Source organism: Pseudomonas sp. GM18, assembly GCF_000282195.1.
Lineage (GTDB): Bacteria > Pseudomonadota > Gammaproteobacteria > Pseudomonadales > Pseudomonadaceae > Aquipseudomonas.
The window spans coordinates 1-57,219 of the sequence record NZ_AKJT01000023.1 but is presented as its reverse complement, the minus strand read 5'-3'; the positions used below and the strand labels follow the sequence as shown (position 1 = coordinate 57,219).

The following is a 57,219-nucleotide window of genomic DNA, read 5'->3' as shown; positions in this document are numbered from 1 at the left end:
GCGCCCGGATTACCCCGCCGTCGAAGCCTATTGCCAACGACTGGCGCTGCGGCCGGGGTTCATGGAACACGCCTGCAACGGCGTGCCATAACGCCAAACCCGCTCCCTCTGCCCTTCCATAAAAAGAGAACCCCATGAACGGACTCAACGTACTGCTGACCGGCGCCTGCGGCAGAATCGGCAAAACCTTTTTTGAAGCTTCGCGGGACCGCTACACCTTCGTGCTGACGGATCGCATCGAGCCCGACTTCAATGTCGAAGCACCGCATCGCTTTGTACGCTTGGACCTGTCCGACCTCACCGCCATAAGCGAAGTGCTGAAAGGCATCGACGTCATTGTGCATCTGGCCGGCATCCCTCACGCCACCGCCTCTTTCGATGAGTTACTGCCCAACAATATTCTGGCCACCACTTACCTGTTCGAAGCCGCCGTGGCTGCGGGTTGTAAACGATTGGTGTTCGCCAGCAGCGCGCAGACCATCGAGGGCTATCCGGTGGACCGGCAGATCACACCGGGCATGCAGGTGATGCCGGCCAATCTGTATGGCGTCAGTAAGTGTTATGGCGAAGCCTTGTGTGCGTTCTACGCTGCCAAACACAACCTCTCGAGCATTGCCATACGCATCGGCGCTTTCGAGTTTGCGGACCGTCACGAATTGACCAACGCTCGCGACCTGAGTGCATGGCTCAGCCCTCGTGATGCAGTGCAGTTGCTGCAACTCTCGGTGGAGGTCAAAGGTGTGCAACACCTGATCGCCCACGGTATTTCCAATAACCGTTTCAAACGCCTGGACCTCAGTGAAACTATCCGGGTGTTGGGTTATAGGCCGGTGGACGATGCATTTCAGGAGTTCGACATTCCCATTGGGTTTCCTTGACGGTGCGTCTCCAGAATCCGGGCAACGTGGTTCTTGCGCTGTAGCCTGAGGTCGGTCGACCTCTGCCGCTCGGCGGCAAGGGTTGATCGCCCTCCTTTTCAGTTCCCGGACGAATCAGCCGATAACTAATGTTCTGCGAGCATCCTCAACAGCGCCCGCACCGCCGCCGAAGGTTCTTTGTTGGGCGCGACCACCAACGCAAACTCGCGATCGATGCGCGGCATTACGGGTACTACGCGCAGGCCTTGGCGATTAGTCGGCAGGGTCATTTCCGGTACCAGGGTCACACCGATATTTTCCCGCACCAGGGTGAACGCACTGCTCCACTCTCGCACCTCGGCGCGCACATCCAACAGTTGCAGCCCGGCATCGGCGGCCAGGCTGCGAGCATTGGTCGAACACCCGCCCGTGGCCAGCACAAAGGGTTGCTCCGCCAGTTCCGCCAGTGAGACGCCCTCTTCATTCGAGCGACGCGCCAAAGGATGGCCACCGGGCAGAACCGCCACCCAGGCATCACGCCCCAAACGCCCGGCATTGCGCGCGGGGGCCGGGTTCAACGCCACGCCGACATCCACCAGCCCGTCACTGAGCAACGTTTCCACTTCATCGTCGCTAACTTCCAGCGCCACCACTTGAATGCCGGGATACAGCCGATTGAACTGGCGCAGCAGCGGCGGCAGAAAGGTCGCCAGCACCAACGGAAAACTGGCCAGGCGAATCGTCCCGCGCTGGATGCCTTTAGCGGCGTCGACGGTGCTGCGAATGTTTTCCAGGGCACCGAGCATAGTTCGCGCCTGTTCGATCACCGGCAAGCCGATGGCGGTCGGCAAGGTCTGGCGATTTTCCCGGCTGAACAGCTGAACGCCCAAGGTTTCTTCGATCAAGGCCAGCGCCTGGCTGGCACCGGACTGGGTCATTCCGACCCGCTCAGCGGCGCGGGTAATGTTGCCGGTATCGGCCACCGCCACCACCATTCGCCAATGCATCAGGTTCATCATGGCAGTAGCTTTCCTAATGGCAGTTTTCTGAAAGATTAATTTTACCGAGAGTGCCGCGCACTATGACACTGGCGCAAATCCGCAACCAGAGCCCTGCCCATGAAGTTGTATTACGCCCCGCAAGCCTGCTCATTGACGCCGCACATTGTGCTGCGCGAACTGGAGCTGCCGTTCGAGTTGGTCCGCGTCGACAACAGCAGCAAGAAAACCGTCACCGGCGATGACTTCCTCGCCATTAACCCCAAAGGCTATGTCGCGGCATTGCAGCTGGATAACGGCGATGTGCTGACCGAAGGCCCGGCGATCCTGCAGTACCTGGCGGATCTGCACCCGCAGGCAAACCTGGCACCGGCGAGCGGAACGTTCGAGCGGGTGCGGTTACAGGAATGGCTGAACTTCGTTTCGACCGAGATTCATGGCGGGCTGGGTTGGCTGTTCAATCCGCAGTTTCCGGACGAGGTGAAGGCGCTCATCAAAGAGAAACTGTTCAAGCGCTTTGCCGTGCTGAGCCGGACGCTGGAGCGGCAGGATTACTTGATTGCCGGCGGGTTCAGTGTTGCCGATGCGTATTTGTTTACGGTGTTGCGTTGGGCTCGGCTGTTTGCGATTGATCTGGATGATTGGCCAGCGTTGGCGCGGTTCCAAACGCGGATTGATCAGCGGCCAAGCGTGAAAGCGGCATTGGCGGCGGAGTTGGTGTAAGGCGTTAGATCGCTTCGCGGGCAGGCTTGCCCGCGAAGGCAATTTATCAGTCGCGACTGAACTACAAACTCGAAACTACAAACTCGAACTTAGCTTCGTGGCCACCTCCCCCGGCACCCACCCCTTCCACACCTGCGGCTGATCGCGCAAAAACGCTTCGGCGACCTGACGCGGCGGCTGGCGTTTTTCGCTCATTTGCGCAAGCGTCTGGTTCAGCAGATCGATCGGCAAATCGACTTTTTCGAAGAACGCCACCAGGTCCGGGTACTGCGCCTTGAATGGTGCCGACACCCCGATGGCCAGGCTGGCCGGCATCGAACGCGTGCCCTTGGGGTTCGGGTTGTTGGCATCGGCCAGGGTTTTCCAGGCTTGTGCGTCGAACGGTGGCTCTTCGAGTTTCACCAGTTTGAAGCGGCCCAACAATGGCGTCGGCGACCAGTAGTAAAACAGCACCGGTTTGCCACGGCGGATCGATGAAGCGACCTCGGCATCCAGCGCCGCGCCGGAACCGGTGCGGAAGTTGACGTAGCTGGCGGTCAAGTCATAGGCCTTGAGTTTCTGGCTGTTGACGATTTCCGACGTCCAGCCGGTCGGGCTGTTGAGGAAACGTCCGCGGCTTGGGTCTTCCGGGTCGCGGAATACGTCCTTGTAGCGGGCCAGGTCGGCGACGGATTTCAGCTCCGGCGCCAAGGGTTTAATGCCGCGTTCCGGGTCGCCCTTGATCACGTATTCCGGCACCCACCAGCCTTCGGTGGCGCCTTTGACGGTGTCGCCCAAACCAAACACTTTGCCCTCCGATGCCGCCTTGACCCAGGCCGGACTGCGCCCGGCCCACTCTTCGCCGATCACCTGGATGTCGTTCTTGGCCAACGCGGCTTCGAGGCTGACGGTGCTGCCGGGCAAAGTGTCGGTCGGGTAGCCGTAACCTTTCTCGACGATCAACCGCAGGATCTCGGTAATCAGGCTGCCGCTTTCCCAGGTAATGTCGCCGAAATGGATGGGTGTGTTTTTTTCTGCGGCGGGAACATGGCCTGCCACAAGGCTCAGGGCCAGCAGCGAACTGCCGAGCAGGGTTTTGATCGATCTCATGCGGACCTCTGGGTCTGGGGTGTTCGGTTCAAGGACGTTCGGTTCAGGGGGTCGTTGGCGCAGTGCAGCGCGCACAGTGCCTGGGAGCGGGTCATGTAAACGCTGACCGAGCGCTGGGAAATGCCCAGTTCGGCGGCGATTTGTGGGTAGGTCAGGCCATCGATTCGCGACAACAGAAACGTTGCCCTGACCTTGCCCGGCAGGCGGTCTAGGGTTCTATCCAGGCGCTTCAGAGTCTGGAAGAACTGCGCCAGGTCTTCAGGCGATGGCCCGCCGACCGGGTCGACCGGCTGTAACTGGTCGAGGTGTTGGCGTTCCAGATCCCGGCGGCGCCACAGCTGATAAATCAACCGCTGGGCGATGGTGGTGAGCAAGGCGCGGGGTTCGCGAATCGGCGTCAGGCCTGGCGACTCGAGCAGTTGCACGAAGGTTTCGGCGGCAATGTCTTCGACACTGGGACTGGCTCCCAGATGTCGGCGCAGACGTGCGCACAACCAGGTGTAGTGGGCGCGGAACAATCCGCCCACGTCGTTGCGATGGGAAACGTCGGCGCCGGACATAGGGGCTCCTAGGGTTAGGGGTCGCTGAATGTCCGGTGATCCGGTGGCGCGATCCTAGCAAGGAGCCTTATTCATTAATAATACTTAAAAAGAATTTTTATATTCCATAAGTGAATTATGTTTTCCGAAACTATCGCAACCTCCCATACCCCAGCGCTTCGGCCTCCTGTTGATAATCGAGAATGACTTGATAGTCGCTCTCGCTGGCCGGCAGCACTTCTTGCAGGCCCAATGTCTCGGCGACGTCAGGCAGCTCCTTCAACGTCTGATTCATCACCTGTCGAAGCTGTTCAGCCTGTTTATCAGTGGTGCCGGCCGCCGCGATGTACGGCAACGTCGGACTGAACGCCGTGCGCGCCAACACGCGCAGGCCCGCGACCTCCGCCTGGGCGTGCTGCGCCAGATAGGCGAAGGTCACGCTGTCGATGGCGGCCAGATCTGCCAGCTCGTCACGCAGCCAACGCAAGCTTTCGCGGTGGCTGCCGCTGATGGCGACACTGGCAAAAAACTGCCCGTCGCGGTGCAACGGCGCCAGTTGGTGACGCAACAGGTTCATGCCACTGTTGGAGTCTTCGCCGTTGATCACCCCGCGACTGCCGCGCAAGGCCGACAAGGTCCTGCGAGGATCATCGGCGCGAGTCAGCAACAGGCTGCAATGGTTGCCGCCGCTGCTGTCCGGCAGTTCATAACGAGGGCGACCGATGACCCGGACGCGACCGCGCAAGGCTGTCATCAAGGGGTAGCCGCAGGTTTGGGTCAGCAGCAGATGCGGGGACAGCCAAAGGTCCATCAGCGACACCCCTTCGGCATCGAGGCGGGTGCTGCCGAGCCGTTCGACGATCTGCGACAGCCAACGCTCGTTGGCCTGGCGGATCGGCTCAGGGGCGACGTACATCAGTAATTCAGCGAGGTGTTGTGTCATCGAAAAATTCCCATACAACGAAAATCCCACAGGGGAACTCATTCGCAATCAATGAAACGGATGCCGTGGGCTGTCGATCGCCCTCACCCCGTGCTGACGCACCCACTGGCCATAACCCTGCACCAGAAACCCGCCACTGCGCGTCAGCCATTGCTCGCGACGCGCGCGGTACACCCGTGGCAGGTCGTACCAGGGCAGACCCGGCAAGTCATGGTGCACCAGGTGCAAATTGAGATTCAGAAACAGCCAGCGCCACGGCCATGCCGCTTCATTGAGAACGGTACGTTGCTCCGGTTGCGCGTGGGGACGGTGTTCATAGTAGGAGCGAATCATCGCTATCGACAGCGCCGGCACGCTGATCAGCAACAGGTAATGCCAGACCGGCAACACGCTGTAGCGCGCGATGAACGCCAGCATCAGCAGCGTCAGCGCCCCATGGCTCAGCCACATCAACCAGGCTTGGCGCTCACCCGTTTTCAGCCGTTGCAGCTCCTCTCGTGCCAGCGTCAGCAAGGCCAGTGGCGCACCAAGGACGAAGCGCCCCAGCACGGTTTTGTTCAACCAGTGCAGGCCCTGTTCGAACAACGAACTGCGCTGCCACTGTTCAGCGCTCAGGTAACGGCTTTCCGGGTCGCGACCGGGGATGGTCAGGTCTTCGTCGCGGTGATGCAGCAGGTGGCTGTCGCGGTACAAGGTGTAGGGATACCAGACCGCAAACGGCGCATAACCGAGGACTTTATTCAGCATTGGCCAACGGCTGGGATGGCCGTGCAGCAATTCGTGCTGCACCGACAACCACAGCACCAGCAGTGGAATCAGCAACAACGTGCTCCACCATAGCCCCAACCGGGCACTGCCCAGCACAATGCTGAACCAGCCGGCATACACGCCGATCAGCAGCAGCCAGGTCGGCCACTCGGTGCGAGCGGTGAAACGTTGGCGCAGGGTTTCGATTTCTTCACGGTGGGCAGCGTCGAAGTAATGGGGCATGGCTTTGCTCAGAACGGGAACCAATCCCCCTCTGTGCAACGGCGCCGGGATTTCTTGCAGATTGTTTGGTTATTTCGATAGACGCAAAAAACAGGAGCCCGAGGGCTCGGGCTCCGTGGACGCGGGATCAGTGGCCGAACACATTCACCTTCTTGGCCTTCTTGTCCGCGCGTTTTTCAATCGCGGTTTTCGCCGGTTTTTTCTTCTCGTTCTTTTTTGAATCCATACCTTTGGACATGATGTGTACTCCACTCAGACGGGATGTGAGATCAGGTATACACCTATCCCGCCGCGCGCGTTATTTTATAATCTGCGCTCTGCCCACCGACTGTCCGAACCCATGCCCAACACCCAGTACACCCTGCTCGACGAGCCATTATGGCCGTTGATGAACAAGTTTTACCGCGCCCACCAATCGTCGATGAAAGCGGTGCGCGACGCTCAATTGTGGGTCGCGAAACGTGAAGGGATCATCGCGGCGCTGTGTTTGCGGCCGGTGGCCGGCGGGCATTGGCTGACCGGGCTGTTTGTCGATCCGGGCTGTCGCGAACAAGGGATCGCCGCGACGTTGATCGCTCACGCCGTCAAGCATCTTGAAGAGCCGGTCTGGCTGTTCTGCCATCCGGATTTGCGTGGCTTTTATGAGCGTCGCGGCTTTACCTTCGACCCGCCCCTGCCCTACGCCCTGGCCGAACGGTTGAGCCGTTATGCGCGCAGCAAACCGATGATTGCCATGGGTTTGCAACCAGGTTCGGCATAAAAACAGCGATCTTTGAGCGATTTAATCGTCTGCCGCAGGATCAAGGTCCGGGAACATCACTTCGGTAAACCCGAACTTGCTGAAATCGGTGATGCGCGACGGGTACAGCCGGCCGATCAGGTGGTCGCATTCATGCTGCACCACCCGCGCATGAAATCCCGAGGCAATGCGCATGATCGGCTCGCCCTTGGGATCGAAGCCTTCGTAGCGAATCTGCTGATAACGATCCACCGCGCCGCGCAGGCCCGGCACCGACAGGCAGCCTTCGAAACCCTCTTCCATCAGCGGGCTCAACGGCGTGATCAGCGGGTTGATCAGAATCGTCTGCGGCACTGCTTCGGCGTCCGGATAGCGCTCGCTGTGCTCGAAACCGAAGATCACCAGTTGCAGGTCGACACCGATCTGCGGCGCGGCCAGGCCGACTCCGCCGACGCTTTCCATGGTCTGGAACATGTCGTCGATCAATTGCCACAATTCGGGGCTGTCGAACATTTCTGCCGGCACCGGCGGAGCAATGCGCAGCAGGCGCTCATCGCCCATTTTCAGAATTTCACGGATCATTTTATGGTTTCGTCAGTGGTCGGCTGGATTGAGTGATCTCGTCCCAGTCCCGAAACATGTTGTTTGGGTTCTTCGGACACGCCAGGTTTCTTGCCTTCGGACGACATGTGCTCGATCACCGCGTTCATTTCCGCACCGAGCAACAGCACTGCGGCGGAAATATAGAAGTACAGCAACAACACGATGATCGCGCCGATACTGCCATACATGGCGTTGTAGTTGGCGAAGGTTTTGACGTAAAGACCGAAGCCCAGCGAGGCGACGATCCAGACCACCACAGACAATACCGCCCCCGGGGTGATGAAGCGAAACTCCTGTTTAACGTCGGGCATGACGTAGTAAATCAGCGCCACCGCCATCATCAACAGAATCACGATCACCGGCCAGCGCGCGATGGTCCAGACGGTCACGATGAAATCTTCGAGGCCCACTTGCGAGGCGATCCAGGCCATCACCTGCGGCCCGAGCACCATCAGCGCAGCGGCGGCCAGCAGCATACCGGCGATGCCGATGGTGTAGAAAATCGACAGCGGAAAACGCTTCCAGGCCGGACGGCCTTCGACCACGTCATACGCGGCGTTCATCGCGCTCATCATCAGCCGCACACCGGCGGACGCGGTCCATAGGGCGATCACGATACCCACCGAGAGCAAACCACCCTTGGATTGCTGGAGCTGGTCGATTACCGGGTTCACCTGCTCCAGCGCCTGGGGCGGCAGCACCAGTTCCGATTGCAGGCGCAGCCAGGAGAAGAAGTCCGGCAAGTGCAGGAAGCCGATCAGGGCAATCAGGAACAAAATGAAAGGGAACAGCGAGAACAGCATCTGATAGGCCAGCGCCGAGGCATAGGTCGACATCTCATCGGCGACGAACTCGGTGACCGTGCTCATCATCACGCGATGCAGGGGCAGACCTTTCATGGTCGGGAAAAACATTAGCGTCTCGCCGCAAAAAGGTTGGAGTCATGGCGACTCAGGGGGGTCGTTTTCTACAACAAAGTAGCCTACTTGGCGACGTTGAAACAATTTCGTAGTTCGACCATTGCGACATTTCATCGTTCTACGCAGATCAGGCTTTATGTTTGCAGGCTTTGCACCGAGAATGCGCAACGTATTCAGGCCATGGCGCTGAAGATCCAATCCCGTAGGAACGTTATGAAACTCGATAAAAAGCAGGCCATTGCCCGCAGAAACCAGGAACTTGGCGGTGCCGTGCTTGGCGTCAACAACTGCCATTTCACCGAATTGAACCGTAACCGCAACATTTTCTGGTTCGATATCCCGGTCGCGCGCCTGGCCATTGGTCAGTACGAATGGATTCACTTGCTGATGCACACCCCGGATACCGACGAACTGCTGCACCTGAAAGTGCCGACGGTATTCCTGCGCGAGAAGCTGGAAGGCCTGGTGGTGCGTAACCAGGGCAAACGCAAGGCCGCCCTGAGCCTGGAACTGAGCGCCGACAAGGACTCATACCTGCAAGACATGCGCCCGGCGGGCACCAACGTCAATTTCGCGCAGTTCCGCCTCTAAGCAGATCGTCCGATGCTGGGACGCAGAGCGTCCCGGGCTGCGTTACCACGCAGAGCGTGGGAACGATCAGAGCAGGCCAAAAACAAAAAGCCCCGCATCTGCGGGGCTTTTGTTTGATCAGGCGCTGACTTTCTTCACGCCCAGCTTCTTCAGCTCTTCGTCGCGCAATTCGCGGCGCAGGATCTTGCCGACGTTGGTGGTCGGCAGCGCATCGCGGAACTCCACGGCTTTGGGCACCTTGTAGCCGGTGACGTTGGCGCGCATGTGCTCCATCACCTGTTCCTTGGTCAGAGTCACGCCCGGTTTGGCAACGATGAAGATCTTGATCGCCTCCCCCGACTTCTCGTCCGGCACGCCGATGGCCGCGCATTGCAGCACGCCCGGAAGGGTCGCCAGCACGTCTTCCAGTTCGTTGGGGTACACGTTGAAACCGGAGACCAGGATCATGTCTTTCTTGCGATCGACAATGCGCATGTAGCCATCGGGCTGAATCAGTGCGATATCACCGGTCTTCAACCAGCCTTCGCTGTCGAGTATTTCATCAGTGGCTTCCTGACGCTGCCAGTAGCCCTTCATGACTTGCGGACCTTTCACACACAGTTCACCGATGCCGCCCAACGGCTGTTCAACGCCGGTATCGTCGATGACTTTGCACCGGGTCGACGGCACCGGGATACCGATGGTGCCGATCTGGATGTTCTGGCTCGGGTTCACCGTAGCCACCGGGCTGGTTTCGGTCATGCCGTAACCTTCACAGATCGGGCAACCGGTGACCGCTTTCCAGCGTTCAGCCGCGGCCAGTTGCAAGGCCATGCCGCCGGACAGGGTGATTTTCAGGTTCGAGAAATCCAGCTTGCGGAACGCTTCGTTGTTGCACAACGCGACGAACAGCGTGTTCAGGCCGACGAAACCGCTGAACTTCCACTTCGACAGTTCCTTGACCATCGCCGGCAAGTCGCGCGGGTTGCTGATCAGGATGTTGTGGTTGCCGATCAGCATCATCGCCATGCAATGAAAGGTGAAGGCATAGATGTGGTACAGCGGCAGCGGCGTGATCAGGATCTCGCAACCTTCGTTGAGGTTGGAGCCCATCAACGCCTTGCACTGCAGCATGTTCGCCACCAGGTTGCGGTGGGTCAGCATCGCGCCCTTGGCCACGCCGGTGGTGCCGCCGGTATATTGCAGCACCGCCACGTCGCTGCTGGCCGGGTTGGCTTCAGCCACTGGCTGGCCATGACCCTTGCTCAGCACGTCGTTGAATTTGATGGCCTTGGGCAAGTGATACGCCGGGACCATCTTCTTCACGTACTTGATGACGCTGTTGATCAGCAGACGCTTGAGCGGCGGCAGCAGGTCGGCCACTTCAGTGACGATCACGTGCTTGACGCCGGTCTTCGGCACCACGGTCTCGGCCAGATGCGCCATGTTGGCCAGGCAGACCAAGGCTTTGGCACCAGAGTCGTTGAATTGGTGTTCCATTTCCCGCGCGGTGTACAGCGGGTTGGTGTTGACCACGATCAGCCCGGCGCGGATAGCACCGAAGACGGCAACCGGGTATTGCAACACGTTGGGCAATTGCACGGCGATTCGATCGCCCGGCTGCAAATCGGTATGCTGTTGCAGATAAGCGGCAAAGGCACCGGACAATTCGTACAGCTCACCGTAGGTGATTGTCTTGCCCAGGTTGCTGAATGCCGGTTTGTCAGCGAAGCGTTGGCAGGATTGCTTCAACACTGCCTGAATATTCGGGTACTCGTCTGGATTGATCTCGGCAGCAATTCCAGCTGGGTACTTATCCTTCCAAAAGTCTTCGATCATGGAAGCCCACTCCTCAGCAACGCGAATTCAACACCGCATTTGATGCGATTATTATTGGTGTTTGTCTATTGGTGAATCTGGCTTTACATAGGCCGAGAAGTCACAAAGCGCGCCGAGAGTAGCAGCTTTGCCAAGGGCCGACTAGAGCCTAAATAGGCCTCCATAGTCATTTTGGTGACTCTAGACTATCAAACAGTCATTTTAGAGCAAAAATCCTATACCACCCTGAAAGCCGCTGAATTCGTGGCTTTCATCCTCTGAAAAGCATCGCGGGCAAGCCCGCTCCCACAAGGTCACCACTGTTCCCTGTGGGAGCGGGCTTGCCCGCGAATGCGCGTAGCGCAGCTTTCAATTGTTACGCAATATCACGCAACTCCCGCCGCAGAATCTTGCCCACCGGCGTCATCGGCAACGACTCCCGCAACACGATGTGCTTGGGTACTTTGTACGCCGTGAAGTTTTCCTTGCAGTAAGCCTTCAGCTCTTCAAGGCTGACCCCCGACTCACGGGCCACCACAAACAGTTTCACTGCCTCCCCAGAACGCTCGTCCGGCACGCCAATCACCGCACAGTTGGCGACTTTCGGGTGGGCCATCACCACGTCTTCGATCTCGTTCGGGTACACGTTGAAGCCCGAGACGATGATCATGTCTTTCTTGCGATCGACAATGCGCACGAAACCGTCCGGGTCGATCACCCCGATGTCGCCCGACTTGAACCAGCCGTCGGCATCCAGCACTTCGGCGGTGGCTTCGGGTTTCTGCCAGTAGCCCTTCATGATCTGCGGGCCCTTGATGCACAGTTCGCCGCGCTCGCCCAACGGCTGCTCGACGCCTTCATCGTTGATCACTTTCAGGGTCGTGCCCGGCACCGGCAGGCCGACCGTGCCGATGCGCGATTTGTCGCCGTAAGGGTTGGTGCAGGCCACCGGCGAGGTTTCGGTCAGGCCGTAGCCTTCGGTGATCCGGCAACCGGTGAGCTGTTCCCAACGCTCGGCAGTGGCCTTGACCAGCGCCGTGCCGCCGGAGTTGGTGAGTTTGAGACTGGAGCAATCCAGGGTCTTGAAGTCGGGATGGTCCATCAGCGCGACGAACAGCGTGTTGAGCCCCAGCAGCGCCGAGAACCGCCAGTTCTTCAGTTCCTTGATGAAGCCCTTGATGTCCCGTGGATTGGTGATCAGCACGTTGTGGTTGCCGGTCACCATCATGCACATGCAGTTCGCCGTAAAGGCATAGATGTGGTACAGCGGCAGCGGCGCGATCATCACTTCCTGGCCTTCGCGCAGCAGCGGCTGACCGTCGGCACCCAGCTGACTGAGGCATGCCCGCGCCTGCTGCATGTTCGCCACCAGGTTGCCGTGGGTCAGCATCGCACCCTTGGCCAGCCCGGTGGTGCCGCCGGTGTATTGCAACACGGCGATGTCGCCGAGACCGACGTTCAGCGGTTTGATGCCCAGGCCCCGGCCCAGACGTAGCGCGCTCTTGAAGGAGATGGCCTGGGGCAGTGAATAATCCGGGACCATTTTCTTGACCTTGGCGACCACGGTATTGATCAGCCAGCCCTTGGCGGTGGGCATCAGGTCGCCCATCTTCGCTTCGATCAGGTACTGGATGTCGGTGTCGGGCAGCACTTCCTGGACCTTCTGTCCGAACACGTTCAGGTACACCAGCGCCCGGGCACCGGAGTCCTTGAACTGATGACGCATCTCCCGCGCGGTGTACAGCGGGTTGGTGTTGACCACGATCAGCCCGGCGCGCAAAGCGCCGAACACCGCAATCGGGTAATGCAGGACGTTGGGCATCTGCACCGCGATGCGATCCCCCGGCACCAGGTCGGTGTGGGCTTGCAGGTAACCGGCGAACGCAGCGCTGTAACGTTCCAGTTCAGCGTAGGTCAGGGTCACGCCCATGTTGCTGAATGCCGGGCGGTCAGCAAATTTCTTGCAGGAACGCTCGAACACCTCGATCACCGACTGATAGGCCCCAAGGTCGATATCCAGGGGAACGCCGGCCGGGCGTTTGTCATTCCAGAAATCAGGTTGCATTGTTCTTGTCCTCATTACCTGAATCTATCCGGGGCCGCTTTTTCTATCACTTCTGAAAAGCGGTGCTTCCCGGACACTAGCAGCTATGGTGAATCAGGCAAATATGCGCACGGTCCTCATTGATCCCGTGAATCTTGCTGCCCCGGCGCGGCCTGATCAGACGGCGCGCGCGGGATGCGCTATACAATGCAACGACGCCCATGCCCCATGCAGTCCCATGCAAAGGAATCGCCATGATCCATGACACTTTCTGGCTGACCGCGAGCGACCGCAGCCGCCTTTTCGTCAACCAGTGGCTGCCGACCGTACCGCTCAAAGCCGTGATCCTGCTGGCCCATGGCATGGCGGAACACAGCGGTCGCTACGCTCGTCTGGCAGAAAAGCTCTGCGAACAGGGCTACGGCGTTTACGCACCGGACCTGCGTGGACATGGCAAAACCGCTGAAAACGGCACTCTGGGCCACTTCGCCGACAACGATGGCTGGTGCAAAGTGGTCGGTGACCTGGCCAGCCTCAACCAACATATCGGCCAACAGCATCCCGGCGTGCCGATCGTGCTGTTGGGCCACAGCATGGGCAGCTACATCGCCCAGGCTTACTTGCTGCACCACAGCGCCAGCCTGCACGGGGCGATTCTCAGCGGCTCGAACTTCCAGCCCGTGGCGCTCTATCGCGCAGCGCGGCAGATTGCTCGCCTCGAACGCCTGCGCCAGGGCCCCAAGGGTCGCAGTGCGCTGATCGAATGGCTGTCGTTCGGCTCGTTCAACAAGAAATTCATACCGGCGCGCACCTCGTTCGACTGGCTGAGCCGCGACCCGGCCGAGGTCGACAAGTACGCCAACGACCCGCTCTGCGGCTTTCGCTGCACCAATCAGCTATGGATCGATTTGCTCGGCGGCTTGCAGCAAATCAGCAAAGCGTCCAATCTCGCCCAGATCGATCCGGGCCTGCCGCTGCTGGTGATTGGCGGCGAATGTGATCCGGTGAGCGAAGGCAAACGTCTGAAAGATCTGGCCCACGCCCTGCGCGACGCTGGCTGCCAGAGCCTGCACTTGAATATTTACCCGCAGGCCCGGCACGAACTGTTCAATGAGAGCAATCGCGATGAAGTGACTGCCGACGTGCTGAACTGGATCGCCCAGGCCTTGAGCAACCGCCGGCCACCCAGAGCCGAATAGTTTTTTTGTGGATTCATTTAATTCGTCACAGGAATCGAGACAGATGACCCAGGTTACCAACACCCCTTACGAAGCCCTCGAAATCGGCCAGACCGCCAGCTACAGCAAAACCGTCGAAGAGCGCGACATTCAGTTGTTCGCCGCGATGTCCGGCGACCACAACCCGGTGCACCTGGACGCCGAATTCGCCGCTGCCTCCATGTTCAAGGAGCGCATCGCCCACGGCATGTTCAGCGGCGCGTTGATCAGCGCGGCGGTGGCTTGCGAGTTGCCTGGGCCGGGGACTATTTATATCGGTCAGACGATGAGCTTTCAAAAGCCGGTGAAAATTGGCGACACGCTGACGGTGCGCCTGGAGATTCTCGAGAAACTGCCGAAGTTTCGTGTGCGGATCGCCACCCGAGTGTTCAACCAGCGCGACGAGCTGGTGGTGGATGGCGAAGCGGAGATTCTGGCGCCGCGTAAACAGCAGACCGTGACATTGCCTACCCTGCCGGCGATCAGCATCGGCTGATTCACTGCACACTGTGGCGAGCCCCCTCGCCACAGTGAATGCAGCTTGATCGTTCATCTTCCTGCGCCTGTCTTCGCATGCAGAATGCCTGTATTTTCCAGACTGTTTTGAATAAAGACGACTGATGATGAATCCCGAAAAGCTCGAACTGCTGATTACCCGTGAAATGCCCTTCGGCAAGTACAAGGGCCGGATCATCGCTGACCTGCCCGGCCAGTATCTGAACTGGTTCGCTCGCGAAGGTTTCCCGCACGGGGAACTGGGTGGTTTGCTGGCCTTGATGCAGGAAATCGACCACAACGGCTTGTCGGAGCTGCTCGAACCGCTGCGCGCCAAGCACGGCAAACCTGCCCCTCGTCACTGACCCGTCCTACTTCACCGAGTCGCTCATGCCCGATAACGCCCGCCGTACCCGCGATGAAGCCTTTTGGCGGACCTTTGCCGACCGTTATGCAGTTGAACCCGGCCCCGTGAACCTGGAGAACGGTTACTTCGGGCGCATGTCACGCACCGTGGTCGAGGAGTATCAGCGCAACATCGAGCTCATCAACCGCGGCAACTCGGTGCATGTGCGCCAGCGCTTCGAACAGGGCGAAAGCGTCAAGATTCACGCGCAGCTGGCCGAGCTGATCGGTGCCCCGGCCGAAGCCGTCGCCTTCACCCGCAATGCCTCGGACGGCCTGCAATCGCTGATCCGCAACTACAATCGCCTGGAACCGGGCGACCAGGTCCTGCTGTGCGATCTGGAGTACGACACAGTCAAGAGCGCGATGCGTTGGCTGGCCCGCTATCGAGGCGTGGAAGTGATCGAGATCGAGCACCGTCACCCCGCCAGTTTCGACAGCCTGCTGGCCACGTACCGCGAAGCGTTCGTGCGTTATCCGCGACTGAAACTGATGGCCCTGACCCACGTCACCCATCGCACCGGGCTGGTGATGCCGGTGCAGGCGATTGCCGCTGCCGCCAGGGAACACGGCATCGATGTGATCCTCGACGGCGCCCATGCTCTGGGCCAGATCGAATTCAATCTCGATGAACTGGGCATCGCCTTTGCCGGCTACAACCTGCACAAATGGATCGGTGCGCCATTGACCCTCGGCTTCATTTACATCGCGCCCGAGCGCCTGGCCGATATCGACCCGGACATGGGCGAAATGCATTTCCCGATCACCGACATTCGCGCCCGCACGCCATACAGCACCCCGAACATACCGGCCTTGCTGACCCTGCCACTGGTGCTCGAAGAACATCGCACCATGGGTGGTTCCGTCGCCAAGGGCGCACGACTCAATTACCTGCGCAACCGATGGGTCGATGCCGTTCGAGCGTTACCGGGGATCGAAGTCATGACCCCCGATGACCCGCGCCTGTATTGCGGCATCACCTCGATGCGTTTTACCCGGCATGCCGACCAGCAAGTGATGGTCGAGCGCCTGCTCAACGACTACAACCTGTTTACCGTGGCGCGTAGCGGCGCGGCATGTGGCCCGTGCATCCGCATTACGCCGGGGCTCACCACCACCGCTGCCGACATGGATCGGCTGGCCCGGGCGCTGAGTGAATTACGCTGACGTCACACGGTGTACTTGTCGAAGTCCTCGGGCTTGATTTGCGATGACACCGCAAACGTGTCGACACCGATGGTCATGTGCCCGAAAAAGCCGTCTTCATTCGAGTCTCGACCGATGGTGTGAATGTTCAGGGTCGAAGCCTCGCCACCCATGCGCTGATAAAACATATCCTCCTCGTTGTTCAGCGGTGAGACGGCTCGACCGCTGTACTCACGGGCGTTGAGCACCGACCTTGATGCGACCTCGGGAAAGTAAAGCTGGCCGACCCAGGCGACGTGCCGCTCTTCGAGATAGTTATTGCCGGCTGTGATGCGTACCGCGACGTGAATGTGCAAAGCGCGGCCGGCATAGAACCCCGGATAAATCGTGGTAAACCGCACGATGCCCATTTTGTCGGTGAATTGCCCACCACGCAGGTAGGTGTCGTCATCGGTGCGCGGGATCGACCCGATCTCATCCACATCGACTTCCTTGTCCGGGTTGACCTTGCTCCAGCCCGAATACGCCCCGCGCGCATTGCAATGCCAGATATCGACCAATGCCCCAGTAACCGGTTGACCGGTCATGGCATCGATGATCGTGAGCCGCAGCACCAAGGGGATGCCATCCATGCCTTCGCTGATGTTTCGTCTGATCAGTTTCGGGTTTCGAAAATACGGACCGGCGATCTGCTCGGGTGACAGTTGATAAACCGGTGAAGGGGATGCAATTGCAGTGTTGTCGTCCATGACGTTCTCTCTTCCATAAGATGAACGCAGGTTAACGCTGGACGTGCGACGAGATGCGGTAACTATGTATCGCATGATGTCGATCCGTAGCAGCTGCCGAGCTTGCGAGGCTGCTACAAGGAGCATTTCGACAGTTACAGGGTTTTTCATCAGGCAAAAAAAAACGGTGCACCGACCAAGCGCACCGTAAAGCCGTAGAACACACAACGAAGTGTTTGGTAAATCCGGTAAATCAGATCAGTCCAGCAGAGCCAACGCCTCGGCGGTGCACTCCTGGATGCGGGCCCAGTCGCCGTTCTTGATCCACTCCGGGTCAAGCATCCAGCTACCGCCCACGCACATCACGTTTTTCAACGCCATGTAGCTCTTGATGTTAGCCGGGCTGACGCCGCCGGTCGGGCAGAATTTAACTTCGCCGAACGGGCCGCCCAGGGCCTTGATGGCCGCGACGCCGCCGCTGACCTCCGCCGGGAACAGCTTGAAGCGGCGATAACCCAGGCAATAGCCTTCCATGATGCCGGAGGCGTTGCTGATGCCCGGCAACAGCGGGATCGGGCTGGCGACGCTGGCTTCGAGCAGGTCACGGGTGATGCCCGGCGTCACGATGAATTGCGAACCGGCGGCTTCGGCAGCGGCCAGCATGCTGCGATCAAGCACCGTACCGGCGCCGGTCACCAATTCCGGACGCTGCTCGCGCAGGATCTGGATGGCCTTGAGACCGAACTGCGAACGCAGGGTCACTTCCAGCGCCGTCAGGCCACCGGCGGCCAGGGCGTCGGCCAACGGCAGCACGTCCTGTTCACGCGCGATGGTGATCACCGGCAGGATCCGCGCCTTGGCGCAGAGGCTGTCGATCAGGGCAACTTTGTCCGCCATGGAAACGGTCGGGGATGTGTTTGTCATAGCGGCTGATCCTTGGTTCATGGGCACCAGTAAATCTCTAACGTAGGTTGCAGAAACGCCCGAATCGGCATGGCGGCGACATCGTCACCGGCCAGTGCGGCGCTCAGGGTGGTCAGCTTGGACTGACCGGAAATCGATAGAACGGTGTGCCTGGCCGAAGCCAGCAGCGCGCGACTCATGGTCAGGCGCTGATGCGGCACGGTCGGCGCCAGCATCGGCCAGCAGCGACGGCTGCCGTCGACTTTCAAGGCGTCGGCCAGGTTCGGGCTGTTAGGGAACAGCGACGCGGTATGACCGTCGTCGCCCATGCCCAGTACCAGCACATCGATCGCCGGCAACTCGGCGAGCAAGCGATCAGCCTGCTCGGCAGCCTGTTCCAGATTGGCGGTGGCACTGTAGAGGCTCAGGAACTGGGCCTTGGCTGCCGGGCCTTGCAACAGGTAACGCTTGAGCAGACCGGCATTGCTGTCGGCATGCTCCACCGGCACCCAGCGCTCGTCAGCCAGGCTGACCACCACCTTCGACCAGTCCAGTGCCTGCTTGGCCAGGTGCTGGAAAAATGCCACCGGGCTGCGCCCACCGGATACCACCAGCGTCGCGGCGCCTTGTGCGGCAATTGCTTCGCTCAGTTGTCTGGCTACCGTCAATGCCAGGCCTTCGGCCAGCAGCACCGGGCTTTTGAACTCATGGGCGCTAACGCCCTGAGGCAGTTTCAATTTAGATATCGCCATACCAAGACCTCCCGTCCCGCGTGATCAGTGCAATGGAGCTCATCGGCCCCCAGGACCCGGCCGCGTACGGCTTGGGCGCATCACCGGACTTTTTCCACCCGGCAATCAACTGGTCACACCACTTCCACGCGGCTTCGATTTCATCTTTACGGACAAACAGGTTCTGATTGCCACGCATCACTTCCAGCAACAACCGCTCGTAGGCATCGGGAATCCGTGCGCTGCGCCAGGTGTCGGAAAAATTCAGCTGCAACGGACCGCTGCGCAGCTGCATGCCCTTGTCCAGGCCTTGTTCTTTGGTCATCACGCGCAAGGAAATGCCTTCGTCCGGCTGCAGGCGGATGATCAGTTTGTTGCTGATCTGCAAGCGCTGCTCGGGGGCGAAGATGTAGTGCGACGGTTCCTTGAAGTGGATGACGATCTGCGACAGCTTCTGCGGCATGCGCTTGCCGGTGCGCAGGTAAAACGGTACGCCGGCCCAGCGCCAGTTGCGAATGTCGGCACGCAGGGCAACGAAGGTTTCGGTGTCGCTCTGGGTGTTGGAATTAGGCTCCTCCAGATACCCCGGCACCGACTTGCCTTCGCTGTGACCGGCGATGTACTGGCCGCGCACCACTTGAGTGGTCAGGCCTTCCGGGCTGATCGGCGCCAGTGCCTTGAGGACTTTGACTTTCTCGTCGCGGATGCTGTCGGCGGACAGGTCGGCCGGCGGGTCCATGGCGATCAGGCACAGCAACTGCAGCAGGTGATTCTGGATCATGTCCCGCAGCTGGCCGGCTTTGTCGAAGTAACCCCAACGGCCTTCGATCCCGACCTGCTCAGCCACGGTGATTTCCACGTGGGAGATGTAATTCTGGTTCCACTGGGTTTCGAACAGGCTGTTGGCGAAACGCAGGGCGATCAGGTTTTGTACGGTCTCTTTGCCCAGATAGTGGTCGATGCGGTAGGTGCGGTTCTCCGGGAAGAACTGCGCCACGGCGTCGTTGACCTTGCGCGAGGATTCCAGGTCCGAACCGATGGGTTTTTCCAGCACCACGCGGGTGTTTTCGGCCAGGCCGACCTTCGACAGGTTCTCGCAAATAGCACCGTAAACCGCCGCCGGCGTGGCGAAGTAGGCAATCACCCGCTGGGCACTGCCGGCCTGTTCGGCCAATGCGACGTAATCGTCAGCCTTGAGGAAGTCGACGTGCAGGTAGCTCAAACGGGCCAGGAAGCGCTCGAGCACGGCTTCATCCAGCTCTTTGGCGCCCACGTAGCGACGCAACTCGGTGGCGATGAACGCCAGGTGCTGTTGCTCGGTGCCAGGTTCACGGGCCAGCGCGATAATGCGCGTATCCTCATGAAGCAGGCCGGCGCCATCGAGTTGATAAAGGGCAGGAAACAGCTTGCGCAAGGCTAGATCGCCGAGAGCGCCGAACAAGGCAAAGGTGCACGGTTCAACCGTAATCGAAGGCATGATGTTTGTTCTTTTATCAAGTTAAGCTACAAATACCTTTTTTCAAGGCATCACTCAAGGGAAAATGTAGTAATAACCACAACATTTTCGCAAAATATAGATTCCGAGTGGTGGTCGGTCGGAGCCATCAGTAGGATAGGCCACCGTTATGGGCCGTATCAAAGGCCCAATTTGCATAGCCGAGCGCTTGTTTGCGCAGGTGAATTTAGGAACCCCATATGGACCGCGTGCGAAATTTACTGGAACAGATCCAGAATCGCCTTGAAGACCTGAACAAGGCAGAACGCAAAGTCGCCGAAGTGATCCTGCTCAACCCACAGCAGGCTACCCGGTTCAGCATCGCCGCCCTCGCCCAGGCCGCGTCGGTCAGTGAGCCGACGGTCAACCGTTTCTGCCGCTCATTCGGTGTCAGCGGCTACCCGGAACTGAAACTGCAACTGGCACAGAGCCTGGCCAGCGGCGCGGCGTATGTCAGTCGCGCGGTGGAAGCCGACGACAACCCCGAGGCCTACACGCAGAAGATCTTCGGCAGCGCCATCGCCTCCCTGGACAGCGCCTGCCAGGCACTGGACCCGAACCTGATCAGCCGCGCCGTCGACCTGTTGATCCAGGCCCGGCAGATCCACTTTTTCGGCCTCGGCGCCTCAGCCCCGGTGGCGCTGGATGCGCAGCACAAGTTCTTCCGCTTCAACCTGGCGGTGACCGCCCATGCCGATGTGCTGATGCAGCGCATGATTGCCTCGGTGGCCCACACCGGTGAGTTGTTCGTGATCATTTCCTACACCGGCCGCACCCGCGAACTGGTGGAAGTGGCGCGCATTGCCCGGGAAAACGGCGCTTCAGTGCTGGGGCTGACGGCCGAGGGTTCGCCACTGGCCAAGGCCAGTACCTTGAGCCTGAACATCCCGTTGCCGGAAGACACCGACATTTACATGCCAATGACCTCGCGGATCATTCAGCTGACCGTGCTCGATGTGCTCGCCACCGGCATGACCTTGCGCCGGGGCGTGGATTTCCAGCCGCATTTGCGCAAGATCAAGGAAAGCCTGAATGCCAGTCGGTATCCGATTGGGGATGAGTTTAATTAACCCACGCCGATCGTTCCCACGCTCTGCGTGGGAATGCCTCTAGGGACGCTCCGCGTCCAGTGACGCGGAGCGTCACGGGCTGCATTCCCACGCGGAGCGTGGGAACGATCACTACGCAGAGCGTGGGAACGATCATGCCCCAACCCGCGCTTGCAAACTCAAATGCGCCCTCTCCCCCGGCGCCAGGCACAGGCTGTCGGTGCCGCCGCTGGCCGCCTCCACACAGACGAACTCTGAAATCTCGTTCCAACTCACGCCCAACAATGGCCGCGAGCCGGGATGCCAGACCACCGTGTCCGCATGGTCACCGGTGTCGATACACAGTTCGCGCTGCCAGGCATGGTCCTTGAGCTGCAATTCACCGTCATGCTGGAACACGCGCTGACACCCACCATCGACCCGCAACTCGCCTTCCTGCTGGCAAACCTGGCGGCTCAACTGGTCGTAACCTTGCGCTCCCTCGAGCCCAGACAGCGCTATCTCACCGACGTCGCCAATACGCCAATAGGCGTGCAACGCCTGACTCAACTGGCACGGCATGTCGTCCTGATGCTCAGTGCTCAGGTGCAAATCCATGCGTTCGCCCAGGTGCGCGTGCAAGTCCACTTGCCAGTCGCACAGCTGTAACTGCCAGTGCAGGCGCACGCCATCGTCGTCACTGCTGCTGTCGAGCAATTTCCAGTCAAGCAGGCGCGCCCAGCCATGGGACGGCCAGGCGTTTTCGCTTGGATGGCGGCCATACCACGGCCAGCACACCGGCACGCCGCCGCGAATCGCACCGACGTGCGGCCATTTCGCCGCGCACCACAGCCAGGGTTTCTGGCCCTTTGGCTGGAAGTGCAGCAACTGCGCGCCCTGACGACTGAATACCGCCTGACACAGCGGATGGTCGATCACCAGCACGTCGCGCATCTGATAGCGCTCCCACGCAAACACCGGACGTTCGCGCAAGGATTTGAAGAAGCGTTGTAGCGGATGCTCAAGCATGTGCCACGGTCCTGAAAATCATCTGTCACCCGAGGGTGCGCCACCCCCCAAAAAAAAGCGGACAGCCATGGCCGTCCGCAAAAATGCGCACATAGAGAGGAGCTTATCGCAACAGCGTTAGAACACCGACTGAATTTTCAGGCCGGCGACCAGCGCGTTATCAACTTCATCCACACCACCTGGGTGAGTAATGTATTGCAGGTTAGGACGCACCGTCAGCCAGTTGGTAACGTGGAAACCGTAGTTGATCTCGTAGTTGTACTCGGTGCTGCGCAGTGGCGCGAACAGTGGATCGTTGTAGTCGGTGACACCATTGGCGGCGTTGACCAACTCGGCGTTTTTCTTCACGTCATCGTTGACATGGATACGGGAGAAACCGATCCCGACGTCGTCTTTTGGACGAGCATCGAACGGCCCCTTGTAAACAAACATCAGCGACTGGTAGTTGTCGACGAAGTTGGTGTCCTTGTCGTGGAAGGTGGCGTTGGCCGCGATGTTCAGACCGCGTGAAGCATCACCGTTGTGGGTGGTGAGTTGTTGCTGCGCCACAAACCAGTAGCCGTGCTTGCTGTCGTGGCTGCGAAAGGCGTTGCCGGTGGTCGCTGCATCGTTGCCATCGTCGTCTTTACGGACGTCATTGGCGTCGGCCGTGCTCTTGTAGTAACCGACACGGTATTCGCCCGGCAGGTTGTTGACCTTCGGCGACCAGACCAATTCAACCGGCAAGACGGTGCCCTTGGTACCACTGCCGCTGAGCTTGAAGCCGTTACCGTGCTCCAGTTGCGATGGGTTCTGGTTGTACGCGCCGATCTGCGCATAGAACTCAGGCGTGATGTTGTACTTCACGCGAATCGCTGCCTGCATGACCGGCCAGTTGTACCAGATACCGGTCGCCCAGTTACCCGCCTGGGAACCGCAGAATGCCAGGTTCTGGAACTCGCAAGGGAAGGTGTTGAAGTCTTCGCCCTCGCCGAAGTAACCGGCCTTGACGTCCAGTTTCCCGTCGAGGAACTGGTGCTTGATCCACAGTTGGGTCAGACGGACCATGTGGCCACGGCCGTAGACTTCCTGGGAGGAACTCAAGGTGCCGGCACGCGGGTCGCCGACACGGTCATTGGAGATGTTCTGACCGTTACGATTGGTGAGCTGGATCTTGGCCTGAGTGTTATCCCAGCCCCACAGCTTTTGCAGGTCCAGCGCAACGCCCAGGCCAAACTGGTCGGCGTAACGGGCCGTCTTGTCGTCGTTGTAGCCGCCGTGCAGGTTGGCGCCCACTTCACCGACGTAGTCGGCCTTGATATCGATACCTTGCTCGATCAGCTTGGTCCGCTCGCCACCCCAGTCCCCCGTCATCCACTGGGAGTCGGCGCTGAACGCGTCAGCCGCGTGTGCGCTACCTGCCAGCATCATCGCCGCAACCGCTGTCAATTGGCAGATCAGCTGAGCGTTGTTCTTCTTCTTCATCCCTACATCCTCGTTTTATTGTTATTAACTGTTTTTATCTAACGCGGTTTACATCGATTGCGACGGATGTCTCCATCCGCCACTAATCCCCCTGTGGGAGCGGGCTTGCTCGCTCCCACGTTCGATCTTCAGCGGCCTTTGAACTGGGCCACGTTGGCGCTGTGAGCTTCGGTTTTTGGTACACCGGCAACCCCCAGACGCTCACCGGTCTTGGCATCGAACAGCAGCACTTTCGATGGATCGAATTGCAGAGTCAGTGTCTCGCCCACGGCCGGTGCGACGTCCGGTGCCAGACGGCAGCAGACCTTGGTGTCGTTGAGATTGACGAATACCAGGGTGTCGGGACCGGTTGGTTCGGTGACCTGCACTTCAGCGCGAATGGTCGGCAGGCCGTTGGCTTCGCCGTTCGCCAGCACGATCTGCTCCGGGCGCATGCCGAGGATCACTTCGCGGTCTTCGAGCCCTGCGTCCTGCATGCCCAGCGGCAATTCGCAGCGCGCCTGACCGCTGTCGAGCAGCGCCAACAGACGACCATCCTTGCGTTGCAAACGCAGAGGAATGAAGTTCATCGGCGGCGAACCGATGAAGCTCGCCACGAACAGGTTGGCCGGGTTGTTGTAGATGTCTTTCGGCGTACCGAACTGCTGGATGATCCCGTCCTTCATCACCGCCACTTTGTCGCCCAGGGTCATCGCTTCGATCTGGTCGTGGGTCACGTAGACCGTGGTGGTTTTCAGGCGCTGGTGCATCAGTTTCATTTCGGTGCGCATCTCGACCCGCAGCTTGGCGTCGAGGTTGGACAGCGGCTCGTCGAACAGATAGATCTTCGGCCGCCGTGCCAGCGCCCGGCCCATCGCCACGCGCTGTTGCTGACCACCGGAGAGTTGACCCGGCTTGCGGCTGAGCAGGTGTTCGATTTGCAGCAGCTTGGCCACGCGAGCGACTTCTTCGTCGATTTCGGTGGCCGGCATTTTGCGAATCTTCAGGCCGAACGCGATGTTGTCGCGCACGCTCATGGTCGGGTACAGCGCGTAAGACTGGAACACCATGGCGATGTCGCGATCTTTCGGGCTCATGCCGCTGATGTCGGCGTCGTCCACCAGGATCGCCCCGCCGCTGATGTTTTCAAGCCCGGCGATGCAGTTCATCAACGTGGATTTACCGCAGCCCGACGGGCCGACCAGGATCAGGAACTCACCGTCATCGATCTTCAGTTCGATGTTTTTCAGGGTATCCGGCAAGCCGCTGCCGTAGGTCTTGTTGACGTTGCGTAATTCGAGAGTTGCCATGTTCTACCCCTTGACCGCGCCGGACGTCAGCCCACGCAGGAAATACTTGCCAGCGAATATGTAGACCAGCAGTGTCGGCAGCCCGGCGATCATCGCGGCGGCCATATCAACGTTGTATTCCTTGGCCCCGGTGCTGGTGTTGACCAGGTTGTTCAGGGCCACGGTAATCGGCTGGGCATCGCCACTGGCGAAGACCACGCCGAACAGGAAGTCATTCCAGATTTGCGTGAACTGCCAGATCAGGCAGACCATCACGATCGGGATCGACATCGGCAGCAGGATCTTCCAGAAAATCGTGAAGAAGCCCGCGCCATCCAGCCGCGCCGCCTTGACCAGCGCATCCGGAATGCTCACGTAGTAGTTACGGAAGAACAGCGTGGTGAACGCCAGGCCGTAGACGATGTGCACCAGCACCAGGCCCGTGGTGGTGTTGGCCAGGCCGAGTTTGCCGACGGTGAACGAGGCCGGCAGCAGCACGGTCTGGAACGGCAGGAAGCAACCGAACAGCAACAGACCGAAGAACAGTTGCGAACCACGGAAGCGCCACATCGACAACACGTAGCCGTTCATGGCCCCGATGAAGGTGGAGATCAACACGGCCGGCACGGTGATCTTCACCGAGTTCCAGAAGTAGCCGCCCACCACATCCCAGGCCTTGATCCAGCCGATGCCGTCAATCACTTGCGGCCAGCTCAACAGGTTGCCGGTACGGATGTCGTCCGGGGATTTGAAGCTGGTCAGCAGCATCACCACCAGCGGTACCAGATAGATCGCAGCGGCCAGCAACAGCGTCGCGTAGATGGCGATGCGGCTGAAGCTGATGCCAGGTTTGCCAAGTTGATTACTCATGGCGTTTGCCTCGCAATTCGGAGTACAGGTACGGCACCAGAATCGCCAGGATCGCGCCGAGCATCATCATGGCGCTCGCCGAACCAATGCCCATCTGGCCACGGCTGAAGGTGAAGGAATACATGAACATCGCCGGCAGGTCGGACGAGTAGCCCGGGCCGCCCGCCGTCATCGCCGCCACCAGGTCGAAACTCTTGATCGCGATGTGCGCGAGGATCATGAAGGCGCTGAAGAACACCGGGCGCAGGCTCGGCAACACGATCTTCAGGTAAATGGTCGGCAGGCTCGCACCGTCGACTTGCGCCGCACGGATGATCGACTGGTCGACGCCACGCAGGCCGGCCAGGAACATCGCCATCACAAACCCGGAGGCTTGCCACACGGCGGCGATCACCAGGCAGTAAACCACGCGATCCTGATCCACCAGCCAGTCGAGACGGAAGCCTTCCCAGCCCCAGTCACGCAGCATCTTGTCCAGGCCAAGCCCTGGGTTGAGCAGCCATTTCCACGCGGTACCGGTGACGATCATCGAGAGCGCCATCGGGTACAGGTAAATGGTGCGGATGAAACCTTCCTTGCGAATGCGCTGATCCAGCAGCACCGCCAGGAACACGCCCAGCACCAGGCTGATGCCGATGAACATGCCGCCGAACACTGCGAGGTTCTTGCTCGCGACCCACCAGCGATCGTTGTCCATCAGGCGGATGTACTGCTGCAGGCCGACCCACTTGTAGCTCGGCATGAAGCTGGAGTTGGTGAAGGACAGTACGAATGTCCAGATGATGTAACCGTAAAAACCAACCAGGACGATCAGCATGCTCGGCGCCAAAACCAGTTTGGGGAGCCAGCGCTGCAGTGCGTCGAACGGTGAGGCTTTGCTGAAAACCGCCACAGAGCTCATCGGGATAATCCAGGTGAAGAGGAATGAAATCCACACGGCGATCCCTTGTGGGAGCGAGCAAGCCCGCCCCACAGGGGTCACGCGGTGTCAGGGATTACTGGGCGGCTTTGACGGCCGATGCCAGTTGCGCGCTGGCCTTGGCCGGGTCAGCGTTCTTGTCGTTCATGAAGTTGGTCACCACATCGAAGATCGCGCCCTGCACGGCCAGGGAAGTGGCCATGTTGTGCGCCATGCTCGGCTGCAGACCGCCGGTCTTCTCGTCAGCCAGGAAATCCTTGGCGGACGCTTGAGCACAGGCATCGAAGCCCAGACCGCTCATGTCGTTAAGCATGTCGGTACGCACCGGGATCGAGCCTTTGTTGATGCTGAAGACTTTCTGGAAGTCTTTACCCAGGGCGACCTTGGCCAGGTCTTGCTGGGCGGCGATGTCGCCTTTGCGATCGGCTTTGAGCTTGAACACAGCCATCGAGTCGATGTTGTAGGTGAAGGCTTTTTCAGTGCCTGGGAACGGTACGCACTGGTAGTCCTTGCCCGCGACTTTCTTCGCCGCGGTCCATTCGCTCTTGGCCCAGTCGCCCATCATCTGCATGCCGGCCTTGCCGCTGATAACGTCGGCGGCGGCGATGTTCCAGTCACGACCGGCGCGGTTCGGGTCCATGTAGCCAGTGACTTTTTTCAGCTCGGCAAAAGCCTTGGCCATCCCGGGCCCGGAGAGGGTTTTCTGGTCCAGGTCGACCAGGGCTTTCTTGTAACCGTCGGCGCCCATGACCGAGAGCACCACGTCTTCGAACACGGTGCTGTCCTGCCAAGGCTGGCCGCCATGAGCGAGCGCGATGAAGCCGGCGGCCTTGAGCTTGTCGCCGGCGGCATAGAATTCTTCGAGGGTGGTCGGCGCTTTGTCGATCCCGGCTTTCTTGAAGACTTCCGGGTTGATCCACAGCCAGTTGACGCGGTGAATGTTCACCGGCACGGCGACGTAATCGCCTTCGTACTTCACAGTATCGGAGACTTTCTTGATCAGCAGGCTGTCCCAGTTTTCCGATTTGGAAACGTCTTTCAGGGCATCGGTGCTGAGCAGGCCGGTGCTGCCCCACTCCTGGATGTCCGGACCTTTGATCTGGGCAACGCCCGGCGGGTTACCGGCTACGGCGCGGCTTTTGAGTACGGTCATGGCCGTGGAACCGCCACCGCCGGCGACTGCGCCGTCTTTCCAGGTGAAGCCGTCTTTTTCGACTTGAGCCTTGAGCACATCGACCGCGGCTTTTTCACCACCAGACGTCCACCAGTGAACGACTTCCACCGAACCTTTGGAATCGGCGGCAAGGGCACTGAGCGGGAATGCAGCAACGGGAAGCAGTGAAGCGAGAGAAATGACAGTAGCGAGGCGAGAAATCGCATTCATCTAGTAGTACCTTTCTTGTTGTTATGCATGCAAGTCTGGTGCTTGCGCTGCACGGATTTTAAACAGGAGTCATCCCTTCGCAGGTAACGAAGGGACGCGCGAATGTCACCACATGGTTACACAACTGATTACACAGCAACGCTCTGGGACAATTGCCCCAGCGCCGTGGCCATGCTCGGCGCCAGGGGAAGACGCGGGATCAATACGGCTTGCCAGGCGTGATACAGGTCGGGTTTGCCGGCCCAGATATCGGCGCTCGGATGGTTCAGCGGATCGAGCTCGTGATGCCAGCTGCCATCGCAGCGGTCAATGAAATGACTGTCACAGAACTCCCAGAACAGTCGGTACCAGCGCTCGTATTGCTCGTCACCGGTGCGTTTGAGCAGCGCACTGGCGGCGGCACTGGCTTCGCAATGCGTCCAGTGCAAGCGATGGCGAACCACTGCGAGATTGTCCCAGTCGAGGGTGTAGACAATGCCCGGCGCACCGTCGACGTCCCAGCCGTGGCGGCAATTGTGTTCGAAAAGTTTTTGCGCATCAGTGGCGAGCCAGCCCGGCGTGAGTATCCCGGCCTGTACCCGCGCGGCTTCGAGGTGCAGCAACAGCCGCGCCCATTCGAAACCATGACCCGGCGTGGTGCCGTAAGGGCGGAAACCGTCGGCCGGATTGTCGTGGTTGTAGTCGCGCAACGGCTGCCAGTCGCGGTCGAAATGCTCGACCACCAGGTAATCGTTGGCGGCAGCGTGATCGTGAATAACGCGCTCGACGATGCGCTGCGCGCGGATCAGCCAGCGGTTGTCCTCGGTGACATCAGCCAGGGCGAGGAAGGCTTCGGTGGCGTGCATGTTGCTGTTGGCGCCGCGATAGGCTTCCTCACAACTGAAGTCACGGTTGAAGGACTCACGCATGGCGCCCTCCTCCTCGCTCCAGAAATGGCTGTCGATGATGTGGATCGCATCGTCGAGCAAGGCTTGCGCACCGGGACGCTGGGCGACCACCGCAGAACTCGCGGCCAATGCCACAAAGGCATGCAGGTAAGCGGCTTTACCGGTATTGCCGTCGCGGTGTTCGGGCGTGGCGAACCAGCCACCGTGTTCGGCGTCACGCAGCGGCCCGCTAAGGGCTTTGATGCCGTGATCCACCAGCTCGGCGAACCCCGGCAAGCCCTGGATGTGGGCCATGGCGAAGCTGTGGGTCATGCGCGCGGTGTTCATGGTTTCGGCTTGCGCATTGGCCGCCAGGCAGCCCTGATCGTCGAGGTTGCCGAAGCCTTCGGCAAGTTTTGAAGCCTTGGCAAACGCCAACAGGCGCAGGCCTTCGGCGGCGAGCCATTGCTGATGGGCAGGCGCGTTCAGCCAACTGCTGAAGGCGGGTTGGAAGGTGTCCATGCGGTACCTTTTTTTGTTGTTATGACTGGGACCAGTCTAAACAACGGGTGGTGGCGGGCAGGTAACGAAGGGGGAGAGTTATGTCACCGAGTTGTGACATTCACCCTGATCTTGAGATGAGTGGTTACTTGTGGCGAGGGAGCTTGCTCCCGCTGGACTGCGCAGCAGTCCCTCTTTCAGGGTCGCTTTCAATCCATTGATCGCGGCAACTGCAACGTCACGCGCAACCCGCCTTCACGCAAGTTTTGCAGGCTGACTTCACCGCCATGGCTATGGGCAATGTTGCGCGCAATTCCCAGCCCCAGGCCATAACCCTGCTGCTGCCCGGCCAGGCGGAAGTGCGGCTCGAACACTTGCTCCAGCCGTTGCTCGGGCACGCCAGGGCCTTCGTCGTCGACATGCAGCACAAACGCGCTCTCGTCGTCATCGATGTGCAGATGCGCGTTCTGCCCGTACTTCAAGGCGTTGTCGATCAGGTTGCCGATGCAGCGCTTGAGCGCCAGCGGCTTGCCGGGATACGGCGCCAGCGCCCGCCCCTGCTGAGTCACGCGGCCGTTGCCGTTGGGCGCCAGATACGGTTCCACCAGGCAGTCGAGCACATGGTTGAGGTCCACCGGTTCGATGTTTTCGTGGATGTCGGTGTCCTTCACGCATTGCAACGCACCTTTGACCAACAACTCCAGCTCATCCAGATCACGCCCGAACTTGGCTTGCAGCTGTTCGTCTTCAAGCAATTCGACCCGCAATCGCAGCCGAGTGATCGGCGTACGCAAGTCATGGGAAATCGCGCTGAACAACTGACTGCGCTCAGTCAGGTAACGGCTGATGCGTTCACGCATCGCATTGAAAGCGCGACCGACTTCCACCACTTCACTGCCGCCACCTTGAGCGACCGGTTCGACGTCGGCCCCCAGAGACATGTCCCGCGCCGCCCGCGCCAATCGTTTGAGCGGTCGACTCTGCCAGTGCACCAGCAGGCCGATGAACAGCAGCAAGAAGCCGCTGGTGAGTACGATGAACCAGACTTGCTGCGCCGGCAGGCCTTGCTCTTCAAGACTGGTATAGGGCTCGGGCAACAGCGAGGCGATGTACAGCCATTCGCCCGGCGCCATCTGGATTTGCGTGACCAGCACCGGCGGGTTCACCGGCTCCAGGGTCAACGCGTAGTGCGCCCAGGAGCGCGGCAACTCATCGAGCTTCAACCCACCGTTGAAAATCCGCAGGTCTTCGGGGCTGACGAACGTCACCGAAATATCCGCGTCCTGGCCCAGCGACTGGCGCAGCACTTCGTCCACCGCTTTGAGCACCGCTTCTTTGCGCGGGGTAATCGGCAGCACTTCCATGCCCAAGGGTTTGTCGTTGAGGGTCACCACGAATCGGGTGCCGCCCATGCTGCGCAACTGGTCGAGCACCAACGGCCTGAACGCCACCGGCAACGAGCGGAAATAACTGACGCTGGCCGTCATCGAATGGGCCAGGCTGCGGGCGCTGGTGACCAGGCCTTCGAGCTGGGTGGCGCGCAGTTGCGACACCCAGATCACGCTCGACAGCGTCTGGGCGAACAGCACCGCCAACAGGGTCAGCAGCAACATGCGCCCGAGCAGCGAGCGCGGCACCGGCACGCGCCCGGCGAGCTTGCGCAGGAACTCAGTGGCCATTGCCGGCAACCACGTTGGCGGCCAGTTGGTAGCCGCTGCCACGCACGGTCCGGATCAGCCGCGGCGGTTTTTCGGTGTCGCGCAGGCGCTGACGCAAACGGCTGACCGCCATGTCGACGATACGATCGAGCGGCATCAGGTCACGGCCACGGGTGGCGTTGCCGATGGTGTCGCGGTCGAGGATTTCCTGCGGGTGATCGAGGAACAATTTCAGCAGGGCGAAATCGGCGCCGGAGAGAATCACTTCCTCGCCGTCGGTGTGGAACAGCCGATGGCTGACCATGTCCAGCCGCCAGTCGTCGAAGGCCAGCACTTCGCCGCCGGAACGCTCCTGACCAAACTGCGCGCGGCGCAACAGGGCTTTGATGCGCGCCTGCAATTCACGGGGGCTGAAGGGTTTGCCCAGGTAGTCGTCGGCGCCCAGTTCCAGGCCGATGACGCGGTCGGCCTCGTCGGAGCTGGCGGTGAGCATAATGATCGGCACGTGCGCCTGGCGCGGGTGCTGGCGGATCCAGCGGCAGAGGCTGAAACCGTCTTCGTCCGGCAGCATTACGTCGAGGATCACCAGATCGCTCGGCGCCTCGTTCAGCGCCTGACGAAAGCCTGCGCCATCGGGCGTGGTGCGGACCTGGAAACCGGCACGGGTCAGGTAGGTGTCCAGCAACTCGCGTATCTCTTGATCGTCATCGACCAACAAAATCGACTTGTTGACTGAGCTCACGGGGCGGCATCCTTGTTGTTTGTGTTAGGGCGGATTATGCCTGATCGATCATGGATCTATGGTGTTCGATCGTTCCCACGCTCTGCGTGGGAACGATCATTACGCGGTCTCAGGCCTGCTCCAGCGCCACACCCGCGCCCACCAGCCCGGAATACGGTGCTGTCACCAGCCAAACTGGAATGCCTTTGAAGTAATCGCTCATGCAGCCTTTGTCAGCGAAGCACCGGGCGAAACCGCTTTCGATGAAGAAATCGGCAAACCGTGGAATCACCCCACCAACGATATACACACCACCCCGAGCGCCGGTGGTCAGCACATTGTTGCCGGCCACGCGACCGAGCCAGCAGCAGAACTGCTCGAGCACTTCCAGGGCAATCGGATCGCCCGCCAGCCCAGCCGCCGTGATCGCCTCAGGCGTGTCGAGCACAGGCGTGTGGCCGTCCACCGCGCAAATCGCCCGGTAGACTCGCGGCAAACCACCACCGCTCAATGCCGTTTCAGCGCTGACATGGCCGATCTCGTTGAAGATGTGCTGCCACAGTTGGGTTTCTCGCGGGCTGCTCAGCGGCAGATCGACGTGACCGCCCTCCCCTGGCAACGCGGCAAAACGCCCCTCGCCCAGATCGAGCAACGTGCCCACACCCAGACCGGTGCCCGGGCCGATTACCACCGCCGGCCGCAATGGTTCCGGCTTGCCTTCGCAGACCACCCGGAACTCGCCCGGCTGCAAGCGAGTCATGCCCAGGGCCATGGCCGAGAAATCGTTGACCAGCAGCAGTTGATCCACCTGCAAGGTCTGGCAAAAACCCTTGCGACTGAGCCGCCAGTGATTGTTGGTGAATTTGAATTCATCGCCGCTCACAGGGCCCGCAACCGACAGGCACACCGAACCGATCGCACCCGGCGCCAGGCCGAGCCCGTTCAGATAGAGCGCGATAGCCTCCTCCGGACTGGCGTGGTCTGCCGTCGCCAGCACCTGGACCGATTCCAGCTGCTGGTTTTTCCACAACGCGAAACGTGCGTTGGTCCCACCGATGTCACCGACCAAAGCCAGTTTCAATTAAGCGTCTCCAGGGCAGAAGTAAAGGCGCTGGCGCCTTGCTCTGCGGAGCTGAAGGCCATGCGCATGAAACCAAACAGTTCGCGACCGGTGCCGATGTTGTTGCCCAACAGACCTTTGGCCGGCTCGCGTGCTGCGAATTCTTCGGCGTCCACCTTAAGCTCCAGGGTGCCTTTGACGCCATCGACGCGGATGATATCGCCCTCACGCACCCGCGCCAAAGCGCCGCCCACATAAGCTTCGGGGCTGACGTGGATTGCCGCCGGGATTTTCCCCGAGGCGCCGGACATGCGCCCGTCAGTCACCAACGCGACTTTGAAGCCACGGTCCTGCAGCACACCGAGGAACGGCGTCATTTTGTGCAGTTCCGGCATGCCGTTGGAGCGCGGGCCCTGGAAGCGCATCACCGCGACGAAATCCTTCTCCAGCAGACCGGCCTTGAACGCATCGGCCAGGTCCTGTTGATCCTGGAACACCATGGCCGGTGCTTCGACGACCTGGTTTTCCAGCGCAACCGCCGAGACCTTCATCACGCCACGGCCGAGGTTGCCTTCCATCACCCGCAAGCCACCCTCGGGCGAGAATGCACGAGCCACCGGGCGCAGGATGTTTTCGTCGAGGCTTTCGATCGGGCCTTCGCGCCAGACCAGCTCGCCTTTTTCGAGGAACGGTTCCTGGGTATAGCGACTCAAGCCGTGGCCGAGCACAGTGTTGACGTTTTCGTGGAGCAGGCCGGCTTCCAGCAGTTCGCGGATCAGGAACGACATGCCGCCCGCCGCCTGGAAGTGGTTGATGTCGGCTTTGCCGTTCGGGTACACGTGGCTCAGGGTCGGCACCACCTCGGAGAGGTCAGCCATGTCCTGCCAGGTCAACTGAATGCCCGCGGCCATGGCGATGGCCGGCATGTGCAAGGTGTGGTTGGTCGAGCCGCCGGTGGCGTGCAGGGCCACGATCGAGTTGACCAGCGAACGCTCGTCGACGATTTCGCCGATCGGCAGGAAGTTGCCATTCTGCTTGGTCAGGCGAGTGACCTGGTGCGCCGCTTCGCGGGTCAGGGCATCGCGCAACGGGGTGTTCGGGTTGACGAACGAGGCGCCCGGCAAGTGCAGGCCCATGACTTCCATCAGCAACTGGTTGGTGTTGGCGGTGCCGTAGAAAGTGCAGGTGCCAGGGCTGTGGTAGGACTTCATTTCCGATTCCAGCAGCTCTTCGCGGGTCGCCTTGCCTTCGGCATAGCGCTGACGCACATCGGCTTTCTGCTTGTTGGAGATGCCCGACACCATCGGCCCGCCCGGCACGAAAATCATCGGCAGATGACCGAAACGCAACGCGCCCATCATCAGGCCCGGCACAATCTTGTCGCAGATGCCGAGCATCAGCGCGCCGTCGAACATGTTGTGGGACAGCGCCACGGCGGTGGACAACGCGATCACTTCACGGCTCGGCAGGCTCAGCTCCATGCCCGGTTCGCCTTGGGTCACGCCATCGCACATCGCGGGAGTGCCACCGGCGAACTGGCCGACGGAGCCGATTTCGCGCAGGGCCTTTTTGATCTGTTCAGGAAAGACTTCGTACGGCTGGTGCGCCGAGAGCATGTCGTTATATGACGAAACAATCGCGATGTTGGCGGAGTTCATCATCCGCAGGCTGTGCTTGTCGTCGCTGCCACACCCGGCCACGCCGTGGGCGAAGTTGGCGCATTGCAGCTTGCCGCGCATCGGGCCGTCGCTGGCCGCGCCGCGAATCAATGCAAGGTAAGCCTCACGCGTGGCGCGGCTGCGGGCGATAAGCCGTTCGGTGACCTCAAGGACGCGGGGATGCATGTGTAGAACTCCAGGCTAACGGATGTGGCGACCTGATTGTCTATGCTGATCAAACGCCGTTGTGATCGGGATGACAGACGGCTTTCTTGATCATTCGGACCAGTTGATTCAGGTCACTCGTTGTAGATAAAACAAAATATTGCCACTAAAAAGGCTTGTTTTCTATTTTTTTGCGAATAATCTTGTAATTCCAACAACAAAACGACGGCGGCGCTGTAAATGACTCTTCGAATCGCAATCAATGGTTTTGGCCGTATCGGCCGTAATGTCCTGCGCGCACTGTATACCCAAGGCTATCGTCAGGATCTGCAGATCGTTGCGATCAACGACCTGGGTGACAGCTCGATGAATGCCCATCTGCTCAAATACGACACCGTTCACGGCACATTCGATGCTGATGTGCAGCACGATCAGGAAAGCCTGACCGTCAACGGCGACCGTATTTCGGTCAGCGCCATTCGCAACCCGGCCGAACTGCCTTGGGCCGCGGAGAAGGTCGACGTCGTGTTCGAATGCACCGGTCTGTTCACCGACCGTGCCAAAGCCGCCGCCCATATTACGGCCGGCGCGCGCAAAGTGATTATCTCGGCCCCGGCCAAAGGCGCCGACGCCACTGTGGTTTATGGGGTTAACCACGACATTCTGCGCCAGTCGCACCAGATCATCTCCAACGCCTCGTGCACCACCAACTGCCTGGCCCCGGTGGCCCAGGTGCTGCACCGCGAGCTGGGCATCGAAAGTGGCCTGATGACCACCATCCATGCCTACACCAACGACCAGAACCTGACCGACGTCTACCACACTGACCCGTACCGCGCCCGTTCCGCCACCCAGAACATGATCCCGAGCAAGACCGGCGCCGCTGAAGCTGTAGGCCTGGTGCTGCCGGAGCTGGCGGGCAAACTGACCGGCATGGCGGTGCGTGTACCAGTGATCAACGTGTCGCTGGTGGACCTGACCGTGCAGCTCAAGCGCGAAGCGTCGGCCGATGAAGTGAATGCGCTGCTCAAACAAGCCAGCCAGCACTCGAAGATTCTCGGCTACAACGCCCTGCCGCTGGTTTCCAGCGACTTCAACCACAACCCGCTGTCGTCGATCTTCGACGCCAACCACACCAAGTCCAGCGGCAAGCTGCTCAAAGTGCTGGCCTGGTACGACAACGAGTGGGGCTTCTCCAACCGCATGCTCGATAACTGCCTGGCGCTCTGCAACGCTGAATAAACCGTGGAGCAGCAACCGATGATCGGTATCAGCTTTACGCAAAAGACCATGGCGGCGCGCAAGCGTATCGCCCTGGTTGCCCATGACCACTGCAAAGTGTTTTTGCTGGACTGGGCCGAGCGGCAGAAAGACAAACTCGCGCAGCATGAACTGGTTGCCACCGGCACCACGGGGTTGTTATTGCAACAACGCCTCGGCCTGTCGGTGGAAAGCATGATCAGCGGTCCGCTGGGCGGTGACCAGCAACTCGGCGCGCAAATCGCCGAGCAGCGCGTCGACATGCTGGTGTTCTTCTGGGACCCGTTCGAACCGCAACCCCACGACCCGGACATCAAAGCGTTGCTGCGGGTCGCGGCGGTGTGGAACATCCCCGTGGCCTGCAACGAATGCAGCGCCGACTACCTGCTCAGCAGCCCGTTGATGGATCAGGCCCACGAACACCGCATCCCGGATTACGCGACCTATCTGCTGGGGCGTGGGTAAAGCTGTGGCAGCAGGCTCGCCCCTACAGGGGAATGCACATCCCTGTAGGAGCGAGCGGTGCGGCGATCCGACTTGCCCGCGAAGGCATCATTTCAGGCAACACAACTTTCGAACTCAGCCAACAATTCCCCAATCCTCGGGGGATTACTCAGTCGGCACTACCTTATCCAGCACCTGATTCACAGCCAGCTCAGCCAGCATCACGACCTGGGCGATGCCCAGCAGGGTTTTGCGGTGGGTACCTTCGAGCAAGGCGGCGAAGTCGTTGAGCATGACGGTGGCCGAGCCCAGGGTTTCGCTGGCGTTGACCAGCATCGGTTCGGTGGCGGCCGCAGGGTTGGCCATATACAGGTTGTTGGGTTGATAGGGTGTGGCCATGACCGTGGCCGCCGGGTTGAGGTAATGGTCGAGGGCGCGTTCGGCGGCTTCGTTGAGTTTTCTGGAATCGGGGGATTCGTAGGGGGAGACCGGATCGGTGAGCGGTGGGTTTGGCGTTACTTTGAACATGGGATACTTACCTCTAGTAAGGCCGCGTCCGTCTCGCTGCTAAACGGATGGGTGGCGGCTATGCGCAAGTTAGCAGACCGGTAAGCTCCCAAAACCCGGCGCACCCGAAGGTGCCATGCGCACAGCCACCATCGAGCACAGGCGAATGCCTGACTGGATGAGACTTATGCAACCGAGAGCTAACACAGCCGGGCTGCTAAACCCGATCACTGCGAATCAGTGACGCGAATCAAGTTACCGACCGGCCCCAAGGCGCACAAGCCGGCGGATTCTGGCGCAGGCGTAGGCAACGGCGCAAGGTTTCGTGGCCTTTAGGACGTAACACCGGGTGTCGTTAAACACTCATTCTGGATCGTGTGTATTGCCGCTCGGAAATCGATGAATTCCCCCACCGGATTTCATCTGGCCGAGCCGTTTTTTTGAACTATGCTCGGGCTCTCGTTCCGGAGGGCCTTCGATGACTGATTTACTCACGTCCATTCAAGCCGCACTCGGCTTGCCTCACACCCCAATCCCGTTCACCTCGAGCGGCGCCCTGCCCTCGGCGTTTGCCGTGACCGATCTGGCCTGCGCCAGCATTGCCGCCGCCGGCCAGGCCGCCAGCGAACGGCTGCATCAACAAACCGGTCGTTTGCCCAGCCTTGAAGTCGACCGCCGCCTGGCGTCGTTCTGGTTCGCCACCTCGATCCGCCCCGTGGGCTGGAACGTCCCGCCGCTGTGGGACCCGGTCGCCGGCGACTACGCAACCAAGGACGGCTGGATCCGCCTGCACACCAACGCGCCGCATCACCGCGCTGCTGCCGAAACGGTACTTGGCGCCTGCACCGACCGCGCAGCGATGGCGAGCAAAGTGGCTCAGTGGGCGAAAAGCGATCTGGAACAAGCGGTGGTCGAAGCCGGTGGTTGTGCCGCCGAGATGCGCAGTTGGGAGCAATGGCAGGCCCACCCCCAAGGTCAGGCCGTGAACGCCGAACCGTTGATTCAGTTCAGCGCCAGTGGCAGCCGAAACGTGAAACCTTGGCAAGGCTCGGTGGCGCAACCGCTGGCCGGGATCAAAGTGCTGGACCTCACGCGGGTGCTCGCCGGCCCGATCGCCAGCCGCTTCCTCGCCGGGCTCGGCGCCGACGTGCTGCGCATCGACCCACCGACCTGGAACGAACCGGGCGTGGTGCCGGAAGTGACCCTGGGCAAACGCTGCGCGCGCCTGGATCTGCACGACAAAACTGATCGCGCGGTGTTCGAAAGCCTGCTCAAGGACGCCGACATCCTGCTCCACGGCTACCGCGCCGATGCCTTGGAACGCCTGGGTTACGGCATCGCCCAACGGCAGGTACTGGCCCCCGGCCTGATCGATGTTTGCCTCAACGCTTACGGCTGGAGCGGCCCCTGGCAGAACCGTCGCGGCTTCGACAGCCTGGTGCAGATGAGCAGCGGGATTGCCGACGCGGGCATGCACTGGAAGAAGGCGGATAAACCGACACCGCTGCCGGTTCAGGCCCTTGATCACGCCACCGGGTATTTGATGGCGGCCAGTGCGATCAAGCTATTGGGCCACGGTGGCTCTGCGCGGTTGTCGCTAGCGCGAACGGCGAAGTTGCTGATCGAGCATGGTGCCGGAACGGATGAGCCGTTACGGGCAGAGGATGACCACGATCAAGGGATGTTGATTGAACAAACACCGTGGGGGCCGGCCCATCGGTTGCAGGTGCCATTGAAGATCACCGGGACGCCGCTGCAGTGGGCGCTGCCGGCTGGGGAACTGGGTGCCCATCGCGCGCAGTGGTGGTGACCATCAGATAGCTTTCGCGGGCAAGTCGGATCGCCGCACCGCTCGCTCCTACAGGTACAGCGTGATCCTGTGGGAGCGTGCGGTGCGGCGATCCGACTTGCCCGCGATGAGGCCCGAACAGTCACCGTAAACACTGTCACGTAGTTTATTTTTAACTAAATAGATAAAACCAAATAACATTTATCCATTAATCCCGACCATTTCCTTTTATTTATAGCCGAACAATCTATAGGTCCGGCCAGTAAAGAGTTTTGTATCGCGCACCTGATAAATCCGCAGAAACAAACTAACTTCGTAATGCTATTCACTTAAGCACTTTCAGTCGCTACGCATTCTTTGTAGCAGCTGCCGAAGGCTGCGTTCGGCTGCGAAGCAGTCGTCAAATAAACCATTGCGGTGCGTCGGATACACCACGGCAACCGGACTCACGACTGCTGCGCAGCCGAACGCAGCCTTCGGCAGCTGCTACAGATCGCATTAAGGCCTTGTGCCTGAGAAAGATACATAAGTCTTTCATTAACAATGGAATGTGCCCATGCACTGATCTATGTCAGCTGATTGAACAGCCAACAGAATTACTCTGTTGCCTCTCTTCTCCTGCACTGGAGTCATGCTATGTCTGAATCCCCCGGAAAACTGAAACTCGGTGCGCTCGTTGCTTTAGTGGTCGGTTCAATGATTGGTGGTGGAATATTCTCTTTGCCCCAGAACATGGCTGCCAGTGCTGACGTTGGTGCTGTTCTTATTGGTTGGGCGATTACCGCGGTGGGTATGTTGACCCTCGCGTTCGTCTTTCAAACCCTGGCCAATCGCAAGCCTGATCTGGATGGCGGTGTTTATGCCTACGCCAAGGCCGGGTTCGGCGACTACATGGGGTTTTCGTCGGCCTGGGGATACTGGATCAGCGCCTGGTTGGGCAACGTGGGTTACTTCGTCCTGCTGTTCAGCACTCTCGGTTATTTTTTCCCGCTATTTGGAGAGGGGAATACTCCTGCCGCCGTCATCGGTGCTTCGCTGCTGCTTTGGGCGGTGCACTTTCTGGTTTTACGGGGGATCAAGGAAGCGGCGTTCATCAACCTGGTGACCACCGTGGCCAAGGTCGTGCCGCTGCTGCTGTTCGTGTTGATCGCGGTGTTCGCCTTCAAACTGGAGATCTTCACCGCTGACATCTGGGGCGTGAAAAACCCGGACCTGGGCAGCGTGATGAACCAGGTGCGCAAGATGATGCTGGTCACGGTGTGGGTGTTCATCGGCATCGAAGGCGCGAGCATTTTCTCGGCCCGCGCGGAAAAACGCAGCGACGTGGGTAAGGCTACGGTCATCGGCTTCATCACCGTGCTGCTGTTCCTGATGCTGGTGAACGTGTTGTCCCTGGGAATCATGACCCAACCGGCATTGGCGAAACTGCAGAACCCGTCGATGGCCGCGGTGCTGGAACACGTGGTCGGTCATTGGGGTGCGGTGCTGATCAGCGTCGGCCTGATCATTTCCTTGCTCGGGGCGTTGCTGTCATGGGTGTTGCTGTGCGCGGAGATCATGTTCGCCGCCGCCAAGGACCACACCATGCCGGCGTTTTTGCGCCGTGAAAACGCCAACCTTGTACCCGCCAACGCGCTGTGGCTGACCAACGCGATGGTGCAGCTGTTTCTGATCATCACACTGTTTTCGGCCAGCACTTACCTGTCGCTGATCTACCTCGCCACCTCGATGATCCTGGTGCCCTATCTGTGGTCGGCGGCCTATGCCGTGCTGCTGGCAGTGCGCGGCGAGAGCTATGAAAACGCTGCGGCCGAGCGCAGCAAAGACCTGGTCATCGGTGGCATCGCTCTGATCTACGCGATCTGGCTGCTGTACGCCGGCGGCGTCAAATACCTGCTGCTCTCCGCCCTGCTGTATGCCCCCGGCGCGATCCTGTTCGCCAAAGCCAAGCTTGAAGTCGACAAACCGGTTTTCACCAACATCGAGAAGCTGATTTTCGCCGCTGTCGTCGCGGGCGCCCTGGTGGCGGCCTATGGGCTGTATGACGGCTTCCTGACCCTTTAGCACTGTTGTGAAAAGCAGTACCCGATTGTTTTCATCTGGAGGAACACGTAATGACCACGGAAAAAGTTAAGTACGGCGTCCATTCCGAAGCCGGCAAACTGCGCAAAGTCATGGTTTGCTCCCCCGGCCTGGCCCACCAGCGGCTGACCCCGAACAACTGTGATGAACTGCTTTTCGATGATGTGCTGTGGGTCGCCCAGGCCAAGCGTGATCACTTCGACTTCGTCACCAAAATGCGTGAGCGCAACATCGACGTGCTGGAAATGCACAACCTGTTGACCGACATCGTGGCGATGCCTGAAGCGCTGGACTGGATTCTGGAACGCAAGATCACCGGCAACTCGGTGGGCCTCGGCCTGATCCATGAAGTGGGTGCCTGGCTGCGTAGCCTGGAGCCGCGCAAGATCGCCGAATTCCTCATCGGCGGGGTTTCCGCCGATGACCTGCCGGACAGTTTCGGTGGCAAGACCATCCAGATGTTCCGCGATTTCCTCGGCCACTCCAGCTTCATTCTGCCGCCGCTGCCCAACACCCAGTTCACCCGCGACACCACCTGCTGGATCTACGGCGGCGTGACCCTGAACCCGATGTACTGGCCGGCGCGCCGTCAGGAAACCCTGCTGGCCACCGCCATCTACAGATTCCACCCGCAGTTCACCAACGCCGACTTCCAGATCTGGTACGGCGACCCCGACCAGGATCACGGCAGCGCCACCCTTGAGGGCGGCGACGTGATGCCGATCGGCAACGGCGTGGTGTTGATCGGCATGGGCGAGCGCTCGTCCCGCCAGGCCATCGGCCAATTGGCGGTCAATCTGTTCAAGAACAAAGCGGTGGAACGAGTGATCGTCGCCGGCCTGCCGAAATCCCGCGCAGCGATGCACCTGGACACCGTGTTCAGTTTCTGCGACCGCGACCTGGTGACGATTTTCCCGGAAGTGGTGAACCAGATCGTCGCCTTCAGCCTGCGCCCTGATGAAAGCAAACCGGGCGGCATCGACGTGCGCCGTGAAGAAACCAGCTTCCTCGACACCGTGGCCAAGGCCCTCAACCTCAAGGCGCTGCGCGTCGTCGAAACCGGCGGCAACAGCTTCGCCGCCGAACGCGAGCAATGGGACGACGGCAACAACGTGGTGGCCGTGGAGCCAGGCGTGGTCATCGGCTACGACCGCAATACCTACACCAACACCCTGCTGCGCAAGGCCGGCATCGAGGTCATCACCATCAGCGCCAGTGAACTCGGGCGCGGGCGCGGCGGTGGCCACTGCATGACCTGCCCGATCATTCGCGACCCTATCGATTATTAACTTTCGAGCCTTGGCCGATGCTTATCCAGCACGGCCGAGGGGATAACCGAAACCCAAGGAGATCCAATCATGGCTTTCAATATGCGCAACCGCAGCCTGCTCTCGCTGATGCACCACACCACTCGCGAGCTGCACTACTTGCTGGACCTGTCCCGCGACCTCAAACGCGCTAAATACACCGGCACCGAGCGTCCGCACCTGCAAGGCAAGAACATCGCGCTGATCTTCGAAAAAACCTCGACCCGCACCCGGTGCGCCTTCGAAGTCGCGGCCCATGACCAGGGCGCCCACGTCACTTACATCGACCCGGTGTCATCGCAGATCGGCCACAAGGAAAGCATGAAAGACACCGCCCGCGTGCTGGGGCGGATGTTCGACGCCATCGAGTACCGCGGCTTCGAACAGGAAATCGTCGAAGAGCTGGCCAAGTTCGCCGGCGTACCGGTGTTCAACGGCCTGACCGCTGAGTTCCACCCGACGCAAATGATCGCCGACACCCTGACCATGCGCGAACACAGCGACAAACCGCTGCACGACATCAGCTACGCCTACCTCGGCGATGCGCGCTACAACATGGGCAACTCGTTGCTGATGATCGGTGCCAAACTCGGCATGGACGTACGCATCGCCGCACCGAAAGCGCTGTGGCCGCATCAGGACTTCATCGATCAGTGCAAAGCCTTCGCCGAAGAGAGCGGCGCGCGCATCACCATCACCGAAGACCCGAAAGCAGCGGTCAAGGGCGTGGACTTCATCCACACCGACATCTGGGTGTCGATGGGCGAGCCGGTGGAAGCGTGGGACGAACGCATCGAGCAACTGCTGCCGTACCAGGTCAACGCCAACATGATGAAGGCCTCGGGCAACCCGCGCGTGAAATTCATGCACTGTTTGCCGGCATTCCACAACAGCGAAACCAAGGTCGGAAAAGACATCGCCGCGCGCTATCCGCACTTGGCCAACGGGGTTGAAGTGACGGAAGAAGTCTTCGAGTCGCCGGCCAACATCGCCTTCGAGCAAGCGGAAAACCGCATGCACACCATCAAGGCGATTCTGGTGTCGGCGTTGGCGGATATCTAACGGCTGATGCGGTGATCGTTCCCACGCTGATGATCGTTCCCACGCTCTGCGTGGGAATGCATCCAGTGACGCTCCGCGTCACATGGGACGCGGAGCGTCCCGGGCGGCATTCCCACGGGGACCGTGGGAACGATCATCAGGGAGATCAGATCGCCCGCCCCTATTTAGAAGGACTGCATTATGCGTATCGTCGTTGCTCTGGGCGGTAACGCCCTGCTCCGCCGGGGTGAACCCCTGACCGCGGACAACCAGCGCGCCAACATCCGGATCGCCACCGAACAGATCGCCAAGGTCTACCCCGGCAACCAATTGGTAATCGCCCACGGCAATGGTCCGCAGGTTGGCCTGTTGTCGCTGCAAGCGGCGGCCTATACCCAGGTTTCTCCTTACCCGCTCGACGTACTCGGCGCCGAAACCGAAGGCATGATCGGCTACATCATCGAACAGGAACTGGGCAACCTGCTGGACTTCGAAGTCCCGTTCGCCACCCTGCTGACCCAGGTCGAAGTCGACGCCAACGACCCGGCCTTCCAGAACCCCAGCAAACCCATCGGCCCGGTCTACTCCAAAGCCGAGGCAGAGAAACTCGCCGCCGAAAAAGGCTGGACCATCGCCCCGGACGGCGACAAATTCCGGCGCGTGGTCGCCAGCCCGAAACCCAAACGCATCTTCGAAATCCGCCCGATCAAGTGGCTGCTGGACAAAAGCAGCATCGTGATTTGCGCCGGGGGCGGCGGCATTCCGACGATGTACGACGCCAGCGGCAAGCTCCAGGGCGTGGAAGCGGTGATCGACAAGGACCTGTGCTCGGCGCTGCTGGCCGAACAGCTGGAAAGCGATCTACTGGTGATTGCCACTGACGTCAATGCCGCCTACATCGACTTCGGCCAACCCACGCAGAAAGCCATCGCCCAGGCCCACCCGGATGAAATGGAAAAACTCGGCTTCGCCGCCGGCTCCATGGGACCAAAGGTCCAGGCGGCCTGCGAGTTCGCCCGCCATACTGGGAAAGTCGCGGTGATCGGTTCACTCGCGGACATCGAAGCGATCGTCCAGGGCAAGGCCGGCACCCGTATCAGCACAGCGACGCCTGGTATCAGCTATCAATAGAAAGAAACGAATAGAAAGAAACGAATAGAAAGAAACGCAGGGGGACAGGTGTGGGGTCTGCCCTGATTCAAGGCCTTTTTTGAAGGAGAGACGCCAATGGCTACGTTTGAACCCGGTCATCTGCACATCGAGCGTCACGCGCTGAACAAGGACGACTTCAGCTACAACCTGCACATCAAATACGAAATCGCCCAGGATCCCAAGGAAGGCAAAGGCATGCTCTTCAGGCTGCATGGCTCGGTCGAGGGCAAAGAGCTGGATGAATCGTTCTACCTGCCCAAGGACCAGGCCTTCGACTTCGCCCGCCACGCCACGCGTATCGCACAAAAGTATGGCCTGCCCAAGACAACCAACATCGGCGCGATGCACAAGTATTACGACGAGATGTTTGAAGACGTGCGGGCACAGCTCCACGTCAAGTCCGGCGACCCGGTAAAACCTGAACACCTGGGATAACGCTGGGAAGATCTAAAGATCGCAGCTATCGGCAACTCCTGCGCCGAACGTATTCCCTTGTAGGAGCGAGGTCTTGCCCGCGAAGCGTTTGGCGGTATTGAGGGCCTCCTCGCTCCGACAATTAGAACGCGCATTTCACCTGAGGCCCGCCCCAAGGCATACTTGCCACCCTCCGCACTCCAGAACCAAACTGCCCATGCGCATCCACGTCAGTTTCATCGACCGCGTCGGTATCACCCAGGAAGTCCTGGCCCTGCTCGGTGGGCGCAATCTCAATCTGGATGCGGTGGAAATGGTGCCGCCCAACGTCTACATCGACGCCCCGACCTTGAGCCCGGCCGTGCTCGAAGAGCTGCGCGATGCGCTGTTCAACGTGCGTGGCGTGCAAGCGGTGACGGTGGTCGACATCCTTCCCGGCCAGCGCCGGCACTTGCAGCTCGACGCGTTGCTCGCCGCCATGACCGACCCGGTGCTGGCCCTGGACAGTGCAGGCAAAGTGCTGCTGGCCAACCCGGCGCTGATTGCCCTGTACGGCCGCGAACCGGCGGGTGAGAGCATCAGCGAGCTGTTCGCCGACCCGGCGCTGCTCGACACATTGCTGGAAAACGGCTTCCGCCTGCCGCTGCGCGAAATCACCGTCAACGGTCAAACCCTGCTGCTGGACGCCACGCCGATCACCGACGCCGGCGCCCTGCTGACTCTGTATCAACCGAACCGCATCGGTGAACGCCTCTCGGCGCTGCACCACGATCACGCTGAAGGCTTCGATGCCCTGCTCGGCGAATCGCCGGCGATTCGTACGCTCAAGGCTCGCGCCCAGCGGGTCGCCGCCCTTGATGCACCGTTGCTGATCCAGGGTGAAACCGGCACCGGCAAAGAACTGGTGGCCCGTGCCTGCCACGCCATCAGCGCCCGCCACGGTTCGCCGTTCCTGGCCTTGAACTGCGCGGCACTGCCGGAAAACCTCGCCGAAAGCGAACTGTTCGGCTACGCCCCCGGCGCCTTCACCGGCGCGCAACGGGGCGGCAAGCCGGGGCTGATGGAACTGGCCAACCAGGGCACGGTATTTCTCGACGAGATCGGCGAGATGTCGCCGTATTTGCAGGCGAAATTGCTGCGTTTTCTCAACGACGGCAGCTTTCGTCGGGTCGGTGGCGACCGCGAAGTGAAGGTCAACGTGCGGATCCTCAGCGCGACCCACCGCAATCTGGAAAAAATGGTCAGCGAAGGCGCCTTCCGTGAAGACCTGTTCTATCGCCTCAACGTGCTGAATGTCGAAGTCCCGCCCCTGCGCGAGCGCGGCCAGGACATTCTGCTGCTGGCGCGCTACTTCATGCAGCAGGCCTGCGCGCAGATCCAGCGCCCGGTCTGCCGTCTGGCCCCGGGCACCTACCCGGCGCTGCTGGGCAACCGTTGGCCGGGCAACGTGCGGCAACTGCAGAACGTGATCTTCCGCGCCGCGGCGATTTGCGAAAGCAGCCTGGTGGACATCGGCGACCTCGACATTGCTGGCACCTCCGTGGCGCGCCAGAGCGATACCGAGGTCGACAGCCTCGAACAGGCCATGGAAGAGTTCGAGAAAGATCTGCTGGAAAAGCTCTACGTCAGCTACCCCTCCACCCGCCAACTGGCCAGCCGCCTGCAAACCTCCCACACCGCGATTGCCCATCGGTTGCGCAAGTACGGGATTCCCAATAAGCCCCTGTAGTTGCGTAATGCCTTGATCGTTCCCACGCTCTGCGTGGGAATGCAGCCCGGGCTTCAAAACCGTGCTCAAAAGCGACCCCCATCTGTACTGAAAGCGCTACAGTGGAATGATATCGATACACCCTCTCCCGATCAGCGCTGTGCAAGGCTTTGATCCACCTAGGCTTTTTTCTTTGCTTCAAGCTGTAGCGATTTCGCTACAGCCTGTCCATTCCAGCAATTCGACAAAACCAATAACTTATTGATTTACAAAGAATAAATAACATTGGCCGCGATTTTGCTTAGCTTCTTATAAAAAAGCAGCACCCATAAAACAGGGCATTGCCCCAGCATTCCACCGCGTCCACCAGACGAGTCTGGCCCCCTTAGGAGTTTCCATGAGCGAGTTGCGTTTTACTGAAGATCACGAATGGCTGCGCACCGAAGCTGACGGCACCATTACGGTCGGCATCACCGCTTTCGCGCAGAACGCACTGGGCGACGTGGTTTTCGTACAACTGCCTGAGCTGCAGAGCTACGACAAAGGCGCAGAAGCCGCCACCGTGGAATCGGTAAAAGCCGCCAGCGGCGTGTACATGCCACTGGATGGTGAAGTGCTGGAAGTGAACCCGGCGCTGGACAGCAGCCCTGAACTGGTCAACGAAGATCCGCTGGGCGAAGGCTGGTTCTTCCGCTTCCAGCCAACCGACGCCTCGGCTGTCGGCCAACTGCTGGATCAAGACGCTTACGACCGTCTGATCAAAGCCCAAGCCTGAGGAGCGCCGACATGACTCAAGTCAATCTGACGACCGCCAACGAATTCATCACCCGCCACATCGGCCCGCGTGCAGGCGACGAGCAAGCCATGCTCAACAGCCTCGGCTTCGACTCCCTGGAAGCCCTGAGCGCCAGCGTCATTCCCGACAGCATCAAAGGCACCAGCGTCCTCGGCCTCGAAGACGGCCTGAGCGAAGCCGATGCCCTGGCGTTGATCAAATCCATCGCCGGCAAAAACCAGCTGTTCAAGACCTACATCGGTCAGGGCTACTACGGCACTCACACGCCGTCGCCGATCCTGCGCAACCTGCTGGAAAACCCGGCCTGGTACACCGCTTACACCCCGTACCAGCCAGAAATTTCCCAGGGCCGTCTCGAAGCGCTGTTGAACTTCCAGACCCTGATCAGCGACCTGACCGGCCTGCCGATCGCCAACGCCTCGTTGCTCGACGAAGCCACCGCCGCTGCCGAAGCGATGACCTTCTGCAAACGCCTGAGCAAGAACAAGGGCAGCCACGCCTTCTTCGCCTCCGTTCATTGCCACCCGCAAACCCTCGACGTTTTGCGCACCCGTGCCGAGCCACTGGGCATCGACGTGGTCGTTGGCGACGAGCGTGAACTGACCGACGTGACGCCGTTCTTCGGCGCCTTGTTGCAATACCCCGCCAGCAACGGTGACGTGTTCGACTACCGCGAACTGACCGAGCGCTTCCACGCGGCTAACGCGCTGGTCGCGGTCGCTGCTGACCTGCTGGCCCTGACCGTGCTGACCCCGCCGGGCGAATTCGGCGCCGACGTGGCCATCGGCAGCGCACAACGCTTCGGCGTGCCGCTGGGCTTCGGTGGCCCGCACGCGGCGTACTTCTCCACCAAGGATGCGTTCAAGCGCGACATGCCGGGCCGTCTGGTCGGCGTTTCCGTGGATCGTTTCGGCAAGCCGGCCCTGCGCCTGGCCATGCAGACCCGCGAGCAACATATCCGCCGCGAGAAAGCCACCAGCAACATCTGCACCGCTCAGGTGCTGTTGGCCAACATCGCCAGCATGTACGCCGTGTACCACGGCCCGAAAGGCCTGACGCAAATCGCCAATCGCATTCATCACCTGACCGCGATCCTCGCCAAAGGCTTGAGCGCACTGGGCCTGAGCGTCGAGCAAGCCAGCTTCTTCGACACCTTGACGATTAAAACCGGCGCACAAACGGCGGCCCTGCACGACAAGGCTCGCGCACAGAAGATCAACTTGCGCGTGGTCGATGCTGAGCGTCTGGGCCTGTCCCTCGACGAAACCAGCAGCCAGGCTGACGTCGAAACCCTGTGGAGCCTGCTGGCCGACGGCAAGGCACTGCCGGACTTCGCTGCATTGGCCGCGAACATTGCAAGCACCATCCCGGCTGCATTGGTTCGCCAATCGCCAATCCTCAGCCACCCAGTGTTCAACCGTTATCACTCCGAAACCGAGCTGATGCGCTACCTGCGCAAATTGGCGGACAAGGACCTGGCCCTGGATCGCACCATGATCCCGCTGGGTTCCTGCACCATGAAACTCAACGCCGCCAGCGAAATGATCCCGGTGACCTGGGCTGAATTCGGTGCCCTGCACCCGTTCGCCCCGGCCGAACAAAGCGCCGGCTATCAGCAGCTGACCGATGAATTGGAAGCGATGCTCTGCGCCGCCACCGGTTACGACTCGATCTCCCTGCAACCGAACGCCGGTTCCCAGGGTGAATACGCCGGTCTGCTAGCGATCCGTGCCTACCATCAGAGCCGTGGCGAAGACCGTCGCGACATCTGCCTGATCCCGTCGTCCGCTCACGGCACCAACCCGGCCACCGCCAACATGGCCGGCATGCGCGTGGTTGTGACCGCCTGCGATGCCCGCGGCAACGTCGACATCGAAGACCTGCGTGCCAAGGCCATCGAGCACCGCGAACACCTCGCTGCGCTGATGATCACTTACCCGTCGACCCACGGTGTGTTCGAAGAAGGCATCCGCGAAATCTGCGGCATCATTCACGACAACGGCGGCCAGGTTTACATCGATGGCGCGAACATGAACGCCATGGTCGGCCTTTGCGCACCGGGTAAGTTCGGCGGCGACGTATCGCACCTGAACCTGCACAAAACCTTCTGCATCCCACACGGCGGTGGCGGCCCGGGCGTCGGCCCGATTGGCGTCAAGTCGCACCTGACGCCGTTCCTGCCGGGCCACGCCCAGATGGAACGCAAGGAAGGCGCAGTCTGCGCGGCACCGTTCGGCAGCGCGAGCATTCTGCCGATCACCTGGATGTACATTCGAATGATGGGTGGCGCCGGCCTCAAGCGCGCTTCGCAACTGGCGATCCTGAATGCCAACTACATTTCCCGTCGCCTCGAAGAGCACTATCCAGTCCTCTACACCGGCAGCAACGGTCTGGTGGCGCACGAATGCATCCTCGACCTGCGTCCGCTGAAAGACAGCAGCGGCATCAGCGTCGATGACGTGGCCAAGCGTCTGATCGACTTCGGCTTCCACGCCCCGACCATGTCGTTCCCGGTGGCCGGCACGTTGATGATCGAGCCGACCGAAAGCGAATCCAAGGAAGAACTGGACCGCTTCTGCGACGCCATGATCCGCATCCGCGAAGAAATCCGCGCGGTGGAAAACGGCACGCTGGACAAGGATGACAACCCGCTGAAAAACGCCCCGCACACCGCTGCGGAAATCGTCGGCGAGTGGACTCACCCGTACAGCCGCGAGCAAGCCGTTTACCCGGTAGCGTCGCTGATCGAAGCCAAGTACTGGCCACCGGTCGGTCGCGTCGACAACGTGTTTGGCGATCGCAACCTGGTCTGCGCCTGCCCGTCGATCGAAAGCTACGCTTAAACCTGTACAACAATGATCGTTCCCACGCTCTGCGTGGGAACGATCGATCTGTGTCGATCCTCATAACAAGAAACCGGAGAACAACCATGTCGTTAAGCGTGTTCGACCTGTTCAAGATTGGCATCGGCCCCTCCAGCTCTCACACCGTTGGCCCGATGCGTGCCGCTGCGCGCTTCGCCGAAGGGTTGCGCCGTGAAGGGCTGCTGACAGCAACCACCTGCGTCAAAGTCGAGCTCTACGGCTCGCTCGGCGCCACCGGCAAAGGCCACGGCAGCGACAAGGCCGTATTGCTGGGCCTGGAAGGCGAACACCCGGACACCGTGGACACCGAAACCGTCACTACCCGCCTGCAAGAGATTCGCAGCAGCGGTCGCTTGAACCTGCTCGGTGAACACAGCATCGCGTTCAACGAGAAAGAACACCTGGCGATGATTCGTAAACCGTTGGCCTATCACCCCAATGGCATGATCTTTCGCGCATTCGACGCCGCGGGCCTGCAAGTCCGCAGCCGCGAGTACTACTCGGTCGGCGGTGGCTTCGTGGTCGATGAAGACGCTGCCGGCGCCGACCGCATCGTCGAAGACGCCACGCCCCTGACCTTCCCGTTCAAAAGCGCCAAGGACCTGCTTGGTCACTGCAGCACCTACGGTTTATCGATCAGTCAGGTGATGCTGACCAACGAAAGCGCCTGGCGCCCGGAAGCGGAAACCCGCGCCGGGCTGCTGAAAATCTGGCAAGTGATGCAGGACTGCGTCGCCGCTGGTTGCCGCAACGAAGGCATCCTGCCCGGCGGGCTGAAGGTCAAGCGTCGGGCCGCGGCGCTGCATCGGCAACTGTGCAAAAACCCGGAATCGTCGCTGCGCGATCCGCTGTCAGTGCTGGACTGGGTCAACCTGTACGCCCTGGCGGTCAACGAAGAAAACGCCAACGGCGGACGCGTAGTCACTGCGCCCACCAATGGTGCAGCCGGCATCATCCCGGCAGTCTTGCATTACTACATGCGCTTTATTCCCGGAGCGAATGACGACGGCGTGGTGCGTTTTCTGCTGACCGCGGCGGCGATCGGCATTCTGTACAAGGAAAACGCCTCGATCTCCGGCGCCGAAGTCGGCTGTCAGGGCGAGGTCGGCGTTGCCTGTTCCATGGCGGCCGGCGCCTTGTGCGAAGTGCTCGGCGGCACAGTGCAGCAGGTGGAAAACGCGGCCGAAATCGGCATGGAACACAACCTCGGCCTGACCTGCGACCCAATTGGCGGGCTGGTGCAAGTGCCTTGCATCGAGCGCAACGCCATGGGTTCGGTCAAGGCCATCAATGCGGTGCGCATGGCGCTGCGCGGCGACGGTCAGCACTACGTCTCCCTCGACAAGGTCATCCGCACCATGCGCCAGACCGGTGCCGACATGAAAAGCAAATACAAGGAAACCGCCCGTGGCGGTTTGGCGGTCAACATTATCGAGTGCTGATGCGCGCATCGGCACTATTTTCAGGAGCTGGATATGTCCACCGAACAATTGTTGAAAACTCCGTTGCACGCACTGCACCTCGAACTCGGCGCCCGCATGGTGCCGTTCGCCGGCTATGACATGCCGGTGCAATACCCGCTGGGCGTGATGAAAGAACACCAGCACACCCGTGATCAGGCCGGGCTGTTCGACGTTTCGCACATGGGCCAGATCCGCCTGACCGGCGCCAATGCAGCCAAAGCCCTGGAAACCCTGGTGCCGGTGGACATCATCGACCTGCCGGTGGGCATGCAGCGCTACGCGATGTTCACCAACGAGGCCGGTGGCATCCTCGACGACCTGATGGTCGCCAACCTCGGTAACGACGAACTGTTCCTGGTGGTCAACGCCGCCTGCAAGGACCAGGATCTGGCGCACCTGCGCAAACACATCGGCGACCAGTGCACCATCGAACCGCTGTTCGAAGAGCGCGCACTGCTGGCGTTGCAAGGCCCGGCCGCCGTCACCGTGCTCGCACGCCTGGCGCCGGAAGTTGCGAAGATGACCTTCATGCAATTCACCCGCGTGAAGCTGTTGGGCGTGGACTGCTTTGTCAGCCGTTCGGGCTACACCGGTGAAGACGGTTACGAAATCTCCGTACCGACGGCCAACGCCGAAGCGCTGGCTCGCGCCCTGCTGGCCGAACCGGAAGTCGCGGCCATCGGCCTCGGCGCCCGCGATTCCCTGCGCCTGGAAGCCGGCCTGTGCCTGTACGGCCACGACATGAACACCGAAACCACGCCGATCGAAGCAAGCCTGCTGTGGGCCATCTCCAAGCCTCGACGTGCCGATGGCGCGCGGGCCGGCGGCTTCCCTGGCGCCGAAACGGTGTTCGCCCAGCAGCAAGCCGGTGTCAGCCGCAAGCGCGTTGGCCTGCTGCCGCAGGAACGTACACCGGTGCGTGAAGGTGCAGAGATCGTCAACGAAGCCGGCGAAATCATCGGCAGCGTGTGCAGCGGCGGCTTCGGTCCGACCCTGGGCGGTCCTTTGGCCATGGGTTACCTCGACAGCGCTTATACCGTTTTGGAAACACCAGTTTGGGCCATTGTGCGTGGGAAAAAGGTGCCTTTGCTTGTAAGCAAAATGCCATTTGTTCCACAACGCTACTATCGTGGCTGATTGACTGTTTCTATAAGTAACGCGGTTGCGTTAACAGTGCACTAATCTGTAACGCAACCGCCATAAAATAGTGCATATGCTTCGTTTATGAACGTTACTTATAACAATCGAAAACCAATGAACAACGCGATCGAATAAGCCCGCACTAGTGGCCACTCTAATTGCCATCAACCTGAGGAAATCCGGGCCTTCGCGGGGCTTGTTTTTTCTCCCGTAGTTGGCGTAGAGTTTGTTCACTGTGTTTGCATGGGTCGCTTGGAAATCGTGACCTGGGCAGTAGCCTACAAGTTAGCTACATCCCGTTCGACGTCTTCTTACTCTCCTGCAACCAGCCCCAGTACTCTTTCACGAGAAGGAGACTGTCATTCATTTTTGCGTCAAAGGAAATAAGAAATGTCCCAACGTCAGAGCGGTACCGTCAAGTGGTTTAACGACGAGAAAGGTTTTGGTTTTATCACTCCAGAAAGCGGTCCGGATCTGTTCGTGCATTTCCGCGCTATTCAGGGCAACGGCTTCAAGAGCCTGAAAGAAGGCCAGAAAGTGACGTTCGTTGCTGTGCAAGGCCAGAAAGGCATGCAGGCTGACGAAGTACAAGCAGAAGGCTAATCTTCTGTTACGAAAAAGCCCCTGATGCTGACATCAGGGGCTTTTTTGTGCGCGCAAATCCGTAAAATGGCTTCTTTTTCCGTTCAGAGGCAGCCATGTCGAAACACCTGCTCAACCCCCAAGGCGACTTCCCCGCCGTAGGCCTGGGTCGTCGCCTGGCAGCGATGTTCTACGACTTCCTGCTGTGCACTGCCCTGCTGATCGTCACCAGCGGCATCTACAAGATGATCCAGATGGCAATCATCGGCGAAGACCGAATGCGCACCCTGACCGAAGCCGGCGCGCTGGACGGTGACCCACTGCTGTCGACGGTGCTGCTGTTCGTGCTGTTCGGCTTCTTCGCCAAGTTCTGGACCTGGTCGGGCCAGACCCTGGGCATGCAGGTGTGGTGCATCCGCGTACAAAACGCCGACGGCTCATCCATCAGCCTGTGGCAGGCGCTGCTGCGCTTTGTGGTGTCGATCGCGTCCTGGCTATGCCTCGGGCTGGGGTTCTTCTGGTCGATGTTCGACAAACAGAAGCGCAGCTGGCACGACATCTATTCCAATACCCAGTTAGTGCGGATTCCGAAGAAGACCAAGTAACTGTGGCGAGGGAGCTTGCTCCCGCTGGGGTGCGAAGCGCCCCTGAATGCGGCTGCTGCGCAACCGAACGGGAGCAAGCTCCCTCGCCACAACAGCTCTCGCCACAGTAAGTGTCAGGCGTTACCCGCCAGCTTCATCCGCGCCGCCTGTGTGAAATCGAGCATGCGCTTCAACGGCCGAATCGCCTGCGGAATCAACGCCGGGTCGACGAAGATCTCATTGGTACCCTCACGCAAGCTCTTCAGCGTGCGCTCAAGGGTGTTCATCGCCATCCACGGGCAATGCGCGCAACTGCGGCAAGCCGCGCCGTTACCGGCCGTAGGCGCTTCGATAAAGACCTTGTCCGGGCACAGCTGCTGCATCTTGTAGAAGATGCCACGGTCGGTGGCGACGATCAGAGTCTTGTTCGGCAGGCTTTGCGCAGCAGCAATCAGCTGACTTGTGGAACCCACCGCGTCGGCCAATTCGATCACGGCGGTCGGCGACTCCGGATGCACCAGAATGGCCGCGTCCGGGTACAGCGCTTTCATGTCTTCGAGCTGCTTGGCCTTGAACTCTTCGTGAACGATGCAGGCACCGTCCCACAGCAGCATGTCGGCGCCGGTCTTGCGCTGGATGTAAGTGCCCAGGTGCTTGTCCGGGCCCCAGATAATGGTTTCGCCGTTATCCATCAGGCTTTCGACGATTTCCAGCGCGCAACTGGAAGTCACCACCCAATCCGCCCGGGCTTTGACTGCCGCCGAGGTGTTGGCATACACCACCACCGTGCGTTCCGGGTGCTGATCGCAGAACGCCGAGAACTCGTCCACCGGGCAACCCAGGTCCAGCGAGCAGGTCGCTTCCAGGGTCGGCATCAGCACACGCTTTTCAGGGTTGAGGATTTTCGCGGTTTCGCCCATGAATTTCACACCGGCAACCACTACGGTCTTGGCCGGATGGGCATTGCCGAAGCGGGCCATCTCCAGAGAGTCGGAGACGCAGCCACCGGTTTCTTCGGCCAGGGCCTGAATGACTGGATCGCAATAGAAGTGGGCAACCAGCACCGCGTCTTGAGCCTTGAGCTCGGCTGCGATGGCTGTGCGGTAATAAGCCTCCTCCTCGGCCGTCAGCGGCTTGGGCTGCTTGGCGTCGAGGTGGGCTTGAACCAGAAGGCGTTCGGAAATCTGCGTCATGTTCGCAAGACCTGCAGGCGCTTTCGCGCGAAAGTCGAGTATACACCCGGCTCCGGACCCTTCGGGGTACCGCCGGGAGAGTGAGTATTCATCAGGCACGGACAGCGTTGAAGCTGCGCAAGGCTACAGAATATCCGGTGGATGCAAAAGATGATTCTGACCTGCGTCACGCAGAGCGATCCCGGACGGGGACAACCTCAAATCGCGGGCAAAAAAAAACCCGGAAATCCTCACTTACGTGGGCCTTCCAGATTTTTTAAAATGGTGGGTCGTGTGGGATTCGAACCTACGACCAATTGGTTAAAAGCCAACTGCTCTACCAACTGAGCTAACGACCCGCTGTGTGGTGGCGCGTATAATACTGATTTTTAAGGACTATTCAACACCTAATTTGAAATAAATCAAAAATAAGGTGTCGGGTCGCTGATTCCGGCCGCCGCAAAGCCTTCTGCACGCAGACGGCAGCTGTCGCATTTACCGCACGCACGGCCGTTATCGTCCGCCTGATAGCAGGAAACGGTCAGCCCGTAATCGACGCCAAGCTTCACGCCTGCCTGAACGATCTGCGCCTTGCTCAGGTTCTGCAGGGGGGCCTGGATACGGAAGCCATTCCCTTCTACACCGGCCTTGGTCGCCAGATTAGCCATGCGCTCGAACGCTTCGATGAACTCGGGACGGCAATCCGGGTAACCGGAATAATCCACCGCGTTTACACCGATAAAGATGTCACGCGCGCCCAGCACTTCGGCCCAGCCCAACGCCAGGGACAGAAACACCGTGTTGCGCGCCGGCACGTAGGTCACCGGAATGCCTTCACTCGGCGCCTCCGGCACGTCGATGGAACTGTCGGTCAGGGCCGAGCCACCGATACCGTTCAGGTTCAGGCCAATCACCTTGTGCTCGACCACACCCAGGTCGCGGGCGACACGCTCGGCGGCATGCAGTTCAGCACGGTGGCGCTGACCGTAATCGAAGCTCATGGTGTAGCAGCTATAGCCTTCGGCACGGGCCATGGCCACGACCGTCGCCGAGTCGAGGCCGCCGGACAGCAGGATGACCGCACGTTTTTCAGCAGTGTTCAGTGGTTCAGTCATTTCAGCGCCCCGGCTCGTCATTCCAAAGATATTTATGCAGCTGCAATTGCAGACGCACAGGCAGATTGTCCGCCACCACCCAGTCCGCCAGATCACGCGCATTAAGGTCATGGTGGCTCGGCGAGAACAGGACTTCGCCGGCACGCTCGCTCAAACCGTACTGAATCAGCTTGGACACAGCCCAGTCATAGTCTTCCCGCGAGCAGATGACAAACTTCACCTGATCGTTGGGCGTGAGCAGTTCGATGTTCTCGTAGCGGTTGCGGTGGGCTTCTTTCGAACCCGGGGTTTTCAGGTCGACGACGCGACTGACCCGTGGATCGACCGCCGAGATATCCAGCGCGCCGCTGGTTTCCAGCGACACTTCGTAACCGGCGTCACACAACTGCTTGAGCAAGGGAATGGCATTGGGTTGCGCCAGGGGCTCGCCGCCCGTGACACAGACGTAACGCGGGCGAAAACCGGCCACTTGCTCGAGGATGTCCTCGAGGGTGCGAATGGTGCCGCCAGTGAACGCGTAGGCGCTGTCGCAGTATTGGCAACGCAATGGGCAACCGGTCAGGCGCACAAAAACAGTGGGCAGCCCGGCAGTCCGCGTTTCACCCTGCAACGAGTAGAAAACTTCGGTGATTCTCAATGTGTCTTGCATAGTCGCCACGGGCGTAACAGCTAAACAGGCTGTCCGCCTCCGTCAGGCACTTCAAGGAACCCCGCCAACGCGCAGATCCCAAAAAGCGTGTTTCATAAAAAGGGGATGAATTCTAACGAAAAAACCCGCGATAGGCGCGGGTTTCTTCAAAACAGGTAGCTATTTCTACAAGCTTACAGCCTTACATGCGCTGCAAGTCGCGTTGTGCCAGCTGAGCGGCGGAAGTGCCCGGATACTGGGACACAACCTGCTGCAGAATACCTTTGACCCGATCGGTATGACCGAGGCGGCGCTCTACATCAGCGAGCTTGTACAGCGAATCAGGCACTTTAGGGTGCTTGGGGTACAGCTGCGAAACCTTGGCAAATGCCTGACCTGCACCTTGCAGATCGCCTTTGGCCAGGTTCACTTCACCCAACCAGTACTGGGCGTTACCCGCGTATTGGCTGTTGGGGTATTTGCGCAGGAATGCGGCGAAAGCCTGGCTGGCCTTGTCGAAATCCTTGGCTTTGATCAGGTCGAAGGCTGCATCGTAATACAGTTTTTCCTTCGCCGGATCAGCCGGTTCGCCACCCGCGGCTGGCGCTGGGGCTTGAGCGGCTGCCG

At 60.2% G+C, this 57,219-nt stretch carries 54 protein-coding genes and 1 tRNA gene (1 of these 55 only partly in view); 25 read left to right on the top strand and 30 right to left on the bottom strand.

From position 1 onward, the window contains the following. A protein-coding gene (locus PMI21_RS23285) for a glutathione S-transferase family protein (protein ID WP_007934788.1) crosses the window boundary here: on the top strand, positions 1-91 show its final stretch. It extends 542 nt beyond the left edge of the window; 91 of the gene's 633 nt are visible here — the last part of the coding sequence; the start codon falls outside the window, past its left edge; it ends in the stop codon at positions 89-91. Between the two features lie 43 nt (positions 92-134). Next, positions 135-878: an NAD-dependent epimerase/dehydratase family protein gene (locus tag PMI21_RS23290; RefSeq protein WP_007934786.1), complete on the top strand. Its 744-nt coding sequence runs from the start codon at positions 135-137 to the stop codon at positions 876-878. 125 nt (positions 879-1,003) lie between these two features. Here the strand turns inward: PMI21_RS23290 and PMI21_RS23295 are convergent, their stop codons facing one another. Beyond that, a complete protein-coding gene (locus PMI21_RS23295) occupies positions 1,004-1,876 on the bottom strand; it encodes a LysR family transcriptional regulator (RefSeq protein ID WP_007934784.1) in 873 nt (290 codons plus the stop codon). A 99-nt stretch (positions 1,877-1,975) separates the two neighbouring features. On the opposite strand from PMI21_RS23295, the gene gstA reads away from it, so the two are divergent. Beyond that, positions 1,976-2,578: a glutathione transferase GstA gene (gstA, locus tag PMI21_RS23300; protein WP_007934782.1), complete on the top strand. Its 603-nt coding sequence runs from the start codon at positions 1,976-1,978 to the stop codon at positions 2,576-2,578. A gap of 75 nt (positions 2,579-2,653) precedes the next feature. Here the strand turns inward: gstA and PMI21_RS23305 are convergent, their stop codons facing one another. The 4 genes from PMI21_RS23305 to PMI21_RS23320 form a co-directional block, all read right to left on the bottom strand. Beyond that, a complete protein-coding gene (locus PMI21_RS23305; RefSeq protein ID WP_007934780.1) occupies positions 2,654-3,667 on the bottom strand; it encodes an ABC transporter substrate-binding protein in 1,014 nt (337 codons plus the stop codon). Next, positions 3,664-4,227 carry a sigma-70 family RNA polymerase sigma factor gene (locus PMI21_RS23310; protein WP_007934778.1) on the bottom strand — a complete coding sequence of 188 codons (564 nt, stop codon included), beginning with the start codon at positions 4,225-4,227 and terminating at the stop codon, positions 3,664-3,666. Before PMI21_RS23310 ends, PMI21_RS23305 begins: the two co-directional genes overlap by 4 nt. Before the next feature lie 130 nt (positions 4,228-4,357). Continuing rightward, positions 4,358-5,149 carry a phosphate/phosphite/phosphonate ABC transporter substrate-binding protein gene (locus PMI21_RS23315; protein WP_007934776.1) on the bottom strand — a complete coding sequence of 264 codons (792 nt, stop codon included), beginning with the start codon at positions 5,147-5,149 and terminating at the stop codon, positions 4,358-4,360. A gap of 48 nt (positions 5,150-5,197) precedes the next feature. Beyond that, positions 5,198-6,139 carry a fatty acid desaturase gene (locus PMI21_RS23320; RefSeq protein WP_007934774.1) on the bottom strand — a complete coding sequence of 314 codons (942 nt, stop codon included), beginning with the start codon at positions 6,137-6,139 and terminating at the stop codon, positions 5,198-5,200. Positions 6,140-6,479: 340 nt separating this feature from the next. Between PMI21_RS23320 and PMI21_RS23325 the strand changes: the two genes are divergently transcribed. After that, complete coding sequence (locus tag PMI21_RS23325; RefSeq protein ID WP_033063817.1) at positions 6,480-6,899, top strand: GNAT family N-acetyltransferase; 420 nt, start codon at positions 6,480-6,482, stop codon at positions 6,897-6,899. A gap of 21 nt (positions 6,900-6,920) precedes the next feature. Here PMI21_RS23325 and def read toward each other — a convergent pair whose 3' ends face one another. Both def and PMI21_RS23335 read right to left on the bottom strand, forming a co-directional pair. Next, entirely contained in the window at positions 6,921-7,460 is a 540-nt protein-coding gene (def, locus tag PMI21_RS23330; RefSeq protein ID WP_007934763.1) for a peptide deformylase, read from the bottom strand. Next, entirely contained in the window at positions 7,457-8,395 is a 939-nt protein-coding gene (locus tag PMI21_RS23335) for a YihY/virulence factor BrkB family protein (RefSeq protein ID WP_007934761.1), read from the bottom strand. The genes def and PMI21_RS23335 overlap by 4 nt, the downstream gene beginning before the upstream one ends. Positions 8,396-8,614: 219 nt before the next feature. On the opposite strand from PMI21_RS23335, the gene PMI21_RS23340 reads away from it, so the two are divergent. After that, positions 8,615-8,992 carry a hypothetical protein gene (locus PMI21_RS23340; RefSeq protein WP_007934758.1) on the top strand — a complete coding sequence of 126 codons (378 nt, stop codon included), beginning with the start codon at positions 8,615-8,617 and terminating at the stop codon, positions 8,990-8,992. Positions 8,993-9,109: 117 nt separating this feature from the next. Here PMI21_RS23340 and fadD1 read toward each other — a convergent pair whose 3' ends face one another. Together fadD1 and fadD2 are read right to left on the bottom strand one after the other, a co-directional pair. Beyond that, on the bottom strand, positions 9,110-10,810 hold the full coding sequence (gene fadD1, locus PMI21_RS23345; RefSeq protein ID WP_007934755.1) for a long-chain-fatty-acid--CoA ligase FadD1: 1,701 nt from the start codon (positions 10,808-10,810) through the stop codon (positions 9,110-9,112). A 355-nt stretch (positions 10,811-11,165) separates the two neighbouring features. Then, positions 11,166-12,854: a long-chain-fatty-acid--CoA ligase FadD2 gene (gene fadD2 / locus PMI21_RS23350; RefSeq protein WP_007934753.1), complete on the bottom strand. Its 1,689-nt coding sequence runs from the start codon at positions 12,852-12,854 to the stop codon at positions 11,166-11,168. 233 nt (positions 12,855-13,087) lie between these two features. On the opposite strand from fadD2, the gene PMI21_RS23355 reads away from it, so the two are divergent. The 4 genes from PMI21_RS23355 (at position 13,088) to PMI21_RS23370 (ending at position 16,117) form a co-directional block, all read left to right on the top strand. Next, positions 13,088-14,032, top strand: coding sequence for an alpha/beta hydrolase (locus tag PMI21_RS23355; protein ID WP_007934751.1), 945 nt, complete (start codon positions 13,088-13,090; stop codon positions 14,030-14,032). 43 nt (positions 14,033-14,075) lie between these two features. After that, the gene (locus PMI21_RS23360; RefSeq protein WP_007934748.1) at positions 14,076-14,546 is read left to right on the top strand and encodes a MaoC family dehydratase; all 471 of its coding nucleotides are present in this window, start codon (positions 14,076-14,078) and stop codon (positions 14,544-14,546) included. 127 nt (positions 14,547-14,673) lie between these two features. Beyond that, entirely contained in the window at positions 14,674-14,910 is a 237-nt protein-coding gene (locus PMI21_RS23365) for a DUF3820 family protein (protein ID WP_007949456.1), read from the top strand. A gap of 25 nt (positions 14,911-14,935) precedes the next feature. After that, the gene (locus PMI21_RS23370) at positions 14,936-16,117 is read left to right on the top strand and encodes an aminotransferase class V-fold PLP-dependent enzyme (protein WP_007934744.1); all 1,182 of its coding nucleotides are present in this window, start codon (positions 14,936-14,938) and stop codon (positions 16,115-16,117) included. A 2-nt stretch (positions 16,118-16,119) separates the two neighbouring features. Here the strand turns inward: PMI21_RS23370 and PMI21_RS23375 are convergent, their stop codons facing one another. The 4 genes from PMI21_RS23375 to zwf form a co-directional block, all read right to left on the bottom strand. Beyond that, complete coding sequence (locus PMI21_RS23375) at positions 16,120-16,845, bottom strand: intradiol ring-cleavage dioxygenase (RefSeq protein ID WP_007934742.1); 726 nt, start codon at positions 16,843-16,845, stop codon at positions 16,120-16,122. A 237-nt stretch (positions 16,846-17,082) separates the two neighbouring features. Continuing rightward, positions 17,083-17,748: a bifunctional 4-hydroxy-2-oxoglutarate aldolase/2-dehydro-3-deoxy-phosphogluconate aldolase gene (locus PMI21_RS23380; RefSeq protein WP_007934741.1), complete on the bottom strand. Its 666-nt coding sequence runs from the start codon at positions 17,746-17,748 to the stop codon at positions 17,083-17,085. A gap of 17 nt (positions 17,749-17,765) precedes the next feature. Beyond that, complete coding sequence (gene pgl, locus PMI21_RS23385; protein WP_007934739.1) at positions 17,766-18,479, bottom strand: 6-phosphogluconolactonase; 714 nt, start codon at positions 18,477-18,479, stop codon at positions 17,766-17,768. Then, entirely contained in the window at positions 18,466-19,935 is a 1,470-nt protein-coding gene (zwf, locus tag PMI21_RS23390; protein WP_007934737.1) for a glucose-6-phosphate dehydrogenase, read from the bottom strand. The genes pgl and zwf overlap by 14 nt, the downstream gene beginning before the upstream one ends. A 227-nt stretch (positions 19,936-20,162) precedes the next feature. Between zwf and PMI21_RS23395 the strand changes: the two genes are divergently transcribed. Continuing rightward, positions 20,163-21,023 (top strand): MurR/RpiR family transcriptional regulator, encoded by an 861-nt coding sequence (locus PMI21_RS23395; RefSeq protein WP_177318273.1) that lies wholly within the window; start codon positions 20,163-20,165, stop codon positions 21,021-21,023. A gap of 132 nt (positions 21,024-21,155) precedes the next feature. Here PMI21_RS23395 and PMI21_RS23400 read toward each other — a convergent pair whose 3' ends face one another. From PMI21_RS23400 to edd, 11 genes are all read right to left on the bottom strand, one after another. Further along, a complete protein-coding gene (locus PMI21_RS23400; RefSeq protein WP_007934733.1) occupies positions 21,156-22,010 on the bottom strand; it encodes a D-hexose-6-phosphate mutarotase in 855 nt (284 codons plus the stop codon). Between the two features lie 117 nt (positions 22,011-22,127). Then, complete coding sequence (locus PMI21_RS23405) at positions 22,128-23,474, bottom strand: carbohydrate porin (protein ID WP_007934727.1); 1,347 nt, start codon at positions 23,472-23,474, stop codon at positions 22,128-22,130. A gap of 128 nt (positions 23,475-23,602) precedes the next feature. Continuing rightward, positions 23,603-24,763 (bottom strand): ABC transporter ATP-binding protein, encoded by a 1,161-nt coding sequence (locus PMI21_RS23410; RefSeq protein WP_007934725.1) that lies wholly within the window; start codon positions 24,761-24,763, stop codon positions 23,603-23,605. Between the two features lie 3 nt (positions 24,764-24,766). Beyond that, a complete protein-coding gene (locus tag PMI21_RS23415; RefSeq protein WP_007934723.1) occupies positions 24,767-25,612 on the bottom strand; it encodes a carbohydrate ABC transporter permease in 846 nt (281 codons plus the stop codon). Continuing rightward, positions 25,605-26,513, bottom strand: coding sequence for a carbohydrate ABC transporter permease (locus PMI21_RS23420; RefSeq protein ID WP_007934720.1), 909 nt, complete (start codon positions 26,511-26,513; stop codon positions 25,605-25,607). Before PMI21_RS23420 ends, PMI21_RS23415 begins: the two co-directional genes overlap by 8 nt. Before the next feature lie 94 nt (positions 26,514-26,607). Next, entirely contained in the window at positions 26,608-27,915 is a 1,308-nt protein-coding gene (locus tag PMI21_RS23425; protein WP_007934718.1) for an ABC transporter substrate-binding protein, read from the bottom strand. A gap of 128 nt (positions 27,916-28,043) precedes the next feature. Continuing rightward, positions 28,044-29,303 carry a D-mannose isomerase gene (locus PMI21_RS23430; protein WP_007934715.1) on the bottom strand — a complete coding sequence of 420 codons (1,260 nt, stop codon included), beginning with the start codon at positions 29,301-29,303 and terminating at the stop codon, positions 28,044-28,046. 188 nt (positions 29,304-29,491) lie between these two features. Continuing rightward, positions 29,492-30,961: an ATP-binding protein gene (locus PMI21_RS23435; RefSeq protein ID WP_007934714.1), complete on the bottom strand. Its 1,470-nt coding sequence runs from the start codon at positions 30,959-30,961 to the stop codon at positions 29,492-29,494. Continuing rightward, a complete protein-coding gene (locus tag PMI21_RS23440) occupies positions 30,951-31,682 on the bottom strand; it encodes a response regulator (RefSeq protein ID WP_007934711.1) in 732 nt (243 codons plus the stop codon). The genes PMI21_RS23435 and PMI21_RS23440 overlap by 11 nt, the downstream gene beginning before the upstream one ends. 109 nt (positions 31,683-31,791) lie before the next feature. Beyond that, the gene (locus PMI21_RS23445; protein ID WP_007934709.1) at positions 31,792-32,742 is read right to left on the bottom strand and encodes a glucokinase; all 951 of its coding nucleotides are present in this window, start codon (positions 32,740-32,742) and stop codon (positions 31,792-31,794) included. Continuing rightward, complete coding sequence (gene edd / locus PMI21_RS23450; RefSeq protein WP_007934707.1) at positions 32,739-34,565, bottom strand: phosphogluconate dehydratase; 1,827 nt, start codon at positions 34,563-34,565, stop codon at positions 32,739-32,741. Before edd ends, PMI21_RS23445 begins: the two co-directional genes overlap by 4 nt. 219 nt (positions 34,566-34,784) lie before the next feature. On the opposite strand from edd, the gene gap reads away from it, so the two are divergent. Continuing rightward, positions 34,785-35,786: a type I glyceraldehyde-3-phosphate dehydrogenase gene (gene gap / locus PMI21_RS23455; RefSeq protein ID WP_007934706.1), complete on the top strand. Its 1,002-nt coding sequence runs from the start codon at positions 34,785-34,787 to the stop codon at positions 35,784-35,786. An 18-nt stretch (positions 35,787-35,804) separates the two neighbouring features. Beyond that, positions 35,805-36,269, top strand: coding sequence for a methylglyoxal synthase (locus PMI21_RS23460; RefSeq protein ID WP_007934704.1), 465 nt, complete (start codon positions 35,805-35,807; stop codon positions 36,267-36,269). Between the two features lie 144 nt (positions 36,270-36,413). Here the strand turns inward: PMI21_RS23460 and PMI21_RS23465 are convergent, their stop codons facing one another. Further along, positions 36,414-36,776 (bottom strand): DUF6124 family protein, encoded by a 363-nt coding sequence (locus PMI21_RS23465; RefSeq protein ID WP_007934701.1) that lies wholly within the window; start codon positions 36,774-36,776, stop codon positions 36,414-36,416. Between the two features lie 457 nt (positions 36,777-37,233). On the opposite strand from PMI21_RS23465, the gene PMI21_RS23470 reads away from it, so the two are divergent. From PMI21_RS23470 to PMI21_RS23530, 13 genes are all read left to right on the top strand, one after another. Then, complete coding sequence (locus PMI21_RS23470) at positions 37,234-38,565, top strand: CoA transferase (RefSeq protein WP_007934700.1); 1,332 nt, start codon at positions 37,234-37,236, stop codon at positions 38,563-38,565. Between the two features lie 615 nt (positions 38,566-39,180). Then, the gene (arcD, locus tag PMI21_RS23475) at positions 39,181-40,608 is read left to right on the top strand and encodes an arginine-ornithine antiporter (protein WP_007934698.1); all 1,428 of its coding nucleotides are present in this window, start codon (positions 39,181-39,183) and stop codon (positions 40,606-40,608) included. 50 nt (positions 40,609-40,658) lie between these two features. After that, complete coding sequence (arcA, locus tag PMI21_RS23480; protein ID WP_007934697.1) at positions 40,659-41,915, top strand: arginine deiminase; 1,257 nt, start codon at positions 40,659-40,661, stop codon at positions 41,913-41,915. Positions 41,916-41,984: 69 nt separating this feature from the next. Then, positions 41,985-42,995, top strand: coding sequence for an ornithine carbamoyltransferase (locus tag PMI21_RS23485; protein ID WP_007934694.1), 1,011 nt, complete (start codon positions 41,985-41,987; stop codon positions 42,993-42,995). A 180-nt stretch (positions 42,996-43,175) separates the two neighbouring features. Beyond that, positions 43,176-44,105: a carbamate kinase gene (gene arcC / locus PMI21_RS23490; RefSeq protein WP_007934691.1), complete on the top strand. Its 930-nt coding sequence runs from the start codon at positions 43,176-43,178 to the stop codon at positions 44,103-44,105. Between the two features lie 96 nt (positions 44,106-44,201). Next, positions 44,202-44,561: a DUF5064 family protein gene (locus PMI21_RS23495; protein WP_007934689.1), complete on the top strand. Its 360-nt coding sequence runs from the start codon at positions 44,202-44,204 to the stop codon at positions 44,559-44,561. 196 nt (positions 44,562-44,757) lie between these two features. Then, positions 44,758-46,269: a sigma-54-dependent transcriptional regulator gene (locus PMI21_RS23500; protein WP_007934688.1), complete on the top strand. Its 1,512-nt coding sequence runs from the start codon at positions 44,758-44,760 to the stop codon at positions 46,267-46,269. Between the two features lie 376 nt (positions 46,270-46,645). Then, positions 46,646-47,023, top strand: coding sequence for a glycine cleavage system protein GcvH (gcvH, locus tag PMI21_RS23505; protein WP_007934687.1), 378 nt, complete (start codon positions 46,646-46,648; stop codon positions 47,021-47,023). A gap of 11 nt (positions 47,024-47,034) precedes the next feature. After that, positions 47,035-49,887, top strand: a complete 2,853-nt coding sequence (gcvP, locus tag PMI21_RS23510) for an aminomethyl-transferring glycine dehydrogenase (RefSeq protein WP_007934686.1) — start codon at positions 47,035-47,037, stop codon at positions 49,885-49,887. Positions 49,888-49,973: 86 nt separating this feature from the next. Then, the gene (locus tag PMI21_RS23515) at positions 49,974-51,350 is read left to right on the top strand and encodes an L-serine ammonia-lyase (RefSeq protein WP_007934685.1); all 1,377 of its coding nucleotides are present in this window, start codon (positions 49,974-49,976) and stop codon (positions 51,348-51,350) included. A 33-nt stretch (positions 51,351-51,383) separates the two neighbouring features. After that, positions 51,384-52,508: a glycine cleavage system aminomethyltransferase GcvT gene (gene gcvT, locus PMI21_RS23520; RefSeq protein WP_007934684.1), complete on the top strand. Its 1,125-nt coding sequence runs from the start codon at positions 51,384-51,386 to the stop codon at positions 52,506-52,508. A 393-nt stretch (positions 52,509-52,901) separates the two neighbouring features. Continuing rightward, positions 52,902-53,114: a cold-shock protein gene (locus tag PMI21_RS23525; RefSeq protein ID WP_007934683.1), complete on the top strand. Its 213-nt coding sequence runs from the start codon at positions 52,902-52,904 to the stop codon at positions 53,112-53,114. Positions 53,115-53,209: 95 nt separating this feature from the next. Continuing rightward, on the top strand, positions 53,210-53,698 hold the full coding sequence (locus PMI21_RS23530; RefSeq protein WP_007934681.1) for an RDD family protein: 489 nt from the start codon (positions 53,210-53,212) through the stop codon (positions 53,696-53,698). Between the two features lie 113 nt (positions 53,699-53,811). Here PMI21_RS23530 and nadA read toward each other — a convergent pair whose 3' ends face one another. The 5 genes from nadA to ybgF all read right to left on the bottom strand — a co-directional run. Beyond that, positions 53,812-54,870: a quinolinate synthase NadA gene (gene nadA, locus PMI21_RS23535; protein ID WP_007934679.1), complete on the bottom strand. Its 1,059-nt coding sequence runs from the start codon at positions 54,868-54,870 to the stop codon at positions 53,812-53,814. A 262-nt stretch (positions 54,871-55,132) separates the two neighbouring features. Continuing rightward, a tRNA-Lys gene (locus PMI21_RS23540) sits at positions 55,133-55,208 on the bottom strand. Positions 55,209-55,271: 63 nt separating this feature from the next. Next, positions 55,272-55,964, bottom strand: coding sequence for a 7-cyano-7-deazaguanine synthase QueC (gene queC, locus PMI21_RS23545; protein WP_007934677.1), 693 nt, complete (start codon positions 55,962-55,964; stop codon positions 55,272-55,274). Position 55,965: 1 nt separating this feature from the next. Beyond that, entirely contained in the window at positions 55,966-56,613 is a 648-nt protein-coding gene (gene queE, locus PMI21_RS23550) for a 7-carboxy-7-deazaguanine synthase QueE (RefSeq protein WP_007934675.1), read from the bottom strand. A gap of 181 nt (positions 56,614-56,794) precedes the next feature. Next, positions 56,795-57,219 (bottom strand): tol-pal system protein YbgF (ybgF, locus tag PMI21_RS23555; RefSeq protein WP_007934674.1); only part of this gene is annotated, 425 nt, incomplete at its 5' end.

Excerpts from the sequence above, each read along its gene's own strand:
- PMI21_RS23500 (WP_007934688.1), top strand. The coding sequence starts at position 44,758 with ATGCGCATCCACGTCAGTTTCATCGACCGCGTCGGTATCACCCAGGAA.
- PMI21_RS23365 (WP_007949456.1), top strand. The coding sequence starts at position 14,674 with ATGAATCCCGAAAAGCTCGAACTGCTGATTACCCGTGAAATGCCCTTC.
- zwf (WP_007934737.1), bottom strand. The coding sequence starts at position 19,935 with ATGCCTTCGATTACGGTTGAACCGTGCACCTTTGCCTTGTTCGGCGCT.
- PMI21_RS23415 (WP_007934723.1), bottom strand. The coding sequence starts at position 25,612 with ATGAGTAATCAACTTGGCAAACCTGGCATCAGCTTCAGCCGCATCGCC.
- edd (WP_007934707.1), bottom strand. The coding sequence starts at position 34,565 with ATGCATCCCCGCGTCCTTGAGGTCACCGAACGGCTTATCGCCCGCAGC.
- arcD (WP_007934698.1), top strand. The coding sequence starts at position 39,181 with ATGTCTGAATCCCCCGGAAAACTGAAACTCGGTGCGCTCGTTGCTTTA.
- PMI21_RS23465 (WP_007934701.1), bottom strand. The coding sequence starts at position 36,776 with ATGTTCAAAGTAACGCCAAACCCACCGCTCACCGATCCGGTCTCCCCC.
- PMI21_RS23375 (WP_007934742.1), bottom strand. The coding sequence starts at position 16,845 with ATGGACGACAACACTGCAATTGCATCCCCTTCACCGGTTTATCAACTG.
- PMI21_RS23425 (WP_007934718.1), bottom strand. The coding sequence starts at position 27,915 with ATGAATGCGATTTCTCGCCTCGCTACTGTCATTTCTCTCGCTTCACTG.
- PMI21_RS23410 (WP_007934725.1), bottom strand. The coding sequence starts at position 24,763 with ATGGCAACTCTCGAATTACGCAACGTCAACAAGACCTACGGCAGCGGC.
- PMI21_RS23380 (WP_007934741.1), bottom strand. The coding sequence starts at position 17,748 with ATGACAAACACATCCCCGACCGTTTCCATGGCGGACAAAGTTGCCCTG.
- PMI21_RS23485 (WP_007934694.1), top strand. The coding sequence starts at position 41,985 with ATGGCTTTCAATATGCGCAACCGCAGCCTGCTCTCGCTGATGCACCAC.
- PMI21_RS23335 (WP_007934761.1), bottom strand. The coding sequence starts at position 8,395 with ATGTTTTTCCCGACCATGAAAGGTCTGCCCCTGCATCGCGTGATGATG.
- fadD1 (WP_007934755.1), bottom strand. The coding sequence starts at position 10,810 with ATGATCGAAGACTTTTGGAAGGATAAGTACCCAGCTGGAATTGCTGCC.
- arcA (WP_007934697.1), top strand. The coding sequence starts at position 40,659 with ATGACCACGGAAAAAGTTAAGTACGGCGTCCATTCCGAAGCCGGCAAA.
- PMI21_RS23295 (WP_007934784.1), bottom strand. The coding sequence starts at position 1,876 with ATGATGAACCTGATGCATTGGCGAATGGTGGTGGCGGTGGCCGATACC.
- PMI21_RS23325 (WP_033063817.1), top strand. The coding sequence starts at position 6,480 with ATGCCCAACACCCAGTACACCCTGCTCGACGAGCCATTATGGCCGTTG.
- gcvH (WP_007934687.1), top strand. The coding sequence starts at position 46,646 with ATGAGCGAGTTGCGTTTTACTGAAGATCACGAATGGCTGCGCACCGAA.
- gstA (WP_007934782.1), top strand. The coding sequence starts at position 1,976 with ATGAAGTTGTATTACGCCCCGCAAGCCTGCTCATTGACGCCGCACATT.
- PMI21_RS23525 (WP_007934683.1), top strand. The coding sequence starts at position 52,902 with ATGTCCCAACGTCAGAGCGGTACCGTCAAGTGGTTTAACGACGAGAAA.
- gap (WP_007934706.1), top strand. The coding sequence starts at position 34,785 with ATGACTCTTCGAATCGCAATCAATGGTTTTGGCCGTATCGGCCGTAAT.
- PMI21_RS23470 (WP_007934700.1), top strand. The coding sequence starts at position 37,234 with ATGACTGATTTACTCACGTCCATTCAAGCCGCACTCGGCTTGCCTCAC.
- def (WP_007934763.1), bottom strand. The coding sequence starts at position 7,460 with ATGATCCGTGAAATTCTGAAAATGGGCGATGAGCGCCTGCTGCGCATT.
- PMI21_RS23315 (WP_007934776.1), bottom strand. The coding sequence starts at position 5,149 with ATGACACAACACCTCGCTGAATTACTGATGTACGTCGCCCCTGAGCCG.
- PMI21_RS23310 (WP_007934778.1), bottom strand. The coding sequence starts at position 4,227 with ATGTCCGGCGCCGACGTTTCCCATCGCAACGACGTGGGCGGATTGTTC.
- PMI21_RS23290 (WP_007934786.1), top strand. The coding sequence starts at position 135 with ATGAACGGACTCAACGTACTGCTGACCGGCGCCTGCGGCAGAATCGGC.
- PMI21_RS23495 (WP_007934689.1), top strand. The coding sequence starts at position 44,202 with ATGGCTACGTTTGAACCCGGTCATCTGCACATCGAGCGTCACGCGCTG.
- gcvP (WP_007934686.1), top strand. The coding sequence starts at position 47,035 with ATGACTCAAGTCAATCTGACGACCGCCAACGAATTCATCACCCGCCAC.
- gcvT (WP_007934684.1), top strand. The coding sequence starts at position 51,384 with ATGTCCACCGAACAATTGTTGAAAACTCCGTTGCACGCACTGCACCTC.
- PMI21_RS23430 (WP_007934715.1), bottom strand. The coding sequence starts at position 29,303 with ATGGACACCTTCCAACCCGCCTTCAGCAGTTGGCTGAACGCGCCTGCC.
- arcC (WP_007934691.1), top strand. The coding sequence starts at position 43,176 with ATGCGTATCGTCGTTGCTCTGGGCGGTAACGCCCTGCTCCGCCGGGGT.
- PMI21_RS23340 (WP_007934758.1), top strand. The coding sequence starts at position 8,615 with ATGAAACTCGATAAAAAGCAGGCCATTGCCCGCAGAAACCAGGAACTT.
- PMI21_RS23320 (WP_007934774.1), bottom strand. The coding sequence starts at position 6,139 with ATGCCCCATTACTTCGACGCTGCCCACCGTGAAGAAATCGAAACCCTG.
- PMI21_RS23515 (WP_007934685.1), top strand. The coding sequence starts at position 49,974 with ATGTCGTTAAGCGTGTTCGACCTGTTCAAGATTGGCATCGGCCCCTCC.
- PMI21_RS23360 (WP_007934748.1), top strand. The coding sequence starts at position 14,076 with ATGACCCAGGTTACCAACACCCCTTACGAAGCCCTCGAAATCGGCCAG.
- PMI21_RS23400 (WP_007934733.1), bottom strand. The coding sequence starts at position 22,010 with ATGCTTGAGCATCCGCTACAACGCTTCTTCAAATCCTTGCGCGAACGT.
- PMI21_RS23530 (WP_007934681.1), top strand. The coding sequence starts at position 53,210 with ATGTCGAAACACCTGCTCAACCCCCAAGGCGACTTCCCCGCCGTAGGC.
- nadA (WP_007934679.1), bottom strand. The coding sequence starts at position 54,870 with ATGACGCAGATTTCCGAACGCCTTCTGGTTCAAGCCCACCTCGACGCC.
- PMI21_RS23435 (WP_007934714.1), bottom strand. The coding sequence starts at position 30,961 with ATGGCCACTGAGTTCCTGCGCAAGCTCGCCGGGCGCGTGCCGGTGCCG.
- PMI21_RS23460 (WP_007934704.1), top strand. The coding sequence starts at position 35,805 with ATGATCGGTATCAGCTTTACGCAAAAGACCATGGCGGCGCGCAAGCGT.
- queE (WP_007934675.1), bottom strand. The coding sequence starts at position 56,613 with ATGCAAGACACATTGAGAATCACCGAAGTTTTCTACTCGTTGCAGGGT.
- PMI21_RS23420 (WP_007934720.1), bottom strand. The coding sequence starts at position 26,513 with ATGAGCTCTGTGGCGGTTTTCAGCAAAGCCTCACCGTTCGACGCACTG.
- PMI21_RS23305 (WP_007934780.1), bottom strand. The coding sequence starts at position 3,667 with ATGAGATCGATCAAAACCCTGCTCGGCAGTTCGCTGCTGGCCCTGAGC.
- PMI21_RS23355 (WP_007934751.1), top strand. The coding sequence starts at position 13,088 with ATGATCCATGACACTTTCTGGCTGACCGCGAGCGACCGCAGCCGCCTT.
- fadD2 (WP_007934753.1), bottom strand. The coding sequence starts at position 12,854 with ATGCAACCTGATTTCTGGAATGACAAACGCCCGGCCGGCGTTCCCCTG.
- PMI21_RS23405 (WP_007934727.1), bottom strand. The coding sequence starts at position 23,474 with ATGAAGAAGAAGAACAACGCTCAGCTGATCTGCCAATTGACAGCGGTT.
- pgl (WP_007934739.1), bottom strand. The coding sequence starts at position 18,479 with ATGGCGATATCTAAATTGAAACTGCCTCAGGGCGTTAGCGCCCATGAG.
- PMI21_RS23370 (WP_007934744.1), top strand. The coding sequence starts at position 14,936 with ATGCCCGATAACGCCCGCCGTACCCGCGATGAAGCCTTTTGGCGGACC.
- queC (WP_007934677.1), bottom strand. The coding sequence starts at position 55,964 with ATGACTGAACCACTGAACACTGCTGAAAAACGTGCGGTCATCCTGCTG.